Origin of the sequence: Streptomyces sp. NPDC059142, from assembly GCF_042755665.1 — a bacterium.
GTDB lineage: Bacteria > Actinomycetota > Actinomycetes > Streptomycetales > Streptomycetaceae > Streptomyces.
In genome coordinates, this window is the sequence record NZ_JBHZDA010000034.1 from 1 (window position 1) to 54,361 (window position 54,361).

50 protein-coding genes, 1 tRNA gene and 2 pseudogenes are annotated in these 54,361 nt (G+C 71.1%); 31 read left to right on the forward strand and 22 right to left on the reverse strand.

Going from position 1 to position 54,361, the window contains the following annotated elements; genetic code table 11:
* The first annotated feature begins 85 nt into the window (after positions 1–85).
* Entirely contained in the window at positions 86–304 is a 219-nt protein-coding gene (locus ACFXPK_RS15100; protein ID WP_384999141.1) for a DUF6458 family protein, read from the forward strand.
* Between the two features lie 42 nt (positions 305–346).
* Here the strand turns inward: ACFXPK_RS15100 and ACFXPK_RS15105 are convergent, their stop codons facing one another.
* Entirely contained in the window at positions 347–2,173 is a 1,827-nt protein-coding gene (locus ACFXPK_RS15105) for an NHL domain-containing thioredoxin family protein (RefSeq protein WP_384999144.1), read from the reverse strand.
* Positions 2,174–2,486: 313 nt separating this feature from the next.
* Between ACFXPK_RS15105 and ACFXPK_RS15110 the strand changes: the two genes are divergently transcribed.
* The gene (locus ACFXPK_RS15110; protein ID WP_384999147.1) at positions 2,487–3,311 is read left to right on the forward strand and encodes a maleylpyruvate isomerase family mycothiol-dependent enzyme; all 825 of its coding nucleotides are present in this window, start codon (positions 2,487–2,489) and stop codon (positions 3,309–3,311) included.
* Between the two features lie 209 nt (positions 3,312–3,520).
* Here ACFXPK_RS15110 and ACFXPK_RS15115 read toward each other — a convergent pair whose 3' ends face one another.
* Together ACFXPK_RS15115 and ACFXPK_RS15120 are read right to left on the reverse strand one after the other, a co-directional pair.
* Positions 3,521–4,762: a nitrate/nitrite transporter gene (locus ACFXPK_RS15115; protein WP_384999208.1), complete on the reverse strand. Its 1,242-nt coding sequence runs from the start codon at positions 4,760–4,762 to the stop codon at positions 3,521–3,523.
* A gap of 56 nt (positions 4,763–4,818) precedes the next feature.
* Positions 4,819–5,487 carry a GntR family transcriptional regulator gene (locus ACFXPK_RS15120; protein ID WP_384999150.1) on the reverse strand — a complete coding sequence of 223 codons (669 nt, stop codon included), beginning with the start codon at positions 5,485–5,487 and terminating at the stop codon, positions 4,819–4,821.
* A 150-nt stretch (positions 5,488–5,637) separates the two neighbouring features.
* Between ACFXPK_RS15120 and ACFXPK_RS15125 the strand changes: the two genes are divergently transcribed.
* From ACFXPK_RS15125 to ACFXPK_RS15135, 3 genes are all read left to right on the forward strand, one after another.
* A complete protein-coding gene (locus tag ACFXPK_RS15125; protein WP_385075391.1) occupies positions 5,638–6,531 on the forward strand; it encodes a class I SAM-dependent methyltransferase in 894 nt (297 codons plus the stop codon).
* 65 nt (positions 6,532–6,596) lie between these two features.
* Entirely contained in the window at positions 6,597–7,334 is a 738-nt protein-coding gene (locus ACFXPK_RS15130; protein ID WP_384999156.1) for an SAM-dependent methyltransferase, read from the forward strand.
* A 102-nt stretch (positions 7,335–7,436) separates the two neighbouring features.
* Complete coding sequence (locus tag ACFXPK_RS15135) at positions 7,437–8,081, forward strand: LysE family translocator (RefSeq protein ID WP_385075394.1); 645 nt, start codon at positions 7,437–7,439, stop codon at positions 8,079–8,081.
* Between the two features lie 1,123 nt (positions 8,082–9,204).
* Here the strand turns inward: ACFXPK_RS15135 and ACFXPK_RS15140 are convergent.
* The 3 genes from ACFXPK_RS15140 to ACFXPK_RS15150 form a co-directional block, all read right to left on the reverse strand.
* Positions 9,205–9,312, reverse strand: coding sequence for a hypothetical protein (locus ACFXPK_RS15140; protein ID WP_385075397.1), 108 nt, complete (start codon positions 9,310–9,312; stop codon positions 9,205–9,207).
* A gap of 123 nt (positions 9,313–9,435) precedes the next feature.
* Complete coding sequence (locus ACFXPK_RS15145; RefSeq protein WP_385075399.1) at positions 9,436–10,245, reverse strand: class I SAM-dependent methyltransferase; 810 nt, start codon at positions 10,243–10,245, stop codon at positions 9,436–9,438.
* Positions 10,242–11,648, reverse strand: a complete 1,407-nt coding sequence (locus ACFXPK_RS15150; RefSeq protein WP_385075402.1) for a helix-turn-helix domain-containing protein — start codon at positions 11,646–11,648, stop codon at positions 10,242–10,244. Before ACFXPK_RS15150 ends, ACFXPK_RS15145 begins: the two co-directional genes overlap by 4 nt.
* 347 nt (positions 11,649–11,995) lie before the next feature.
* On the opposite strand from ACFXPK_RS15150, the gene ACFXPK_RS15155 reads away from it, so the two are divergent.
* The 4 genes from ACFXPK_RS15155 to ACFXPK_RS15170 all read left to right on the forward strand — a co-directional run bounded on the left by ACFXPK_RS15155 (position 11,996) and on the right by ACFXPK_RS15170 (position 14,735).
* Positions 11,996–12,301, forward strand: coding sequence for a hypothetical protein (locus ACFXPK_RS15155; RefSeq protein ID WP_385075405.1), 306 nt, complete (start codon positions 11,996–11,998; stop codon positions 12,299–12,301).
* Positions 12,302–12,494: 193 nt separating this feature from the next.
* Positions 12,495–13,619 carry a radical SAM protein gene (locus ACFXPK_RS15160; RefSeq protein WP_385075408.1) on the forward strand — a complete coding sequence of 375 codons (1,125 nt, stop codon included), beginning with the start codon at positions 12,495–12,497 and terminating at the stop codon, positions 13,617–13,619.
* Positions 13,616–13,780 carry a hypothetical protein gene (locus ACFXPK_RS15165; RefSeq protein ID WP_385075411.1) on the forward strand — a complete coding sequence of 55 codons (165 nt, stop codon included), beginning with the start codon at positions 13,616–13,618 and terminating at the stop codon, positions 13,778–13,780. The genes ACFXPK_RS15160 and ACFXPK_RS15165 overlap by 4 nt, the downstream gene beginning before the upstream one ends.
* 88 nt (positions 13,781–13,868) lie before the next feature.
* The gene (locus ACFXPK_RS15170; RefSeq protein ID WP_385075414.1) at positions 13,869–14,735 is read left to right on the forward strand and encodes a GNAT family N-acetyltransferase; all 867 of its coding nucleotides are present in this window, start codon (positions 13,869–13,871) and stop codon (positions 14,733–14,735) included.
* A gap of 1,241 nt (positions 14,736–15,976) precedes the next feature.
* Here ACFXPK_RS15170 and ACFXPK_RS15175 read toward each other — a convergent pair.
* The 3 genes from ACFXPK_RS15175 to ACFXPK_RS15185 form a co-directional block, all read right to left on the reverse strand.
* Complete coding sequence (locus ACFXPK_RS15175; RefSeq protein ID WP_385075417.1) at positions 15,977–16,429, reverse strand: hypothetical protein; 453 nt, start codon at positions 16,427–16,429, stop codon at positions 15,977–15,979.
* 129 nt (positions 16,430–16,558) lie between these two features.
* Positions 16,559–16,645: transfer RNA gene (locus tag ACFXPK_RS15180), tRNA-Ser, on the reverse strand.
* Positions 16,646–16,831: 186 nt separating this feature from the next.
* Positions 16,832–17,023 (reverse strand): hypothetical protein, encoded by a 192-nt coding sequence (locus ACFXPK_RS15185; protein WP_385075420.1) that lies wholly within the window; start codon positions 17,021–17,023, stop codon positions 16,832–16,834.
* 209 nt (positions 17,024–17,232) lie between these two features.
* Between ACFXPK_RS15185 and ACFXPK_RS15190 the strand changes: the two genes are divergently transcribed.
* Entirely contained in the window at positions 17,233–18,030 is a 798-nt protein-coding gene (locus ACFXPK_RS15190; RefSeq protein ID WP_385075423.1) for a hypothetical protein, read from the forward strand.
* Positions 18,031–18,044: 14 nt separating this feature from the next.
* Here the strand turns inward: ACFXPK_RS15190 and ACFXPK_RS15195 are convergent.
* Positions 18,045–18,814, reverse strand: a pseudogene (locus tag ACFXPK_RS15195) (glycosyltransferase family 2 protein).
* Positions 18,815–18,819: 5 nt separating this feature from the next.
* On the reverse strand, positions 18,820–19,020 hold the full coding sequence (locus ACFXPK_RS15200) for a UTRA domain-containing protein (protein ID WP_385075481.1): 201 nt from the start codon (positions 19,018–19,020) through the stop codon (positions 18,820–18,822).
* 234 nt (positions 19,021–19,254) lie between these two features.
* Between ACFXPK_RS15200 and ACFXPK_RS15205 the strand changes: the two genes are divergently transcribed.
* The 4 genes from ACFXPK_RS15205 to ACFXPK_RS15220 all read left to right on the forward strand — a co-directional run bounded on the left by ACFXPK_RS15205 (position 19,255) and on the right by ACFXPK_RS15220 (position 20,877).
* Positions 19,255–19,416 (forward strand): hypothetical protein, encoded by a 162-nt coding sequence (locus ACFXPK_RS15205; RefSeq protein ID WP_385075426.1) that lies wholly within the window; start codon positions 19,255–19,257, stop codon positions 19,414–19,416.
* Positions 19,417–19,512: 96 nt separating this feature from the next.
* Entirely contained in the window at positions 19,513–19,677 is a 165-nt protein-coding gene (locus ACFXPK_RS15210) for a hypothetical protein (protein ID WP_384999199.1), read from the forward strand.
* A 400-nt stretch (positions 19,678–20,077) separates the two neighbouring features.
* On the forward strand, positions 20,078–20,566 hold the full coding sequence (locus tag ACFXPK_RS15215) for a DUF6232 family protein (protein ID WP_384999202.1): 489 nt from the start codon (positions 20,078–20,080) through the stop codon (positions 20,564–20,566).
* Positions 20,563–20,877 carry a hypothetical protein gene (locus ACFXPK_RS15220; protein ID WP_384999205.1) on the forward strand — a complete coding sequence of 105 codons (315 nt, stop codon included), beginning with the start codon at positions 20,563–20,565 and terminating at the stop codon, positions 20,875–20,877. The genes ACFXPK_RS15215 and ACFXPK_RS15220 overlap by 4 nt, the downstream gene beginning before the upstream one ends.
* Before the next feature lie 228 nt (positions 20,878–21,105).
* On the opposite strand, the gene ACFXPK_RS15225 is transcribed toward ACFXPK_RS15220, so the two are convergent.
* Positions 21,106–22,749: a trypsin-like peptidase domain-containing protein gene (locus ACFXPK_RS15225; protein WP_385075430.1), complete on the reverse strand. Its 1,644-nt coding sequence runs from the start codon at positions 22,747–22,749 to the stop codon at positions 21,106–21,108.
* Positions 22,750–22,965: 216 nt separating this feature from the next.
* Here ACFXPK_RS15225 and ACFXPK_RS15230 point away from each other — a divergent pair, with 216 nt between their 5' ends.
* From ACFXPK_RS15230 to ACFXPK_RS15240, 3 genes are all read left to right on the forward strand, one after another.
* Positions 22,966–23,820, forward strand: a complete 855-nt coding sequence (locus ACFXPK_RS15230) for a glycerophosphodiester phosphodiesterase (RefSeq protein ID WP_385075433.1) — start codon at positions 22,966–22,968, stop codon at positions 23,818–23,820.
* Positions 23,821–23,904: 84 nt separating this feature from the next.
* Positions 23,905–24,612, forward strand: coding sequence for an ATP-binding protein (locus ACFXPK_RS15235; RefSeq protein ID WP_385007561.1), 708 nt, complete (start codon positions 23,905–23,907; stop codon positions 24,610–24,612).
* Between the two features lie 198 nt (positions 24,613–24,810).
* Entirely contained in the window at positions 24,811–25,776 is a 966-nt protein-coding gene (locus tag ACFXPK_RS15240; protein ID WP_385075436.1) for a DUF5926 family protein, read from the forward strand.
* Between the two features lie 450 nt (positions 25,777–26,226).
* On the opposite strand, the gene ACFXPK_RS15245 is transcribed toward ACFXPK_RS15240, so the two are convergent.
* Entirely contained in the window at positions 26,227–26,607 is a 381-nt protein-coding gene (locus tag ACFXPK_RS15245) for a hypothetical protein (RefSeq protein WP_385075439.1), read from the reverse strand.
* Between the two features lie 566 nt (positions 26,608–27,173).
* Positions 27,174–27,866 (reverse strand): bifunctional DNA primase/polymerase, encoded by a 693-nt coding sequence (locus ACFXPK_RS15250; protein WP_385002650.1) that lies wholly within the window; start codon positions 27,864–27,866, stop codon positions 27,174–27,176.
* Positions 27,867–28,498: 632 nt separating this feature from the next.
* Between ACFXPK_RS15250 and ACFXPK_RS15255 the strand changes: the two are divergent.
* Positions 28,499–30,168: pseudogene (locus ACFXPK_RS15255) on the forward strand (PP2C family protein-serine/threonine phosphatase).
* Positions 30,169–30,243: 75 nt separating this feature from the next.
* Positions 30,244–31,725, forward strand: a complete 1,482-nt coding sequence (locus tag ACFXPK_RS15260) for an aminopeptidase P family protein (RefSeq protein ID WP_384995669.1) — start codon at positions 30,244–30,246, stop codon at positions 31,723–31,725.
* Between the two features lie 134 nt (positions 31,726–31,859).
* On the opposite strand, the gene ACFXPK_RS15265 is transcribed toward ACFXPK_RS15260, so the two are convergent.
* Positions 31,860–32,324 carry an ATP-binding protein gene (locus ACFXPK_RS15265; protein ID WP_384995666.1) on the reverse strand — a complete coding sequence of 155 codons (465 nt, stop codon included), beginning with the start codon at positions 32,322–32,324 and terminating at the stop codon, positions 31,860–31,862.
* A 241-nt stretch (positions 32,325–32,565) separates the two neighbouring features.
* Between ACFXPK_RS15265 and ACFXPK_RS15270 the strand changes: the two genes are divergently transcribed.
* The 9 genes from ACFXPK_RS15270 (at position 32,566) to ACFXPK_RS15310 (ending at position 42,836) form a co-directional block, all read left to right on the forward strand.
* Positions 32,566–33,387, forward strand: coding sequence for a hypothetical protein (locus ACFXPK_RS15270; protein ID WP_385075442.1), 822 nt, complete (start codon positions 32,566–32,568; stop codon positions 33,385–33,387).
* 207 nt (positions 33,388–33,594) lie between these two features.
* Positions 33,595–34,395, forward strand: a complete 801-nt coding sequence (locus ACFXPK_RS15275) for a YcnI family protein (RefSeq protein WP_384995661.1) — start codon at positions 33,595–33,597, stop codon at positions 34,393–34,395.
* A gap of 146 nt (positions 34,396–34,541) precedes the next feature.
* Entirely contained in the window at positions 34,542–35,201 is a 660-nt protein-coding gene (locus ACFXPK_RS15280; protein WP_384995658.1) for an SCO family protein, read from the forward strand.
* Positions 35,198–35,647: a copper chaperone PCu(A)C gene (locus ACFXPK_RS15285; RefSeq protein WP_384995655.1), complete on the forward strand. Its 450-nt coding sequence runs from the start codon at positions 35,198–35,200 to the stop codon at positions 35,645–35,647. The genes ACFXPK_RS15280 and ACFXPK_RS15285 overlap by 4 nt, the downstream gene beginning before the upstream one ends.
* 40 nt (positions 35,648–35,687) lie before the next feature.
* Entirely contained in the window at positions 35,688–37,757 is a 2,070-nt protein-coding gene (locus ACFXPK_RS15290; protein WP_385075447.1) for a copper resistance CopC/CopD family protein, read from the forward strand.
* A 129-nt stretch (positions 37,758–37,886) separates the two neighbouring features.
* On the forward strand, positions 37,887–39,125 hold the full coding sequence (efeB, locus tag ACFXPK_RS15295) for an iron uptake transporter deferrochelatase/peroxidase subunit (RefSeq protein WP_384995681.1): 1,239 nt from the start codon (positions 37,887–37,889) through the stop codon (positions 39,123–39,125).
* A gap of 84 nt (positions 39,126–39,209) precedes the next feature.
* Entirely contained in the window at positions 39,210–40,145 is a 936-nt protein-coding gene (pheA, locus tag ACFXPK_RS15300) for a prephenate dehydratase (RefSeq protein WP_384995650.1), read from the forward strand.
* Between the two features lie 592 nt (positions 40,146–40,737).
* Positions 40,738–42,015 (forward strand): serine--tRNA ligase, encoded by a 1,278-nt coding sequence (gene serS, locus ACFXPK_RS15305; RefSeq protein WP_384995647.1) that lies wholly within the window; start codon positions 40,738–40,740, stop codon positions 42,013–42,015.
* Between the two features lie 2 nt (positions 42,016–42,017).
* Complete coding sequence (locus tag ACFXPK_RS15310; RefSeq protein WP_385075483.1) at positions 42,018–42,836, forward strand: HAD family hydrolase; 819 nt, start codon at positions 42,018–42,020, stop codon at positions 42,834–42,836.
* A gap of 448 nt (positions 42,837–43,284) precedes the next feature.
* Here the strand turns inward: ACFXPK_RS15310 and ACFXPK_RS15315 are convergent, their stop codons facing one another.
* The 5 genes from ACFXPK_RS15315 to ACFXPK_RS15335 all read right to left on the reverse strand — a co-directional run bounded on the left by ACFXPK_RS15315 (position 43,285) and on the right by ACFXPK_RS15335 (position 47,873).
* Entirely contained in the window at positions 43,285–43,980 is a 696-nt protein-coding gene (locus tag ACFXPK_RS15315; RefSeq protein ID WP_385075450.1) for a hypothetical protein, read from the reverse strand.
* Positions 43,981–44,296: 316 nt separating this feature from the next.
* Positions 44,297–45,016, reverse strand: a complete 720-nt coding sequence (locus tag ACFXPK_RS15320; protein ID WP_385075453.1) for an ABC transporter permease — start codon at positions 45,014–45,016, stop codon at positions 44,297–44,299.
* A gap of 25 nt (positions 45,017–45,041) precedes the next feature.
* Entirely contained in the window at positions 45,042–45,953 is a 912-nt protein-coding gene (locus ACFXPK_RS15325; protein WP_384995639.1) for an ABC transporter ATP-binding protein, read from the reverse strand.
* A complete protein-coding gene (locus tag ACFXPK_RS15330; protein WP_385075456.1) occupies positions 45,950–46,873 on the reverse strand; it encodes an ABC transporter permease subunit in 924 nt (307 codons plus the stop codon). The genes ACFXPK_RS15325 and ACFXPK_RS15330 overlap by 4 nt, the downstream gene beginning before the upstream one ends.
* Positions 46,863–47,873, reverse strand: a complete 1,011-nt coding sequence (locus ACFXPK_RS15335) for an ABC transporter ATP-binding protein (protein ID WP_385075485.1) — start codon at positions 47,871–47,873, stop codon at positions 46,863–46,865. Before ACFXPK_RS15335 ends, ACFXPK_RS15330 begins: the two co-directional genes overlap by 11 nt.
* Before the next feature lie 465 nt (positions 47,874–48,338).
* Between ACFXPK_RS15335 and ACFXPK_RS15340 the strand changes: the two genes are divergently transcribed.
* Together ACFXPK_RS15340 and ACFXPK_RS15345 are read left to right on the forward strand one after the other, a co-directional pair.
* Positions 48,339–50,117: an SDR family oxidoreductase gene (locus tag ACFXPK_RS15340; protein ID WP_385075459.1), complete on the forward strand. Its 1,779-nt coding sequence runs from the start codon at positions 48,339–48,341 to the stop codon at positions 50,115–50,117.
* A gap of 340 nt (positions 50,118–50,457) precedes the next feature.
* The gene (locus tag ACFXPK_RS15345) at positions 50,458–51,033 is read left to right on the forward strand and encodes an RNA 2'-phosphotransferase (RefSeq protein ID WP_385075488.1); all 576 of its coding nucleotides are present in this window, start codon (positions 50,458–50,460) and stop codon (positions 51,031–51,033) included.
* Positions 51,034–51,037: 4 nt separating this feature from the next.
* Here the strand turns inward: ACFXPK_RS15345 and ACFXPK_RS15350 are convergent, their stop codons facing one another.
* Positions 51,038–51,937, reverse strand: coding sequence for an LLM class flavin-dependent oxidoreductase (locus ACFXPK_RS15350; RefSeq protein WP_385075461.1), 900 nt, complete (start codon positions 51,935–51,937; stop codon positions 51,038–51,040).
* Positions 51,938–52,146: 209 nt separating this feature from the next.
* On the opposite strand from ACFXPK_RS15350, the gene ACFXPK_RS15355 reads away from it, so the two are divergent.
* Positions 52,147–53,028 (forward strand): Cof-type HAD-IIB family hydrolase, encoded by an 882-nt coding sequence (locus ACFXPK_RS15355; RefSeq protein ID WP_385075464.1) that lies wholly within the window; start codon positions 52,147–52,149, stop codon positions 53,026–53,028.
* Positions 53,029–53,050: 22 nt separating this feature from the next.
* Here ACFXPK_RS15355 and ACFXPK_RS15360 read toward each other — a convergent pair.
* A partial coding sequence (locus tag ACFXPK_RS15360; RefSeq protein ID WP_385075467.1) for a GAF domain-containing sensor histidine kinase occupies positions 53,051–54,361 on the reverse strand: 1,311 nt, incomplete at its 5' end.

Genomic DNA, 54,361 nt, shown 5'->3' on the forward strand with positions numbered 1-54,361 from the left:
CCGCCCGCATGGCCGTTCCGGTCAGGGGTACTCGAAGCGGGAGCGACACCCGGTACGACACGACTCCTGTGAAGAGGCGAGCCTCATGGGCATAGGCGGATGCATCACCCTCATCGCGGTCGGCGCGATCCTGACGTTCGCGACCGACTGGGAACTCGACAGCGTCAACCTCGACCTGGTCGGCGTCATCATGATGGCCGTGGGCATCATCGGCACGGCCGTCATGACCAGCATCGCGCGCCGCCGCAGGGCGGTCGTCACCCCGGTCGCACCGACGGTGGTGGACCGGGACGAGCGCTTCTGACGTGCCGTCCGCCGAGCCCGGCCGGGATCCGGACGGGAGGGCCTACGCGTCGAGCCCGGCCAGCACGAGCCCCAGCCGCGACGTCCCCGCGTCGCCGACCACGACCGGAACACCCCAGTCCTGCTGGTGGACATGGCAGGCCGGGTACTCGTTGAGCGGGTCGTCGTCGCACGAGGCGGCCATCGCGGACACGTGCAGCACCCCCTCGGTGACATCCGGGGCCAGCACCAGGTCGCGGCCGAGATCCGTACCGGCGCCGCCGCCCTCCAGCAGCAGCTCCGGCGGGGTCGCCGAGACCAGCAGCCGGGTGGACGGGCCGTACCGCGTGTCGAGCTTCTGCCCGCTCGGCGCCGTGAAGACGATGTCCAGCCGCAGCGCGCCCGGCGCGACCTCGGTCGCCGCACGCCGGGTGCGGTGGGCGACGGACTCGACGCGCACCGCCTCCTCGGGCAGCCGCAGCCGCGTCAGCCGGTGGCGCGCGGACTCGACGACGACGATGTCCTCCCCCACCAGCACGGCGTCGCTCGGCTCGCGCAGATCGGTGGCGAGCGTCGTCACCTCGCCGGTCGCCGGGTCGTAGCGGCGCAGCGCGTGGTTGTACGTGTCGCAGACCGCGACGGAGCCGTCGGGCAGCGCGGTGACCCCCAGCGGGTGCTGGAGCAGGGCCTGCGCGGCCGGGCCGTCGCGGTGCCCGAAGTCGAAGAGCCCGGTGCCGACGGCCGTACGGATCACGAACCCGTCCCCGTCGGGGGCGCGCTCGACGTAGCGCAGCGCGCTGGTCTCGGAGTCCGCGATCCACAGCCGGTCCCCGGCCGCCGCGAGCCCGGACGGCTGCGCGAACCACGCCTCGGCGGCGTCCCCGTCCACCAGCCCCTCGTTGGTGGTGCCGGCGGCCGCCTCGACGGTCCCGGTGGCCGGGTCGTACGTCCAGAGCTGGTGCACCCCGGCCATCGCGATCCACACCCGGTCCGCCCACCAGGCGACGTCCCACGGCGAGGAGAGGGCCACCTCCAGGGCGGGGCCCGAGGTGGGCGCGGACTGCCACCACTGCGCGCCGGTCCCGGCGACGGTCTCGATCGCACCGCTGACCGGGTCGTACGTACGCAGCGCGTGGTTGACGGTGTCCGCGACGATCACCCGCCCGTCGGGCAGCGTCGCCAGCCCCTGCGGCTCGCTGAACGCGTCGGGCCCGAAGCCGCGCTGCCCGCTGCCGATCCGCCGGACGACGGTCTCCGCGTCCGCCTCCAGCTCCACGAGCTGGTGGCGGGTCGAGTCCGAGACGAGCAGACGGCCGCCGGGCAGCTCCACCGCCTTCCCCGGGAAGCGCAGATCGGTCGCGACGGGCTCCGGCGGCACGTAGGGACCGTCCCCGCGCCGCAGCGTCCCCTTGGCCGCGTGCTCGGCCTCCAGCTCCTCCACGAGCTTCGCGAGCGCGTGCGCGTGCCCCTCACCGGCGTGCTGCGCGACGACGTACCCCTCGGGGTCGATCACGACGAGCGTGGGCCAGGCCCGTACGGCGTACTGCTTCCAGGTGGCCAGCTCGGGGTCGTCGAGGACCGGGTGGTGCACCTCGTACCGCTCGACGGCGTCGACCACGGCCTGGTGCTCGGCCTCGTGGACGAACTTCGGCGAGTGGACGCCGATGATCACCACGGTGTCCCGGTGCTTCTCCTCCAGCTCCCGCAGCTCGTCGAGGACGTGCAGGCAGTTGATGCAGCAGAACGTCCAGAAGTCGAGAATGACGATGCGTCCCCGCAGGTCGGCCAGGGTGTAGGAGGTGTCTCCCGTATTGAGCCAGCCGCCCTTGCCGATCAGTTCGGGGGCGCGCACACGGGCGCGGCGGGCGGGGGCGGGGGTCGCGTCGTTCATGGTTCAAGGGTGCCACTCCCGGACCGGCACTCCCACCCGCACCATCGCCGCCCGGGGGCGCGTTCCTCCCGTACCGGCGCGGTGGCGGGCCACCCGCGGGATCCGGCCGATACGTCCGGATCGACCGCGCTCCGGGCCGGCGGAGCGCGCACAGTACCACCGTCCTGGCATTCGAGCCGTCAACACGGGCCTACGATCGTCACACGAAAGCACTGCCGGGGTGCCATCGGGCAGCGTAACTTAGCTGCCGAACCTCCCACGCAGCCCGCAGCCGCCCGCCAGCCCGCGTACCGCAGAACCGCCGAGGGGTCCCGTGACCGTCCATCCCAGCCTTCAGAACTACGCCGATGCCTGGACCCACTCCATCGAGGCCATAGCCGAGCTGGTGCAGCCGCTCGTCGAGGGCGAATGGAACCGGCGCACCCCGTGCCCCGGCTGGTCGGTGCGGGACATCGTCTCGCATGTCATCGGTCTGGACTGCGAGATGCTCGGGGACCCGCGGCCGATCCACTCGCTGCCCCGCGATCTCTATCACGTACGGGACGACCACACCCGCTACATGGAGATGCAGGTCGACGTACGGCGCCACCACACCGCGCCGGAGATGACCGCCGAGCTGGAGTACACGATCATCCGCCGCAACCGGCAGCTCCGGAACGAGAACCGCGCGCCCGACACCCTGGTGCGCGCGCCGCTCGGCGCCGAGCAGACGCTGGAGACGGCCATGCGGATGCGGGCGTTCGACATCTGGGTGCACGAGCAGGACCTGCGCTCCGCGCTGAACAAGCCCGGGAACCTGGACTCCCCCGGCGCCCTGGTCACCCGTGACCTGCTGCTGGCCGCGCTGCCGAAGGTCGTCGCCAAGGACGCGGGCGCGCCGCCGAATTCGGCGGTCGTCATCGACGTCAGCGGCCCGCTGGAGTTCCTCCGTACGGTACGGGTGAACGCGGACGGCCGCGGCTCGATCGACGGCTCGCCCTCGCTCGGCCCGATCGTCACGCTCGCGACGGACTGGGAGACGTACTTCCGGCTGGCGTGCGGACGGGTGCGGCCGGCGGCGGTGGAGGACGAGCTGAAGGTGGACGGCGACCAGGAGCTGGCGGAGGCGATCCTGCGCAACTTCGCCGTCACCCCGTAGCCGTAGCCCCCGGGGCCCGTACGTCCTGGCCCCGTACGTCCGAGGCCCGTACGTCCGGGGCCCTGCGTCCGGGCCGTGCGGCCGGGGCCGGCACCCGCACCGCCGACCACCCGCACCGCCGAGCAGACGCACCGCCGACCACCCGCACCACCGAGCAGACGCACCGGCACCGGCACCCGCACCGGGCGCCGGGGCTCAGCCGGGCGGGGTCAGACGGGTACGTGCACGGCCTCCACCCGGCTCGCCACCAGCCGCTCCCGCTCGCGCCGCGCGGTCCGCGAACGCAGCCGCAGGATCTGCGCGATCCCGACCGCCTGGAGGACGAAGACGGTCGAGAACGCGATCCGGTAGTTGTCGCCGGTGGCGTCCAGCAGGACACCGACCGCGAGAAGCGTCGTCATCGAGGCGGTGAAACCACCCATGTTGACGATTCCGGAGGCCGTGCCCTGACGCTCGGGCGGGTTCGCGGGCCGGGCGAAGTCGAAGCCGATCATCGACGCGGGCCCGCAGGCGCCGAGCACCGCGCAGAGCGCGACGAGCAGCGGCATCGGCGCGTGGTCGCCCGGGTACAGGACGATCGCCGCCCAGACCAGCGCGGTCGCCCCGACCGTACCGAGGGCGAGCGGCACCCTGGCCGCGTGGTGGCGGGCGATGACCTGGCCGTACACCAGCCCGACGACCATGTTGGAGAGCACGATCAGGGTCAGCAGCTCCCCCGCGGCGGCGCGGGACAGGCCCTGCGCCTCGACGAGGAACGGCAGCCCCCAGAGCAGCAGGAAGAACATCGCGGGGAACTGGGTGGTGAAGTGCACCCACATCCCCAGCCGGGTGCCGGGCTCGCGCCAGGACGCCGCGATCTGCCGCCGTACGTACGCGGCGCCCGCGTGCTCGGCGGGCGGCGGCTCGTGCCCCTCCGGGTGGTCCTTGAGGAAGAGCAGCAGCAGGACGAGGACGGCCACCCCGGCCAGCGCGCTGCCGGCGAACGTCGTGGCCCAGCCGAGCGAGCCCAGGGTGCGGGAGATGAAGATGGTGGAGACGAGGTTGCCCGCCATCCCGAACAACGCGGCGACCTGCGCGATCATCGGCCCGCGCCGGGCCGGGAACCAGCGGGTGCCCAGCCGCAGCACGCTGATGAAGGTCATCGCGTCGCCGCAGCCGAGGAGCGCGCGGGCGGCGAGCGCCGTGCCGTACGAGGGCGAGAGCGCGAAGCCGAGCTGCCCGACGGTGAAAAGCACGACGCCGAGGGTGAGCACCTTCTTGGTGCCCAGCCGGTCGACCATCAGGCCGACGGGTATCTGCATGCCCGCGTACACGAGCACCTGGAGGATCGAGAACGTCGAGAGCGCCGAGGCGTTGATGTGGAAGCGCTCGACGGCGTCGAGACCGGCCACGCCCAGGCTCGTACGGAAGATGACGGCGACGAAGTAGACGGCGACGCCGATGCCCCACATCCAGGTGGCGCGCCGGCCGCCGGGCGGATCGCCGGGCAGGGTGACGGAGGCGGCGCTCACCGGTCCGTACCCCGGACCAGCACCTTGACCCGGCTGACATGGCGGCGCACACAGGCGGCGGCGCCGTCGGCGTCGCCCGCCCTGATGGCGTCGAGCAGTTCGGCGTGCTCGGTGACGTTCTTGGCGATCCGGTCGGGGTGCGCCTCCAGCACGGCGACGCCCATCCGCAGCTGCCGGTCCCTGAGCTGGTCGTACAGCTTGGAGAGGATCTGGTTGCCCGCGTTGCGGACGATCTCGGCGTGGAAGCACCGGTCGGACACGGCGACGGCGCCGAGATCCCCCTCCTCGGCCCGCAGCCGCTGCTCGTCGAGCAGCTCCTCCAGCCGCGCGAGGAACGCCGCGGAGGCGGGCACGGCCTTCCGAACGGCGAACTCCTCGACCAGCAGCCGGGTCTCGACGACATCCGCGATCTCCTGCGCGGAGACGGCGAGCACGAGCGCGCCCTTCTTCGGATAGAGCTTGATCAGCCCCTCGACCTCCAGCTTGAGCAGGGCCTCGCGCACGGGGGTACGGGAGACCCCGACGGCCTCGGCCAGCTCCCCTTCGGTGAGCAGCGTCCCGCCCTCGTAACGGCGTTCGAGTACGGCTTCCTTGACATGGCTGTAGACACGGTCGGCGGCGGGAGGTTGTTTGAGGGGGACGGCGGGAGCGGGCACGGGCGGCATGCACGCATCATAGATACAACACAGGTGCAACAGAAAATCCATTCCGCCATACGGACGTACACCTCCGCCGCACCCCCGCGACGCGCCCCTCACGCCCCGGCGGATCCCCCAGAATCCGGCGAGGACCGACCGAGCGCGAGGAGACCGCACATGACCGCGGACCGGAACGGCACGGCCCCCGAGGACACGACATCCGCGACGGCCGAGGTCCCGGACAGCAGCGCGGTCCGGGTGGCCCTCTGGCGGGCCCTGCACGTACAGGTGGACGCGCCGCCCCCGGTGTTCGAGGACGAGATCGGGCTGCGGCTGGCGGACCCCGGCGACGACTGGCGGCGCCGCCCCGACATGGATCCGGACGCCACCAGCGGCTTCCGGGCGGCCGTCGTGGCGCGCGCCCGTTTCATCGAGGACCTGGTCACGGAACGGGCCGGGCACGGGGTCACCCAGTACGTCGTCCTGGGGGCGGGACTGGACACCTTCACCCAGCGCAGACCCGAACTCGCCGCCCGGCTGCGCGTCTTCGAGATCGACCGGCCGGGCGCCCAGCTCTGGAAGCGGCGGCGCCTGACCGAGCTGGGATACGGGGTCCCCGACCGGCTGCGGCTGGTGCCGGTCGACTTCGAGGCGGACGAGGACTGGTGGAGCCTGCTGTCCGCCGCCGGCTTCGACCCCGGGCTGCCCGCGGTCGTCGCCTCGACGGGCGTCACCCAGTACCTCACCCGGGACGCCACCGCGGCCACCCTGCGCCGGCTCGCCGGGCTCGCCCCCGGCTCGACGCTCGCCCTGACCTTCCTGCTCCCTGCCGAACTCCTCGACCCCGCCGACCGCCCCGCCCTCGCGGCGACGGCGCCCCGGGCACGGGCCTCCGGAACGCCGTTCGTCAGCTTCTACACCCCGGGGGAGATGCTGGCACTGGCCCGGGACGCCGGATTCCGCACCGTGGAACACGTACCGGGAACGGAGTTCGCCCGCCGCCGCTTCGCCGACCGGACCGACGGCCTCCGCCCCTCGACAGGCGAGGACCTGCTGCTGGCCACGGTCTGACGCGCGGGCCGGGGCCGCGCCCAAATGAGATGCGCCGAACACCCCACGCTGCCAGGCTGCGCGCCATGGACCGTGACAAGATCTCCCGGCTGTCCCGCGCCGGTCACCCCGTCAACAGCCCCCTCGACGACGAGTCGGTACGCCGGCTGCTCCGGCGGACCGTGGACCGGGGCGGCGAACGCGTACTGGACCTCGGCTGCGGCGAGGCGGCCTGGCTCCTGCGCACCCTGGCCGAGCACCCCGGGGTGACCGCCGAGGGCGTCGACACCTCGGCGCCGTCCCTGGCCAGGGCCCGGAAGGAGGCGGCCGGTCTGGGGGTGGGGCAACGGCTGGTCCTCCACCACGCGGACGCCGCGGAGTTCACCTCCCCCCACCTCTTCGACGCGGTCCTCAGCGTCGGCGCCACCCACGCCTTCGGCGGCCTCCTGCCCACCCTCGACGCCGCCCGCCGCCATCTCGCCCCGGACGGCCGCGTCCTGGTCGGCGACGCCTACTGGGAACGCGAACCCGGCGCGGAGGCCCGCGAACTGCTGGGCGAGTACGAGGACCTGGCGACCACCATGGACCGGGTCGCCGCCCACGGCTGGACCCCGGTCTTCGGGCACCTCAGCACCCGCCAGGAACTGGACGACTTCGAGTGGTGCTGGACCGGATCCCTGGCGGCCTGGGCGCTGGACCACCCCGAGGACCCGGACAGCGCCGAGATCCTGGACATCGCCGCCACCCACCGCTCGCAGTGGCTGCGCGGCTACCGCGAGAGCTTCGGCTTCCTCACCCTGGTACTGCGCCGAACCCCCGCATGAGCCTGCGCCGACCGGGAAAACACCCCGCCGGAACGGCACCGCCCCCTACGCTGGTCGCCAGTCGCCGACCACCGACCGCGACCACGAGCCGGAGGTAAGCGCATGGTCTCCACCGACCGCCTGCTGGCGTTCACCGCGATGTCCCTGCTCATGATCGTGATCCCGGGACCGAGCGTCCTCTTCGTGATCGGCCGGGCGCTGGCCCACGGCCGCCGCAGCGCGGTGGCCACGGTGCTGGGCAATGTGATCGGTACGTACGCCCTGGTGGTGGCGGTCTCGCTGGGGATAGGGGCGCTCGTCGAACGGTCGGCGACCGTGTTCCTGACGGTGAAGCTCGCGGGCGCGGCCTACCTGATCCACCTGGGCGTACAGGCGTTCCGCCACCGCAAGGCGGGAGCACCGCAGCCCGGCGACCCGCAACCGGTCGCCACGCGCGGAGCCCCGCGCACGATCGGCGAGGGCGTCGTCGTCGGCGTCACCAACCCCAAGAGCCTGGTGTTCTTCGCCGCCGTACTGCCACAGTTCGTGAACCACTCCGCCGGCCAGGTCCCCACGCAGATGCTGCTGCTCGGCCTGGTCCCGGTCGGCATCAGCCTGATCACCGACACCCTCTGGGGCCTCGGCGCCGCAGCCGCCCGCGGCTGGTTCGCCCGCTCCCCCCGCCGCCTGTCCCTGATGGGCGGCGCCGGCGGCTTCGCGATGATCGGCCTGGGCCTAACGGTCGCGGCAACGGGCCGCACGGACTGAACGAGGACGCGCCCTGTGGGCCCGGGGCCCCTGGAACTCGCTTCGCCACAGAGCTGTCGGCGGCATCCCAGGGGCAAGGGCAGCGAGGAGGTGAGACCGGTGGCACGACGAAGGGGCACCCCGTTTCCGGAGTACCCCTCGCAACCGGCACGTTCGCCGACGTGGCGGTGGGTGTGGGATGTGAACCCACGGTGACATCGCTGCCACGACGGTTTTCAAGAGAGTGCTGCGGTGAGCGCCTTCACCGTGGCTGACCTGGCCCCTACCCGCCTTCCGCGCTTTCGCCGACTGGGACGGTCCACACCTGGTCCACCCGCTCGGTTCGGTGCTACCTGCCAGCCTGCAAGATCAGCGCTTGCGCGAGGTGGCCGGCCGACACGCCGGCCGCCACCACGCTGCGGTCCGCCTGGACGATATTCAGAGCCCCGGAAAATCTCAGTAGGTCGGCGACCTGCTGAGGCAGGGCATCAGGATCCAACATTGCGCGAGGCCGTCCCGGGGCAACGGAGCGTGGGTGGAGAGCTGTCCAGTCTTGTAGAGAAGGCACTCCACGAGCTCGCCCCGCTGGGGCGTGCCCCACGGCCGTGGCCGACTGGTGGGAAAGCCGACGGCTACGTACCCATCAGACCTGACGGGGTGCAGCGCGACTTCGCTCCCGACCGTCCGAGTAGTCCGGATTCGGTCCACCAGCGACGCTCCCAGTTGATCCAGTTCCCGCGCTGAGCAGCCGGGGACATCCAGCGGAACGACGTGCAGTTCCAGCACGGAATCGTGGTTGCTGACGATCTGGGAAGCCGTACTGTCCGAGGCCCAGTGGATGGTTGGGTTGCTGCCCAAGCTTGGTGAAGGCCAAAGCAGAGGCGGCTGACTCCAGCTCTTTGACCTTCTCCACTACCTTGTTCATCAGGTCTGTTGAAGTGTGGAAGGAGTCGCGGAACACCCCAGTGACGCAGGCTTCCACGACCCGTACAAACTTGTGCTGATCCGGTTCGAACATTACGTCTTGCTTGCGGTAGACGATCCTGGGCATGCCTGCGGCCTGCGCAGTCACCCATTCGTCGTGCGTAGCCGATTTCCCTGTCTCGGGGAAGACGTGGCCGTAGATCGGGCCAAGGAGGAAGGGTCATACATCCGCGGATGCCAGGGCCTTCAGACATGCCTCCCGACTAGGGGTGTTCTGTACAGAAAAGTCCTCAAATCGCACCGGAGTGTGACCCAGTGCGCGGATCAATCCGTCGAGGACGTCACGCTCTGCCTCAAGACCTTTGCGGGCGCTCTATGGCGTATCCCTCTTCTGCGTGTGTGTGGTTGCGGCTTGAGGGCAGCGACGCGCAGAGGTGCGAGGTAGCAGGGCTCATCGGCAGACGAGCATGCCCCCAAGACAAGTGACGCGGAAGACGCCCTCTGCCCGAATGGTCTCGTCAACCCGCTCCCGCGCGCGCTCGATCGTCTCCCGGAACGGAACGCCCATCTTGTCGGCCCAGGCTTCGTACGAGGCCAAGTGCGCGACGACCGGTTCAGCTTCGGTCACCTCGATCACCCCGGGAAGGGGGATCGTGCGGATCTCGCCGAAGACCGTACCGAGGATCGCTGGCGCGTCCTCCAGGGTGAAGCGGGCGGACAGCTGCACTCGGGCCGGGCCCTCTCGGATGCCCAGCACATCGCCTGCGGCCTGGCGCCAAAGGTGCTCCAGTTCTCGCTTGTCGGTCTGACTGTTCGTGGAGACAATCGCGATGCCGCCGGGTGCCAGTACGCGGCCAAACTCCCTTACGGCCTGGACCTGGTTCTCGACGTGGTACAGCATGTGCAGCGCAAGAACCGCACCGAGGGCTCCATCCGCAATGGGCAACTGTTGGACGTCCGCGACAACCGCTCCGGGGATGGCGCCGAGAATGCCCTGAGAGACATCCATGGGCAGCACGTTCAGGTCGGGACGGTCGTCCCGCACCCGAACGACGAACTTCCCGTTACCGCAACCCACGTCAGCGACCACACCGCGTACGTCGGCGAGTTCGTTCACGACGATGCCCGGAAGGTCGTGGCTCGGAGTCTGCCATTGATAGAGGGACTGACGGGCGGCCAGGTGCTGACCCGTGCCGTAAGCCTTGGTGGAAAGAAGGCTGCGATCGGTGACCAAATGATCATGTGTGGGCTGGGCGGTCATCGGGGCTCCGTAGGGTTGCTGGCGAGAGCGGGCCGGACGGTCACCTCGTGAATGTGCGCGCGGAGATCAACTGCCGACTGTGCGCCACGGTACGGCTCGCTTCCGAGGAGCGCGGCCAGATTGCGAAGCCTGATGGTGATACTCGCCGTGTAACCCTCGGCGCCGAACACCTCCGACAGCTTCGCACCGGCTCCCTCGACGTCACCGCTGGCAAGGTACGCCGTGGCCAGGTCCAGATGGGCGGCCTGTAGATCGCCTGGGGAGCGGTCGCCTTCCGGCCCGGCCTGGTACAGCTCCACGGCACGATTGGACGCGCTTATAGCGTGCCGGATCTGCTTGTCGCCCCCAACGGCCAACAGGGTGGTCCCGGCGTAGGCCCACTGCTTGGCCTCGGGGAACGAGAAGACCCCAGGCAACTCGTCGGGTCCCGCATCACCTCGTGCCTCGTGTGCCAGTGCAAGTACCCTCAGCGCACTGTGGTTGTCCCCTTCGGCTGCGCGGGCCCGTGCCTCCAAGCTCAGCAGCCGAGCCTTGATCGTTCCGGTACCGGTGCCTCGACCCTCGCTGTGCCCGGCCTGCGCAAGGTCTCCTGCCCGCCGGTAGTCCCCTGCCCAGTAAGCGGCCAGTGACTGGAACGACCGTGCCCATGCGCGTAACGGTGAGTGCTCCGAGATCTCCGCGCACTGCACCACAGTGCGAACATGTGTAGTTGCGGCGGAGCGGTCCCCCAGGTCAAGCGACGCATGGGCCGCAAGACCGGATAGCCACCCCGCAATCACGTACAGGTGACGGGTCTGACTGGGGTGCTGTCGGCCCCCCAGCAACTGGAACACTCCACCCTGAGCTGTGCGAATCTCCGGGATCAGAAGAGGCAGGGGCCGACTGACGAAGTCCCGGGCAAGTCGGTCAACATCAGCATCGAACTGCTCCAGTACGAGCGTGTTGACGTTGGTCTCCGCCGCGTGACGAGCGAGCCTGGCGGAGAGTTCCGTATCGGCGGCTGGGGATCGGGCATCTTCGTCCGCCCCCGGTAGTCCGGCAATCGGCGGCTCGACGGCTGAAGGGGCCGGCTCCTCGGCCGGTTCGCGGGGCATGACTGTCGGATTGGGCGGCGTCTCCCAGGAGCGTCGGGCAAGGCCGAGCATGTGCCCGGGGATTCGCAGTCCGTCCGAGATCCGTTCGATCACGTCCATGTGCAGCAGCTGCCGCCGTCCGGCGATCACCTCGCCCACGCGGCTCGGGGTCAGGTCGCAGCGGCGCGCGATCATCGACGGATAGATGCCTGCTCGTGCCTTGAGCAGCTGAAAGACGCGGCCGAAGTCTCTGGCCCGGCATGCCTCGATCATCACTGGGTCCGTGAGCAGGCTGACCGGGAGTTCCTTCGAGCGAGATGGCTCGGGCATCGGGCACGCTCCGGCATGAGGACTACGCATCGCTGCACTTGGCCAACCGAGGGTGATATTACCCAAGTTGGGTAATCCGCTTGGCCTTTCTGGCCGGGCCCGCGGATCGCGATGCTCCTGGCCATGGCGAACGGACAGGACGAGGTACGGATGACGTTGCGGGTCTCCCGCGACTCCGGCCAGACGTGGGGGCCTCTCACGGAGGTACGCGTGGGCGAGGACCCGGTGGTCCCGGAGAACCCGGGCCGCTACCCGCCTTGCGACTGCCCCCGGTGCTCACGGCAGGCCCGGAAGGCCGTCGCATCCTTCCGGATGGTGTCGTGATGCGGTGCGTGCACTGGCGCGGGGTGCCACTCGATCTGGCGCGGGAAGCGCGGGAGAGGTCGGCCGACATCTGCATCGACAGAGCGGTGCAGTGCCTGCTGTCCGCGCACGACGACGGGCAGCACTCCGGTCTCCTCACCGACGCCTGCGCGTACGGGACCGCACTGTGGCTCCGCTGGCACGGGACGGACGAGACGGAACTCGTCGTACTGCCGGACTGCCCGGTGACCGCCCCGGGCCCTGACGGCGAGGGCTGCTGTCTGTTCGCCGACCACACCGCACAGCACACCTGGGAAGACGCCCTGGAGGAGGTCCCGTGCACCAACTGATCGCGAGCCCGCACAAGTCCCGGCGCCCTCGCTCGCCTCGCAACGAACAGTGCGGGAACTGCGGTGGCAGTGGCGCCAATTCGTCCGGCAGAACCTGCGGCACCTGCAACGGGCTGGGCGAGATCCACTGCCGCGCCGGCCGCCAGGAGTCCCGTTCGCTGTCCCGCTCCGTGATTCGGAAGGAGGGCCACCGATGGCCCACGCTCTGATCGCCTCCCCGTTCCTCGACGGACACCTTCTCCTCAAGCCGGGAGCACGAGCCGGCGCCCGCATCTCCGCCGACCACTACGAGGGCCTGCACCAGGCCGCCACCGACGGTGAGTCGCTCCCCGCCTGGGCGGTGCAGACCGCCGCCGACCTCTGGGACCTGCACCTGGGTGGCCAGACCGCGCAGGACACGGTGCTGGTGCGCGAGCCGTCCCCGTACGGCTACTGCCGGGCCTCCTGGGAGATCAACCTCGGCTGCAACTTCGGATGCAAGCACTGCTACCTCGGCGAGCGGCCCTTCTCCGGCCTCGGCTGGGACGAAAAGGTGCGGCTCCTGGACATCATGCGCGACGCCGGCGTCCTCTGGCTCCAGATCACCGGCGGCGAACCCACCATGGACCCCCACTTCCAAGACGCCTACCGGTACGCCTGGCAGGCCGGGATGATGCTCACCATCTCCACCAACGGCTCGCTGCTCTGGCGGCCCGATCTACTCAAGCTCTTCCGCGACTGCCCGCCCTACCGCCTGGTCGTCAGCATGTACGGGGCGAGCGAAGAGTCCTTCGACACGCTCACCCAGCGCCGTGGCGCGTGGAAGGCGTTCCGGCGCGGCACGGACGCCGCACGTGAGGCGGGGCTGCCGCTGCGGATCAACGTCGTGGTGACCGAGGACAACGCCTCCGAAGCCGACGAGATGGCCGCCCTCGCCGACGAGTGGAACGTCGAGAACCACGCGTACACGAACATGACGCCCACGATCTACGGCGGCGGTGAGCCGCTGCTCGCCCAGTCCGCCGCCCATCTGCGACAGCGCAAGCCGTTCTCCGGCTGCAACGCAGGACACACGTTCTTCCACGCCGACCCGCACGCCAAGGTCTCGATCTGCAAGGTCGGCCGCGACGACCAGATCGACCTCATGGCCGAAGGCATCGACGGCCTCACCCGGCTCGGCGCCATCGCCGACCGCCTCATGCTTCGCACCGGTGGGTGCGAGGGCTGCGCCCTGTCCGGCACCTGCCGGGTCTGTCGCCCCCTGGCCAAGCACTACCAGGAGGCGAAGGCGCCGCTGCACAGCTACTGCCAGCACGGAGACAAGGAGAACGCCTCATGACCCCGCCCGTACCGGTGACCATCCTCCCCAGCCCGCCGGCCTCGGCCCGCCGCGCCGCCCCGCCCGTCGCGACCCCGTCAATCACCGCCGTCCAGGACCTCGACATGATCGTGGAGAGCGCGGAGTGCTCCTGCGATGCCGGTGACGACAACCCACACTGACCGACCTGAACCAGTCAACTCCGTTCAGCCCTCGGCGTGTTCGCGTCGGGGGCTGAGCCCAGGTCGGCCAGCCGTTAGGGTGCCGCACATGTACTTCCGCTGGGACTGGCTCCGGCCTCAACTGACCGCGCCCATCGTGCCGACCCTCGGTCCCATCCACCCCGACGCACTGACCGTCGACATCTTCGAAGACATCGTGCGAGTGGCCGACACCGGGGATTTCCTGCCCTACGACAAGGACCGGCGCTGGGGCGGCGAGAAGGACGAGAGGGTCCTACGCGACGACGTGGTGCACCAGCGCGAGCACACCCTCATCCCCACCCTGATGCGGCACGGACGGGGCACCGTGAAGGTCTTCGCCTACGGGTTCCCCGACAGCGTCACAGAAGAGGCCACCGAGCTGGTCGCCAAGCTCGCCGCCAGGCACGACGTGGTGAACGCCAGGGTCGTACGCCCCCTCGGTCCCGAGACCACACACCCGCGCGGCACCCGTATCCAGTTGAAAGATTTCGCCACCGGCCCCTGCCCCACCACGGACGGTCCGGTCCGCCCCGTCACCGACTGGCCGACCGCCGTGCAGGAGACGTTCGCGCCGTTCGCCGAGGCCATGGCGGGCGAAGGCTTGACCTTCCTCCACACCCGGATGCAGGCCGGCCGGTGCGGCCCGGTCCTCGTCGCCGCCATCGCGGACCGCGTCGTGGGCGCGATCGGCCCCATGGACGTACGTCCTGACGCCATCGGACGACCCCAGCTGATGCCCCAGTACTTTGCTGTCCTGCCCGAGGCCCGGGGTCGGGGACTAGGTCGCGTCTTGTGGCGGGCCGCCATGCACTGGGGCCAATCTCACGGCGCCGCCTACCAGCTCCTCCAGACCGAGGTCGACGGCCCCTCAGACCGCCTGTGTCAGTCCGAAGGACTGGCCTATCTGGGCTTCACCCACACCACGTCCGCGTAGCTCCGGACCGCGCTGCCTTCTCTGATCAGCTGACCCGTGCCGTTGACGACCTCAGCCATAGAAAGTCGGCCACGACGGCGGGTGCGCCGACCGAGCACCCGCCACGTGTGCCTCCAGCAACCACCCACCGGCCCCGGCAACGCTTCCCTATTCCGTCACGGCCTTGGCCACGTTGCAGCCTGAGCGCTACCGCCAGCCTCGCCTGACGAATGGGCAGGAGGTCGGCTGCCCGGGTTGCGGCGAGTTGAATGGCAATCCGCGTTGACCGGTGCGGGCTTGGCATGCGTCCCGCTTCTGTTGGCCGTGCTCGCCGTGGGGCGGCTGGCAGGATTCTTCGCGGGTCTGACTGTCCGCTTCTCGGTCTTTTGCGGCGCGAGCGGGCGGGGGCCGTCGCGGGCGGTGGCGGAGGCATAGAGTCGGCGGCCTGGGGCCGCCGTGCCGCGCGGCCCTCGCCAGCGGGCCGCCTTGATCCAGTAAAGAAACTTTGGACAGCTCACCCCTTCGGCCGCTTCGGCCAGTAGGGATGGGATGTTTTGCAATGCAATATCTATTTACATAATTGCCACTTCACCCAGCCCGCGCCAGCCTGTTCACGGAATCACTTTTCCTTATCCACAGGCTTGTCGTGACAATCCGCCTTTCGCACGGATTTGTTTACAGGTGGGAGGGGAGCGGCATGACCGTTCGGGAGGGGTGTGCGCTTTGGCTGGTTGCATGCGACCGGACCGGAAAGCCCGGAGCGAAACAGCAGAAGGGAAGGGGAAGTTGGGCAGGTGGACGAAGTCGGCGAGGCGGAAGCGGTGAGCGGTTTACATGGCGGGCGCACTGCCGACCACCCCCATAAGTCGTTGCGAACGTAGTAAAGGGCTGGCTACGAGAGGAGTGGGGGAGGCGTGGCCGAGCCTTCCGGGCATGACCGCAGTCGAAGGCCGGCCGCCGTACCGACGCCGTCACGGATGATCCCGCGTGAGCGGACCAAACTCATGACCGTGGCTGATGGGGATCTGGCTGCTGCCGCGATGGGGCCGAGCCCGCCATGGGCGCTCCGCTCACTGGCCCCAAGTCGTCGCTACTCGTCCGACTGTCGCCAGAGTGGCCCCTGGGCATCCAGGTCGTTCGTACAGTGGCGCGCTCCACCTGGACGCCATGAACCACGTCCGCTCCACGGTGTGTGGGACGACGGCAGACGGGATGGCAGCCAAGGCGGGTGATGGGATGAGCTGTAGGACCCGCCGCCGTAGTCACAATCGCTTTCGCAGAGTCACCAACGCAGTCTTGGCAAAGTCCTCAAGCTTCCCTGCACGTTGAGACTGCTGAGCGACGACCGATGCTCGTCGCTCGGGACTGTCCATGGGGTAGGAAACGGCGGAGAGAGTCAGCGACGCCTGCGCGCTGACGAGCGTTAGGTCGGCCACGAGGGTTTCGTCGCGCACCAGATGCCGCAGTTCATCAAGACGATCTTGGAGGGCCGGGAGACCTGCTTCGGTAAGCCACTCCTCGGAGCGATAGGTGTACATGATGTCACCCGCCACATCAATCACCTTTGCCAACAGCCCCACCAACTCTTCTGGGGGGCCGAAGCGCCGACGTCTGTTGGTTTGGTGCTGGTTCCAGGCCGCCCATAGCCCGGCAGGCCCTCCGAGGGCTCCCACCGCGCCGCCCACCCCACCAAGCCATGCAGCGAGATCCGCCATGTCTCTCCCCCTCGCGTGACCCCATCGTGCCCGAGGGGACGGTAAACAAGGGGGAAGCACGGATAACAACGGATAGATATAGCTGAACGGCCCCTCAGCTAAAATGCCTGCTCAGGGGCCGTTCATTTGCGGTGGGTGTGGGATTTGAACCCACGGTGACATCGCTGCCACGACGGTTTTCAAGACCGTTCCCTTAGGCCGCTCGGGCAACCCACCCACGCCCCGCCCACCAGCGACGGAGCGGCTACAGCCTACCGGCTGCCCGGCTCGGGTGCGTATGCCTGGCCGGAGGACGGACGGTGCCCTCCGGTTCGACGTGCTCGGCGACTCGGCGTCGCCGTCGCGTCGGGCGGCAGGAAGGAAGAAGTCCCGCTCGCCACCCCGCCAGGGTTCCGAGGGCCGTCAGATGGCGACTGCGGCCGCAACGAACAACAGCAGGACATAAGCAATCGGAATGAATGAGGCCCCGTACGCGATGGCGAGCAGGATCACGACCGTGACCATCAGCGGCCGCATGACGTCGTCGTATCCGTCGCCGAGGAGTTCGAAGCGCGCCCAGAGGAGAATCGGAAGACCCAGCGCGGTGGCGACCATGGGTGCCCTCCACCATGTGAAGTGGACGGCGTGGAGCTGCGATTCATCCGTGTTCATGCTCCCCATCCCGCCAACGGCGGCTGGTCGAGACGGCGGACATGGTCATATCCAGCGCCATCCGCGAGGTCGTCCATGCGGTGCCGGGTCAGCCCGTGACCGGTCGATACGGTCGAGTGGCGGTGTCAGACCTGAGTGCGACACTGCGGCGTATGTCTCTCGCTGATCTCAGTCTCGACCAGTGGCGGCTCTTCGAACCGGCTGCCGCGCGTCGCGTCGCCCAGGAAGCGGCCTCCCAGGTGGATGGCCGTGTGGTCGTCGTCGAGACCGTTGAGCACCTCGGTACTCCGCTGCACCGTGTGCGGATCGAGCGGAACGGGCAGGAGTTCGCCCTGATACCCGGCGGTCCGGTGACCCTCGGTCTCGACCTCGGCGCCTGGCAGCCGACACCTGAGCAGACCGCCGACTACGCGGAAAGCCTGGATCAGGGTTTCGGCTACGGGTCCGATCTGCGAGCCCACCTCACCGGAATACTCAGCCCGCACAGGAGTGTCGTCCTGGCCACGGTGCTCATGGCCGTGGAGGACGAGAACCTGACCGAACCGCCCGCCGACGTGCCGACCGTCCTCGCGGAACGTGGCCTACGGATGCCGAGCCCCGACGAGTGGGAGCACGCCTGTGGCGCCGGCGCGGACACTCTGTTCCGGTGGGGAAATGACTGTCCCCTCGACCGCATCCCGTACGGGGACCGCACCGGCCCGCATCAGCAGCTGAGCGGCTTCGGGCTGCGTATCGCGTACGACACCTACCGCACGGAGCTGACAAGCGACATCACTGCGGTCCACGGTGGCGACGGCGGCGAGTCCGTGTGCGGTGGATACGGCCACATGCTGGCGTGGCTGCCCTTGGCCACCGCGAACCGCAACCCTTCCCTGGCCGAGTTCATATACGGCCCGGACGGCGAAGACCTCTGCGAAGATCTCTCCACCCGGCCCGTACTCACGCTCTGATCCTGCTCGGGCGCTCAGGGCACAAGACCGGGGGTGGCCGGAAAACTCCACCGCACGTACGAGAGCGCCCGCGCCCGCGCCTCCACCACCGCCATCCGCGCGCCGCGCTCCGCCGGGTCGGTGTGGGCCGCCTGGCCCGTCGCCTGGCCGGGCCACTTGCGGTACAGGAGCCCCACCTCGGACGAGAACCAGCCGCGGCTGACGGAGTCCAGCGCGAGAAGCAGCCCGGTGTCCTCGGAGGCCGGCAGGGCCATCCAGCCGCCGAGCGCGAGGACGAGATGGCGTCGGGCGAAGAGGGTCGCCGGGTGGACCGGGGCGCGGTAGTCGTGCGACGACCAGTGGTCCAGTACGCTCCGCGCTCCATCGGGCCCTCGTCCGGATCGCCCGGGATACCGGCCGTGGAGCCGTCGGGCAGCAGGTCCAGCACCCTCGAAGTCGCCCACCCGATGGTCGGATCGGCTTCGAGTGCGGCCAGGTCGCGGGCAAGCGCCCCCGCCGCCAACTGGTCATCGGCGTCGAGGACCTTCACGTACTCGCCGTCCGCCACCGCGAGCGCGAGCGTACGGGCGGTGCCGGGGCCACCGGGCCGGCCCTGGGTGAAGGTCACCCGCGGATCGTCCGGGAGGTACGGGGCGACCTCGTCGCTCCGGCCGTCCTCCTGGACCAGCCAGTGCCACTCCCACCCCTCGGGCAAGTCCTGCTCGCACAAGGACTTGTACGCGTCCGGCAGGAAGTGGGCGGAGGGCGCGTGGACAGCGGTGATAACGATGATGCGCCGGCGCACCGCACTCACCACCTCTCCATCTCCACGACGCGGTCGTCGAGGTCGTACGACGTCTCGCGGAGCAGGAGTACGGAGGTCCCGGGCGGCAGCTCAAGCTCCTCCGCCTCTGCGGGGTGGGCGGCCAGGTGACGACCCGTCGACCGCAGCCCACCGGCTGCCCGGCTGGGGTGCGTCGCGCTGTGAGGTGGGCATCCCGCGTGGACCAGCTCCTGTGGGTTGTGGGTACGGTTGAGGCTGCTGTGGAACGAGCCTGTCGTACCGGGGCCGTTCGCGGCCCTCCGCGATGCGGCGTACGAGCTTGCTCACCTGGGGGAGGGCACGAGGCCGGTGGAGTTGGCCGACCGCCAAAGCCACTCGGGTGGTCGTGGAGTGCGCCGAACCGGGTCGGAGCAGCGGCGCCCCGAGCGCGTTCGTACGGGACCGGTCGGAGAGGACATCGGATGACCAGCCACACCTCGGACTGCCGCAACGTACGAGCGGTCAACACCGCCGTCTGCGACAGCCGGAAGAAGGTCACCTCCGCGCCGACGAGTTCGACGGATCCGGGTGCGAACAGCATCGTCCCGTACGACGGACCCGCGACGCCCAGGCACTGGGGCTGACGCCGGATGACACCTGCACGCGATACGCGCGCCGACGGCGACGCCGGCCGCCGCCGTCTCCGTCCTTGGCACTGGTTCAAACCGCGTGGATCACGCATGTTCGTCCTCGGGATATGCGTAGCCGTCGGGGGAATCGCCGGCTCGATCCGGGGTGCCGCGGACGGCATGGGCGTCCTCAAGGTCGTCGGACTGCTCGCGGTGGGGATGCTCGGCGTGCTGTTGACCATCAGTTACATCGTGAATTACGCCAAGGAGCGATGACCGTAGGTGCGGGGGCCTGGGCACCGGAGGGCCCCGGGTCCGCGGAGGCCGGCAGGCCCTCCAGGCGTCGCGTGCGCGTGCGAGGGGGCGGCGGGCGAAGAGGGGCGCCGGGCGAGCCGGGGTCCGGTGGCCACCGGGGCGGGGCCCGTCCGCGTGGATGACTCGGGGATCTCTCGCCCGAACGAACAGTCATCGGCGAAATAATTCAGTCATGAAAATCATGAACCCGAACACAAAGCGCCCACTATCGAAATAGTTGACGAAATCGGTTGATTTTCACGGCTGCGGTAATACCATCCCTGGATATCATCTACGGCGCCGAGTCCCAATGGCGCTGCACGTCTCGCACAAAGCGCCCTGCCGGGCGAATGGGGGAAGGCACGTGTCGTACTCACGCGGCATGACGGAAGTCCAGGTCAGCAGAGGGATCCTCTGGGTGGGGGCGGAGACGTATCCGCTGCGCAACATCGCCCGGACCTCTATGAAGGAACTCGTGCCCGATCGCCGCAAGGCGAAAATGCACTTCGCGAAAACTCTCGTGCGTGATCTCTTCCTGATGCTCATCGCATTCGGGATCATGCAGGCGTCCACGCTTTTCGGCACCCTGATCTTGCTGCTCGCCCTCGGGCTGATCGCGCGTGGCGTCATCGCGCTGCAGCGGACCCTGGCCGCGCCGACCCTGCACGTCCTGGAACTCACGACGTCGGGAACTCCGCAGACGGCGCTCACGAGTGACGACAAGAAGCAGATGGACCAGGTCTTCCACCAGATCATGGAAGCGATGGACAACCCGGAGGTCCAGTTCCGCTACGAGATGCAGACCTTCAACATCAACGGCGACAGCATCTACCAGGTCGGTGACCACAACGTAGGCAAGGTGACCACGTGAGCGGCGACAGCGTCACGCAGTTCGGCAACTTCAACATCGGCATCATCAAGAGCCAGGGCCCGGTCGACGCACGAGCGGCCCACCAGCAGATGATCAACGCGGCGTGGGAGCTGCGGAATCATGTGCCGGACGCGGACCGGGCCCTCATCGACGACTCGCTGAGCGTCATCAACCATGACGGCCCGGTGGACCGGCAGAGATTCCGTCAGGCCCTGGCCGGTATCGGCGGAGTCGCCGCGCTGGTGGGTGGCGCCGGGGCGCCGGTGATCGAGGCCATCAGCAGGCTGATGGAGGCGCTGGGGCTGCAGTAGGCACCACCCGTGAAGCGGTCGGCCACGGCCGCCGTACGGAACGCGCGGAGGCGGGGCGCCGGGATGGCCGGTGCCCCGCCTCATCTGCGGTGACGGGGCACTGGGGAGCCGGGGAGGTGGCTCGGGCCGGTCGCCGCCCGCGTCGGTGCCTAAGCCGAGCACCGGGCCCGGTTCCTGAGCCGGCACCAGTCCCGGCGCCGGCTTCGGCACCGGGTCCGGTGCTCGGCCTCAGCTTTCGCCTTCGCGTTCGCCCAGCGTGACCTGGGCCGTGGACTCCTTGCCGCCGCGCTTGTAGGTGATCGTGACCTTGTCGCCCGGCTGGTGGGTCCAGATCTGGCCGATCAGGGTCGGGCCGCTGTCGATCGGGATGTTGTTGAACTTCGTGATGACGTCACCGGCCTTCAGGCCCGCCTTGGCCGCAGGGCCGTTCGGGGAGACCGCGGGCGTACCGCCCTCGCCGTTCGCGGCGATCGTGGCGCCCTCGCTCGACTCGGTCATCGTGACCGTCGCGCCGATCACCGGGTAGACCGGCTTGCCCGTCCTGATGAGCTGCTCGGCGACGTTCTTCGCCTGGTTGACCGGGATGGCGAAGCCGAGGCCGATCGAGCCCGCCTGGGACTGGCCCAGGCCGCCGCTGCCCGCCGACTGGATGGCCGAGTTGATGCCGATGACCGCGCCCCGCGCGTCCAGCAGCGGGCCGCCGGAGTTGCCGGGGTTGATCGACGCGTCCGTCTGGAGGGCGCTCATGTACGAGTTGCCGGAGCCCGAGCCGTCGCCGGAGGCGACCGGGCGGTTCTTGGCGCTGATGATGCCCGTCGTCACCGTGTTGGAGAGGCCGAAGGGCGCGCCGATCGCGATCGTCGTGTCGCCCACCGCCACCTGCTCCGAGTTGGCGAGGGGGAGAGGGGTGAGACCGGAGGGCGCGTTCTTCAGCTTCACGACCGCCACGTCGTAGCCCTCGGCCCGGCCGACGACCTCGGCGTTGTACTTCTTGCCGTTGGAGAAGGTCGCCGTCAGGTCACCGCCCTGGGCCGCGGAGGCCACCACGTGATTGTTGGTGAGGATGTGGCCTTCCTTGTCGTAGACGAAGCCGGTGCCCGTACCGCCCTCGCCGTTGCCGCCCTTCGCCTCGATGGTGACGACGCTCGGCAGTGACTTGGCGGCCACCGAGGCGACCGTACCCGCGTCCCGCTTGACCTCCTGCGGGGTGTCCGCGGCGGAGACGGTCGTGGAATCCGTGGCTCCGCCGTTGTTCTCCGCCGCCCAGTAGCCGATGCCGCCGCCGACGCCGCCCGCGACGAGCGCGGCCACGAGCACGGCGGCGATCAGCCCGCCCCCGCGACCGCGCGGAGGCTTCGGTTCGTGGCCCGGCACCGGCGCGCCCCAGACGGCGCCGTCACCGCCGCCTCCGTAGGAGGGGAGCGCGGGCGGGGGCGGGGGCCAGCCGGCCCCGGCGGGCTGCGCCGCGGTGGGCGCGCCCACGGACGCGCCGGCCGGGACGGGGCCCGGGGGCGGTGCGGGCGCCGCGTACTCCGGCGCGGGGTAGGCGGGGGCGGGAGCCGTGTACGGGGACGGCGCGGCCTCGCCGGGCCGAGGCGGGGCGCCCGCGGGCTGCTCCGGCGCCGCTCCCGGCATCTGCGGGGCGGGCGTCCCCGGGGCGGCGTCATGCGAGGCAGGGGTCCCCGCGGGCGGGGGCGGGGGCTGGTGACCGTGCTGCTGCTGTCCCGGCTGCTGCGGGTCCGTCGGCTCGGACGCGGCCTCTCGTGCGACCTCTCGCGGAGCGGACGCGGGTGTGCCCGCGGGAGCGGCATCCGGTACGGGAGGTACGGACGGGACGGCGGGGCCCGCGGTGCCCTCGTTCTCGGTGCTCACAACTCTTTCTCCTCGGTTCCACTCGGTCTTCGGCAAGAGTCCGCTGTGCACGTGTCTGCGGTCAGCTTTTCCCACAGCACGTCAGACCACTGTAAGCAGGACCTGTGTATCTGCCCGCCAACCTTTACTACGGACATTACGGACGTGCCTGGCGGAGACCCCGGAACGGTCCCCGTCGAACACCCGTCTACCCCGTCACGATGGCACCATGACGCGGTGACCCAAGCACGGCAGCACAGCATCCAGGTCGTCGCCCACCGCGGAGCCTCGGAGGACGCCCCCGAGCACACCCTGGCCGCGTACACGAAAGCCATCGAGGACGGTGCGGACGCCCTTGAGTGCGACGTACGGCTCACCGCCGACGGCCACCTCGTCTGTGTCCATGACCGGCGCGTCAACCGCACCTCCAACGGACGCGGCGCTGTCTCCGCCCTGGAGCTGGCCGATCTCGCGACGCTCGACTTCGGCTCCTGGAAGGACAGCGAGGAGAGCCCCGACTGGCGGGACCCGGAACTCACCTCCGTACTGACGCTGGAACGGCTCCTCGAACTCGTCGCGGACGCCGGCCGCCCCCTCCAGCTCGCCATCGAGACCAAACATCCCACCCGCTGGGCCGGCCAGGTGGAGGACCGGCTGCTGCACCTGCTGCGCCGCTTCGGCCTGGACACCTCCGGAGGTCCGGGCACCTCCGGAGGTCCGGGCACCCCGGGCGGTACGGATGCCTCCGGGGCCGCGGAGTCGCGCGTACGGATCATGAGCTTCTCCGCGCGCTCGCTGCACCGGATCGCGAACGCCGCGCCGCAGCTCCCCACCGTGTACCTGATGCAGTTCGTCTCCCCGCGGCTGCGCGACGGACGGCTGCCCGCCGGCGCGCGTATCGCCGGGCCCGGGATGCGCATCGTCCGTAACCACCCCGGCTACATCACCCGGCTCCAGCAGGCGGGCCACCGCGTCCACGTGTGGACGGTGAACGAACCGGAGGACGTCGACCTCTGTGTACGTCTCGGTGTCGACGCGATCATCACCAACCGCCCCCGTCAGGTGCTGTCCCAGCTCGGCCGGCCCGTCTGACACCTGCCGTACCCGGCCACCGCGCCCCCGCGGAGGGCGGCGGGGTGTGCACCGGCGCGTTCGTCGTAAAGGCGATCGGCACGAGTGCGTCAAAGCCTCGTGTCCGGCCGGTTTCCGGCTCAGGCCGTTGGGGCATTCACACCGTGGCGTGGGGCAAAGGAGGTCTCGGGGGTGGCGTTCGTGGTGACACAGGAAGTACCCACGTCGTCTTGCATGGCCGTTCCCCATGGCCCTGCGGGCGTGGGTCAGGCACGGCACCGTATGCGGGAGCAGTTGGGCCGCAGCGGGGTGCCGGAGTCGGTCGTCGACGACGCCGTACTGATCCTCTCCGAACTCGTCAGCAACGCGTGCCGCCACGGCAGGCCCCTGGGGCACGCGGAGATCGGCGACGGCGACATCCGCGCGGAGTGGCGCGTCGACAAGGCGGGGCGGCTGACCGTCGAGGTGACGGACGGCGGCGGCCCGACCCGGCCCGTCCCGGCCACGCCCTCGGTCACGGCCCGCGGCGGCCGGGGTCTCAACATCATCTCGGCGCTGGCCAAGGAGTGGGGCGTACGGGACAGCGCGACCGGTGAGGTCACCGTCTGGGTGATCGTCACCGAGGGCCACCGCCGCGAGGACTTCGCCACCCGCGTCACGGCCCCCGCCCTGACGGGGCTCGGGGATCTCGACGACCTCGACGATCTCGACGGGCTGGACGGCTTCGAGGCGCTGGACGGGCTCGGCGGGCTCAGCCGGATCGACGACCTCGGCGGACTGGATTTCGCGGACTCCCGTCACGACAAGGAGTGACGCGCGTAGCCGCCGTACCCCTCGTCCCTCCCTGCGGGTTCCTCGGGTTCCCCGGGCTCCTCAGGGCGGACGAGGGGGTGTACGGGCGCGCCCCGGGCGCCCCGCGCTCCCCTGTGCGTGCCGTACGGCCGGGACGCGCGCGAGCGGAACGCTAGGCTCACGCCGACACCGCATCGCCGTTCCCGGGAGATAGCCACCATGGCCAAGAAGCGCCCCCAGACGAAGGCCGCGAAGGCTCAGCTCAAGGACGGCCCCGTCCCGGTGGTGGGGGCCCGCGAACCCTGCCCGTGCGATTCGGGCCGCCGCTACAAGGCGTGTCACGGCCGGGCCGCCGCGCACGCCGTCACCGAGCTGGTCCAGCGTCCCTTCGAGGGCCTGGCCGGTGAGTGCGACTGGGTCGCGCTGCGCGAACTGGTGCCCGCCGCCACCGCCGAACTGACGCTCAAGGACGGGCTGCCCGACGGCGTGCCCTCCGTCACGCTCGCGACCGTCCTGCCGATGGCCTGGCCCGCGCTGCGCCGCGACGACGGTTCCGTGCTGCTCGCGCTCCAGAACGACACGTCCTCCGGCGACCTGAGCCGCGACCTCGCCGACACCCTGCGGCGGGCGCTGGCCTCCGAGCCGGGCCGGCCGGTGGCCGCCCACCGGGTGCCCGCGGACGGCCCGCGCCTCCAGGACCTGCTGGACCCCTCGGCGCCGTTCACCCCGGTCGTGCACCCCGGGTTCGAGTTCTGGGTGCCGGACGCGGAGAACAGTTCGGCCGAGGTGACCGCCTCCCTGGAGCGCGCCAACGCCGCCGCCATCCCGACCGCCCTCCTCTCCGGCACGGACGCCGCGTACTGGTGCGAGACGCCGGAGAAGAACCACCTGCGCTGGGTCATGCCGCACCCCGAGGAGAAGCTGCTGGACGCGCTCGCGCGGCTGCACGCGGCGGGCACGTCGAGCCTCGGCGAGGGCACCCGGCTGGTCGGCTCCTTCCGGGCGCACGGCCTGACCGTCCCGGTGTGGGACCTGCCGAGCGCGATGGGCGCGGAGGAGTGCGAGAAGCCCGCGGCGGAGTTCGCCGAGCGGCTGGCGACGGCCCTCGCCGACGAGTCGCCGCTGACGGGCGACGAGCGCCGGGCGCGCGGCGGCCTCACCAACCGCCAGGTGACGCTGAGCTGACCGGAGCCGCACGGATCCGCGCGAGGGCGCCCCGGTGGGTGACCGCCCTCGCGCGGGCCCAGCGCAGCCGTACGGAGTGAACGGTCGTATCGAGTGGACGGTCTTGTCGTACCGAGTGGACGGTCGTACGGAGTGGACGGAGCCCGTCGGACCACGGTCCGGCGGGCTCCCGTGCGCCCGGCCGGCCCCCGCCCGAAGGGGCCGCGCGGTCCTGCGGGGTTGCGATCCCAAAGGGTTCCACGGAAGTCCACAGAAGTTCACAAGAGTTCGGTGATACCAGTCACACCTTGCCGTACTGGCAAGTAATTCGTTGTCTGAATACGCCGGATCGAATTTGCTAACGGCCGATCTCTTGTTACCGTTCTAGAAGCCCGGTCGCTGGTGCATCCCCCGTCGCCAGCGACCGGGCGTTCGCGTTCCCCGTCCCGCCCGGTTCTGTCGGTCTTCGGGTCAACGGAGCGCCGAGTCGGGGGAGTTGCTTCCCGAACGCAACAGCAGGGGCCGGTCCTCCGCCCCGCTCCCGCCCTCCCCCGTCGCCGCGAACTCCGCCATCGCCAGATAGCCGGAGCGCTTTCCCCGGGACGGCTCGCGGGGCGTTTCACAGGTCGCCGGTCCGTCGTCGGCGGCGATCACGCAATGTGTCTGTACGGTGCGCCCGCGCGGGCCCATCAGGCTCAGGACGGCGAGCAGTTCACCGCCGGTCGCGTTGCGATAGTAAGTACGGCCCCAGGTGTCGCCGTCCCCGGCCGGACCGTCGGACAGGACGCATGTCTGCGCCTCGACACCTTCGGAGGAGGCGACTTCGGGCCCGCACAGCTCGACGGTCCGCACCGCTCCGTCCCCGGGCGCCTTGGCGTCGGCGGGGGCTTCGGCGCTTTCGGGAGCTTTGGGCGCGCGGGGGGGCCGCGCGCGGGGCGGGGGGGGGCCCGCGCCCGGGGGCGAGGGGGCGTGGGGGGGTATGGGGGTGTGTGGGGGAGGTTGCCCCCCCGCCCGCGCGGGCCCGGGCCCGGCGTCCGTACGCGACCCCGCGTCCGCGGTGTCCGGCGCGGGGGCCCGTACGGGCGCGGTGGAGGTCCCTGTGACGGCTCCCGGGCCGGAGGAGCCCAGGGAGCCCAAGGAGTCCAGGGAGGGGCCCAGGGAGCCGGCGGAGGCCACCAGCGGCACCAGTGCGGCGCACACCACGGCGGCCGAGAGCCCGATCATGCGGAGATTCATGGTGGGCCGAAGATAACGGCGGAACAGGCCGCTCAGGGACACCGCGCGGCCGCTTCCCGGACAACTCGGCCCGGCTCACACCCGTACGAGTGACACGGCCGGCCCGCGGGCGGTCCGGGCGGGACGCGACCGGCCCGTCACCTGCCGCCGCCCGGCGCCCGCCCGTCGCCCCGCCCGGCGCTTCAGTACGCGAGCCTGCTGCCGCCGTCCGGCGCTCCGGTGCTGGCCTCCACCAGCGCGTCCACGACCGCCTCCACGTCCGGCAGCCAGGGCGCCGCCGACCCCGCCAGGGGCTCGCGCTCCCAGCGGACCTGCCCGCCGGCCGCCTCGGACGGCGGCAGGACGAGATAGCCGCCCTCGCCGTGGAACCGCAGCGAACTGGGCACCCAGTCCTTCGCGTACAGCAGCTCACCGAGCTGTTCGAGGGTGTACGGGGCCACCAGCAGCGACCAGCGCGTGGGCGTCGCCACGACCGGGCCGAGCCGCATGCCCATCCGGTCCAGCTCCACCAGCGCCCGCGCGCCGGCGACGGCCGGCAGGCTCACCGCGCACGGCGCGGCGCCTCCGGTGGCCAGGACGATCGGGGCCGTGGGGCGGTTGTTCCACCACCAGCGCACCATGCGCGCGTCGGTGGTCGCCGCGAGGAGGCCGGGATCGAAGGGGTGGGCGCCTGGTACGACACATTCGGGGTCGGGGCAGGCGCAGCCCTGACCGCGGGTCCCGCGTCCGCCGGCCGCCTTGAGGCCGGCACCGGGGAGTACGGGCCAACCCCATTCCGAGGCGCAGATGAGCGCCGCGTCGAGCTGGGCAGGACTCTTCTTGCTCCCCTTGCGCCGGAGCCGGAGCCTGCGTCGCCTTCCGAGGATCTCGCGCATGAGCGCTCGTTCCTTTCCGTTGAACGCCGAGGGTCCACATGACACTGACACCCTGCGTGTGCATGTGCGTGCATCACTTCACCGTGCGTACTTCCAGCTTCCAGCGCTCGGCCGTCCTCTGCCCGACGAGCGGACAGTCGCTCCTGATCCGCGGCGCGTCGCACCGTACCCGGACCGATCACGGACGGTCGTCGTTACTTCTTCGCTTCGCTTCGTCGCGTGGTTCGAACGGGGTGGAACGTGTGGCGAGGAGTGGCGTGCGCATGGCGCTCGCTGTTCCGCTGTCGCGTGTCGCGCTTGGTAGGGCGCTTTGTTTCCCGCTGTCCCGCTGTGCTTTTCTCGCCACTCCGGGGGACGGGGCGTGGCCTACGGCGGTTAAGACGCCATGGCCCGCCGCCAGGTTCCGGGCGGTCCCAACTGCCCCCGTCCGTCACCGTTTACGTACCCAGCACGTTCGGAATGACGCTCGCGTTCGGAATGACGCCCCATGACGCTCCACCAGGGTTGTCGCGGAACTCAAGCCCTGGCAGATCCCCTGTTGAACGCCCTCAGTCGATCGCAAAACATGGTCAGGGGGGTCAATTTTTGGACAAGTTCAGGATCCCACAGAAACCCACCGCTGCGCCAGGACAATGCTGGACATTGCGTCCGCTGTGCGTGTACATGTGGATGCAATGCCAGCCGTGCAGAATGACATGGGGGTTTGCGATGCTATTGAGCGAAACGCACCCACCGGGGAGCCACCGTCATGAGCGCCCCTAACGCGCCGAAAGTGGCTGGAATCGATTCAGCGATCACCGCTTCCGCGCACACTGCCGCGTCGCGTGACGTCATCCCGGCGCCGCCCGGCGCCCTGATCCAGGACCGGCTGGCCGGCTGGGTCTCCGATCTGACCACGCTCCACGAGCTCGTGGAACGGCTGTCCAGAACCGGTTCGCCGGGCGCCGCCCTCGACGAACTGCTGCGCGCCGGGGCCGCGCTGGTCGGCGCCCCGCGCGGCCTGGTGGTACTGGAACCGGCCGACGGACTCGGCCCCGTCACCACCGTCGGGTTCGGCCTCTCGCCCGCCGATCTCGGCCATCTGGAGACCGTGCCGCGCCACGCGACCGCGTACGGCCGGCTCCTCCTCGACGGTGCCGGCTCCCCCTCCGATGCGGCCCCGGGGGCCGCACCGGTGTCCGGATCCGTACGGTCGGCGTCCGGGCCCGGCCGCTCTCCGTCCGCCGACCCCATGGCCGACGGGGTGGCCGAACGCGATCTGTTCGGGGACCCCGCCACGGACCGGCTTCAGCGCGAGGTCGCCGCCCGCCTCGGCTACGGGGCGAGTTACGCCGTACCCCTGCGCACCGGCGCGGCCACCGGTCCACCGCCGGGCACCTCCCCGGACCCGGCGTGTTCCGGACAGCTCGGCGTGGCGGTCTGGTTGTACGACGGGCCCGCCGAACCGGCGGAGCGTCTGCGCCGCCTGGTCGGCCTCTACGCCCGCCACGCCGCCGCCCACCTCGCCCGGCTGCTGGAGCTGGAACGGACCCGCGCCCGCGCCGCCGCGCTCGCCGAGGAGCTGCGCCCCGGCGCGCTGCCCCGGATCCCGGGCGTACGGCTGGCAGCGCGCCACAGCACCCCGTGGCCGCCCGGCGGCGCCCCGGCCGGCTCCCCGTCCTCGCCCCCGTACGGCGGCGACTGGTACGACGCGCTGCCGCTGCCCGAGGGCGCCCTGAGCCTGTCCGTGGGCTCGGTCAGCGGCTCGGGCCCCGCCGCGCTCGCCGCCACCGCCCGGCTGCGCGCCGCCCTGCGCGCGTACGCCGTGATGGAGGGCGAGGACCCCGTCGCCGTCCTCTCCGACCTGGAGCTGCTCCTCCGGCTCACCGAACCCACCCGGACGGCCACCGCGCTCTTCGCGTACGCCGAGCCCGGCCCGCGCAAGATCGTGTTCGCCGGGGCGGGGCACGCGCCCCCGCTGATCGTCGGGGACCGGCGTACCGAGTACGTCGAGACGACCCTCTCCGCGCCGCTCGGCATGCTCTCCTGCTGGCAGGCACCGAGCGTGGAACTGTGGGCCGCGCACGGTGAAACGTTGCTCCTTTACACAGATGGGCTGCTGCGCCGTACCGGCGACTCCATGGACCGCGCCTTCGCCCGGCTGCACGCGGCGGCGGCGAGCGTCCCGCCGTCCGCGCGGAACGATCCCGGGGACGTCGCGGACCATGTCCTTCGGGTCCTGTTCCCCCAGGGACACAGGAGAGAAGGACGCCGGGAGGACGGCGGCGAGGACGTCATCCTGCTCGCTGCCCGCTTCGACTGATTCCTCACAGAGATCCGGCCTCGCTTCCTCTCACACATACGATGGAAAAAATGGGCTTTCGTACGAGGAGAAGACGTGGCTGAAGAGCTCACCCCGGAGACACCCGAACCGGAACCGGAGACCCCTGAGTCGGCGGAAGAACCCATCAAGCAGCGGAAGAACGGTCTGTACCCGGGCGTGTCCGACGAGCTCGCAGAGAACATGAAGTCCGGCTGGGCCGACACCGCGCTGCACGGCCTGCGCCCCATCCCGCAGGCGGCGGAGACCGCGGCCCGGCGCGCCGCGCTCTCCGCGCGCTTCCCCGGCGAGCGTCTGGTGGTCCCCGCCGGGAACCTGAAGACCCGCTCGAACGACACCGAGTACGCCTTCCGGGCGTCCACGGAGTACGCGTACCTCACCGGCGACCAGACCCAGGACGGTGTCCTCGTCCTGGAGCCGAAGGCCGAGGGCCACCGGGCGACGGTCTATCTGCTGCCCCGCTCCAACCGCGAGAACGGCGAGTTCTGGCTCGACGGCCAGGGCGAGCTGTGGGTCGGCCGCCGCCACTCGCTCGACGAGGCGGAGCAGCTTCTCGGCCTGCCCGCCAAGGACGTACGGGAGCTGCCCGAGGCGCTCCGGGCGGCCACCGGCCCCGTCCGTACCGTCCGCGGACACGACGCCGGGATCGAGGAGGCGCTGACCGACAAGGTCACCGCCGAGCGGGACGAGGAGCTGCGCGCCCATCTCTCCGAGGCGCGCGCCGTGAAGGACGCCTTCGAGATCGGTGAGCTCCAGAAGGCCGTCGACTCGACGGTGCGCGGCTTCGAGGACGTCGTACGGATCCTCGACAAGGCCGAGGCGACCAGCGAGCGCTACATCGAGGGAACCTTCTTCCTGCGCGCCCGCGTCGAGGGCAACGACATCGGTTACGGCTCGATCTGCGCGGCCGGCCCGCACGCGACCACCCTGCACTGGGTGCGCAACGACGGCGACGTGCGCTCCGGGGACCTGCTGCTGCTCGACGCCGGTGTCGAGACGCACAGCCTCTACACCGCCGATGTCACGCGCACGCTGCCGATCAACGGCACGTACAGCGAGATCCAGCGGAAGATCTACGACGCGGTGTACGCCTCCCAGGAGGCGGGCATCGCGGCGGTCAGGCCCGGCGCGAAGTACCGGGACTTCCACGACGCCTCGCAGCGCGTGCTCGCCGAGAAGCTCGTCGAGTGGGGGCTGCTGGAGGGCCCGGTCGAGCGGGTCCTCGACCTGGGGCTCCAGCGCCGCTGGACGCTGCACGGCACCGGCCACATGCTCGGTCTGGACGTCCACGACTGCGCCGCCGCGCGGCGCGAGGCGTACGTGGACGGGACGCTGGAGCCGGGCATGTGCCTGACCGTCGAGCCGGGGCTCTACTTCCAGGCCGACGATCTGACGGTGCCGGAGGAGTACCGGGGCATCGGCGTCCGGATCGAGGACGACATCCTCGTCACGGAGGACGGGAACCGGAACCTGTCGGCGGGGCTGCCGCGCAGGGCCGACGAGGTCGAGGCGTGGATGGCGGCGCTCAAGCGGTCCTGACCTCCTTCCGGCCGGGACGGCCCGCACCACGCGGGCCGTCCTCCGGCCGGTGTGTCACCCGGCTCGTGGGTCGCCCGGCCGGTGCGTCACCGACCGATGCGTCAGCCGGCCTGCGGGGCGCCGGGCTCTCGGGTCTACCCCACGCTCAGCAGGGCGTCCCCGCGCCACTTCAGGACCTTGTCGAAGCTGACGACGGCGCCGTGCCCCGGCCGGTTGCGGAAGTGCACGTGGTCGGCGAACTGCTCGATCATGCGGAGCCCGCGGCCGTTCTCGGCGGTCGCGGGAGGCGCGGCGGCCGGGGCGCTGCGGCGCACCACCCGCCGGGACGGGAAACCGGGACCGGAGTCGGCCACTTCGATACGGCAGCGCTCACCGTCGAGATACGCGGTCACCCGGTAGGCGCCGGGCGCCTCCCCGGAGGAACGTTCATCCCCGCCGTGCTCGACGGCGTTCGCGCACGCCTCGGTGAGGGCGACCGACAGATCGAACGAGATGTCCGGGTCGACCCCGGCGGTCCGCATGGCGTCGAGCAGAAGGCGCCGGGCGAGCGGAACACTCGCTGCTTCACGTCGCAAGTGGAGAGACCACCAGATGCTCATGTGTCAGCCTCCTGGCTGCGGCTGTTCAGGCTGCTGCGGCTCGACATACCGATACGTATTGCCCCTACGGCCGCCCCGTAAGCACACGATTGACGTGATAGCCCTCATTCGGCGGATGCGAGGGGGATGCGCCCCGTGTATAGGGCGAATCCATGCATGGAAAGGGCTGACATGGGGCAGACGCTGACCTTCCGGACCTGCCCTACGGGGCCGGGTGCCGCAGTGCGATGATGACCCGGCCATGTCCAGTCCCGTCCGCATACGTGCCGCAGCCGCCCCGCGGCTGCTGAGGGCCGCGGTGTTCACCGCGGTCTGTGTCGTGCTGTCGGCGACGGGGCACGCCGTGGCGGCCTGCGCGTCCGTTCCCTGGTGGACCCTGCTCGTCGGGTTCCTGGGGGTCTTCGCGGTCGCCGCGCCTCTCGCGGGGCGTGCCCGCTCCACCGGGACCGTCGTCGTCGCCCTGGCGGGCGGCCAGCTCGGTCTGCACACCCTCTTCGGCATCGGCCAGCACAAGCTCCACGTCCCGGCGGGCGGCGACGACGTACTGATCCGGATGGCCGCGCGATTCGTCTGCGGGGCGGGCGCCAACTCGATGAGCCCCGTCGACGCGCAGCGTGTCCTGGCCGAGGCGGGCGTTCCCGCACCGGGCCCGGCGGCGGGTGGCGTCCACGACCACATGGCGTCGGCAGGCGCCGCGGCCACCGGACCGCTCGCGGCCCCGGCCGACGGACTGCTGCCCTCCGTACCGATGATGCTCGCGCACCTGCTGGCCGCCGTCGCGGCCGGCTGGCTGCTGCGCCGCGGCGACCTCGCGCTGCTCCGGCTCGGCAAGCTCTCGGCGGACGGCATCGGCGAGGTCGCGGAGAGCGCGCCGCTGCGCGCCCTGTGCGCCGCTCTGGCGCTCGTACGGGCCCTGTGCGCCGGGCTCCCCGGCGTGCCCGCGCCCGGTCCGCGCGCCGCGCGCACCCGCGCGTACGGCGCTCATCCGGTACCGGCCGGGGAGACACTCCAGCACACGGTGATCAGGCGCGGGCCGCCGGCCGTCTGCGCTCTCGCGGCCTGACGCGACCACCCCCGCGCCCCCGCACGGCTCACGGCACACGCTTCCGCGTGCCGTGCAGGTCCGTCTCCTTTCGGTACCCGTGCGGCCGGGGAGTGCCGCCGTGCCGTCGCGCCCGCCCTCGCGCGCGCCTCGGCAGGTCAGGGCCGGGTGAGCCTCCGGCCATGCCCACCGACCGATCACCGCTTCCCTCATCCTGTGGAGTGTTCCGTGTTCCGAGCCTTCTCCCCGTCGTCGTCCTCCGGCTCCCCGGCCGTCGCCCGTCTCTCCGTCGTCGGCGGTGTCGCCGTCTCCGCCCTGTTCCTGCTGGCCGGGCCCGCCTCCGCGCATGTGAGCGTGCAGCCCCAGGGCGAGGCCGCCAAAGGCGGCTACGCCGTCATCAACTTCAAGGTGCCCAACGAGCGGGACGACGCCTCCACCACCAAGGTCGAGGTGAGCCTCCCGGCCGACCACCCGCTGGCCTCCGTGATGCCGCAGCCCGTGCCCGGCTGGAAGGCCAGCGTGGCCAAGGAGAAGCTCGCCAAGCCGCTGACGATGCACGGCAACACCATCACCGAGGCCGTCTCCAAGGTCACCTGGACCTCCGACGGCGGCAAGATCGGCCCCGGTGAGTTCCAGCAGTTCCCGCTCTCCGTCGGGCAGCTTCCCGAGGACACCGACCAGCTGGTCTTCAAGGCCCTCCAGACGTACGACAACAAGGAAGTCGTCCGCTGGATCGAGGAGACCAAGGAGGGCGCGGAGGAGCCCGAGAGCCCCGCGCCGGTGCTGAAGCTCACCGCGGCCACGGGTGACGGGCACGGCGCCGCCGGCTCCGGCCACGACGACTCCGCCTCCGACACCGCCGACAAGGCCGCGGCCACGACCGGCGACCCGAAGAACGGCGCCACCACGACGGCCTCCGCCGACAGCAGCGACACGACCGCACGCGTCCTCGGTGTCGTCGGCATCGTCGTCGGCGCGGCGGGGGTGGCCTTCGGCGTACTGGCCGGCCGGCGCCGTACCACCGCCTGACCCACCGGTCCGCAGGACGTCCGACGACGGACGGCCCTGACACGCCGTATCCGCCGCACCCCGTACGACGCGGTCGTGGCGAGCGAGGCTGGGACTCCCGGCCCCGCTCGTCCGGCCGCCACCGCACTCACACCAGGAACAGCCCTATGCGCACCCAGAAGACCGTGACCACCGCGGCCGCCCTCGCGGCCGTGGCAGCACTCACCCTCACCGCCTGCGGCAGCGGCGACGACTCCGCGAAGCCGGTCGCCGATGTCTCCACCCAGGCCAGGACCCAGGCCGCGACGGTGCTCGACCAGCCCTTCAAGAAGCCGAACCTCGTCCTCAAGGACACCCACGGCAAGGAGTACGACCTCCGCGAGGAGACCAAGGGCAAGCCGACGCTCATCTACTTCGGCTACACCAACTGCCCGGACGTCTGCCCCCTGACGATGAGCAACATCGCCATCGCCAGGAAGTCGCTGAGCAAGGCGGACCAGGAGAAGCTCCAGGTCGTCTTCGTCACCACCGACCCCGAGCGGGACACCTCCGCCGAACTCGCCAAGTGGCTGCCCAGCGCGGGCGACCCGTCGTTCGTCGGGCTGACCGGCGACTTCCCGACCATCCAGGCGGGCGCGCGCCAGCTCGGCATCGGCATCGATGCCCCCAAGAAGGAGAAGGACGGCACCACCGTCTCCATGCACGGCACCCAGGTCATCGCGTTCTCGCCGAAGACCGACGCCGGGTACGTGCTGTACGGCGAGGACGCCGCCGCCGACGACTACGCCAAGGATCTCCCGAAGCTCATCAAGGGCGAGAACCCGTGAACCGGCGCACCACCGCCCTCGTACTCACCATCGGCCTCACCGCCACGCTCACGCTGACCGCCTGTTCCTCACCCGGACCCCCGGAACTCAAGGTCGGCGAGGGCTACATGCCCCGCCCCGTCAGCGACCTCGGCGCGGGCTTCCTCACCGTCACCAACAGCGGCGACACCGCCGACCGGCTCACCTCCGTCACCAGCGACATCTCGGACGACGTCACCATCCATCGGACCGAGAACCGGACGATGCGGGAGGTGAAGTCCTTCGACATCCCCGCCGGCGGCGAACTGGATCTCGAACGCGGGGGCAACCACCTCATGTTCATGAACCTCAAGTCCCGCCCCGCGCAGGGCCAGAAGGTCGGCATCGAGCTGCACTTCGAGAAGACCGACCCCATCAAGGTCGAACTTCCCGTGAAGGAGACCAACTACAACCCCGCCCACCACTGAGGCCGGGACCCGCCCGGACCAAGGGACTGAGAGAAGACCTATGACAGCCACCGCCCCGCGCTTCGGAGCCGTATCCCTGGTGCGGCTGCTTCTCGTCACCACGGTGCTCCTCGGCACCGTCCTCACCGTGCTCTCCGGCACGGCATCGGCGCACGCAGCACTCACCGGGAGCACCCCCGAGGACGGGGCGGTGGTCGCCACCGCCCCTCAGGACATCACCCTCACCTTCTCCGAGCAGATCGCCATGGGCGACGACTCGATCCGCGTACTCGATCCGGACAACAGACGCGCCGACACCGCGAAGATCCGCGATCTGGGCACGGGCTCCACCGTGAAGTACGGCGTCGCCCTGAAGGCGGGGCTGCCCGACGGCACCTACACCGTCGCCTGGCGGGCCGTCTCGGCCGACAGCCACCCGGTCTCGGGCGCCTTCACCTTCTCCATCGGGGCGCCCTCCCAGACCACCGCGGCCGTGCCCGACCAGAAGGCCGGCGGCGGACTCGTGGGCACCCTGTACGACATCGCGCGCTACCTCGCCTACACCGGCTTCATCCTGCTCGTCGGCGGTACGGCCTTCATCCTCGCCTGCTGGCAGCGCGGCGCGTCCGTACGGTCGTTGCAGCGGCTCGTCGTCAACGGCTGGCTCACCCTGACCGCGGCCACCCTCGCCATGCTGCTCCTGCGCACGCCGTACACCGGCTCGGGCGCGCTGGCCGACGCCTTCGACCTCGGCGGGCTCCAGGACGTCCTGACCACCAAGACCGGCGCGGCACTGGTCTCCCGGCTGCTGCTGCTCGGCGCCGCCGCCCTGTTCATCGCCGTTCTCTTCGGCACCTACGCCAGGGGCGACAGGCCGGAGGAGGGTACGGGGGAGGACGCTGAACAGGGCGACGAGAAGAACGCCGAGCAGGACAGGACGGAGAAGAACGACCTCACTTTCGGACTCGCGATGGGCGGCACCGTCGTCGCCGCGGGCATCGCCGCCACCTGGGCTCTCTCCGAACACGCCTCGACCGGGATCCAGCCCGGTATCGCCATGCCCATGGACATCCTGCACCTGCTGGCGGTGGCCACCTGGCTCGGCGGGCTGACCGCGCTGCTGATCGCCCTCCACAAGGCGCCTTTCATGGAGAGCGGGGCGATACGGCGCTTCTCCCGTATCGCGTTCATCAGCGTCGTCGTCCTCGCCGTGACCGGGCTCTACCAGTCCTGGCGGCAGGTCGGATCCTGGTCGGCGCTCGGGGGAACGTCATACGGGCGGCTCCTTCTGGTCAAGGTCGGGCTGGTCGCCGTACTGGTCGTGATCGCCTGGTTCTCACGACGGTGGACAGGACGGCTCTCGGAGGACACGGGGACGGGGACAGCGGCGGACACGGACGCGGACACGGACGCGGGGACGGGGACGGGGACGGAGACGGGGGCAAAGGCAGAGGCGGAGGCAGAGGCGGGGACGAAGGCCGAAGCCGCGGCGGAAACGGGGACTGGGAGTGGACCCGAGACCCCCGCGGCGACAACCGTCGTTGGTGACGCTGAGAGAGCTACCCAGCTCACCCGCCAGAAAGCCGCGATGGCGAGCGCACGCCAGAAGCGTCTGCGCGACGCCGATCCCGAGCGGACCGGACTGCGCCGCTCCGTTCTCGCCGAGGCCGGCGTCGCCGTCGTACTCCTCGCCGTCACGACCGTGCTGACCTCCACCGAACCGGGCCGCACCGCCGAACAGGAGGCCGGCCGGACCGGCTCGGCGACCGCCGCCGCACCCGAGAAGACGGGCCCCACCACCGTCACCCTGCCCTTCGACACCGGGGGCGAGAACGGCCAGGGCACGGTCAGGCTCACCCTCGACCCGGCGCGCTCCGGCGCCAACGTCATGAACATCTACCTCGACGACGCCGAGGGAAAGGTCATGGACGTACCCGAGGTGAAGATCGCGTTCACCCTCACGGCCGAGAAGATCGGCCCGCTGCCGATCGTGCCCGTACGCGCCGCGGCCGGAAAATGGACCGCGGACCCCGTCCTGCTGCCCATGCCGGGCGACTGGAAGCTCCAGGTGACCGTGCGGACCTCGGACATCGACCAGACGACCGTCGACAAGAACGTGAAGATCGGCTGACCCACCGTGAGCGACACCCGACAGACCCCGACCAGCCAGAACGCCCCGGGCGCGCCGAAGGCCGCGGCCTCCTCCGACGCGCCCGACGGCGGCGGGACGGCCGACGCGCGCGCCGTCTCCCGACGGCGGCTGCTCGGCACCGCGGGCGCCGCCGGAGCCGCCGGGCTGGCCCTCGGCGCGGCGGGCGCGACCGGCTACGCGAGCGCCCGCCGGCCCGACCCCGTCACCGCGCTGACCACCGTCGGCACCGAGGCCGTCCCCTTCCACGGCGCGCACCAGTCCGGCATCACCACCCCGGCGCACGCCCGCGGCCATCTGGTCGCCTTCGACCTGGCCCCGGGCGCCGGCCGGAAGGAGGCCGCGGCGCTGCTCCGCCGCTGGTCGGCCTCGGCGCGGACGCTCATGGCCGGCGAACCGGCGGGCGGCCGGGCCGGCGGCCCGGCGGGCGGCGGCCACGACATCGGGATCGCCCTGGACGCGGGACCGTCCTCCCTCACGGTGACCTTCGGCTTCGGCCACAGCTTCTTCGGCCGTACGGGACTCACCGCCCGCCGCCCCGCCGCCCTCGACCCCCTGCCCGCCTTCTCCGCCGACCATCTCGACCCCGCACGGAGCAACGGCGACCTGTGGATCCAGATCGGCTCCGACGACGCGCTGGTCGCCTTCCACGCCCTCCGCACCCTCCAGAAGGACGCGGGAGCGGCGGCCCGGGTGCGCTGGCAGATGAACGGGTTCAACCGCTCCCCCGGCGCGACCGCGCAGCCCATGACCGCCCGCAATCTGATGGGCCAGGTCGACGGCACCCGTAACCCGAAACCGTCCGACCCGGACTTCGATCAGCGGATCTTCGTACCGGCGAAGGCGCCGGCCGGCACCCCGGAGTGGATGACAGGCGGCTCGTACGCCGTCGTACGGCGCATCCGCATGCTCCTCGACGACTGGGAGGAGCTGGCGGTCGACCAGCAGGAGCGCGTCATCGGGCGCCGCAAGTCCGACGGAGCCCCGCTGACCGGCGGTACGGAGACGACCGAGCCGGATCTCGACAAGCGGGGCCCCGACGGCGATCTGATGATCCCCAGCAACGCGCACGCCCGGATCTCCCGGCCGGACGCGAACGGCGGGGCCGCCATGCTGCGCCGTCCCTTCTCCTTCCACGACGGCATCGGCGCCGACGGGACACCGGACGCGGGTCTCCTCTTCGTCTGCTGGCAGGCCGATCCGCTGAAGGGGTTCGTGCCGGTGCAGCGCAAGCTCGACCGCGGCGACGCGCTGTCGGCGTTCATCCGCCACGAGTCGAGCGGACTGTTCGCGGTGCCCGGGGGCGCGCGCCAGGGGGAGTACGTGGGACAGCCGCTGCTGGAGTCCTGAGCCCCCGGGACCCGGGCCCCGGCGCCCCCGGCGGGCGCGCCGACACGGGAACCATCGGTGCGGCCGGGCCATTAGGGTGACCGTATGTCGGCCACGCGCTATACGTATCTCGGCCCCGAGGGCACCTTCACGGAAGCGGCACTCCGCACCCTCCCCGAAGCCGCCACCCGGGAACTGGTCCCGATGGTGTCGGTCCCGGCGGCTCTCGACGCCGTACGGAACGGAGAGGCCGCCGCGGCCCTCGTACCGATCGAGAACTCGGTGGAGGGCGGGGTCACCTCCACCCTCGACGAGCTGGCCGGCGGCGAGCCCCTGATGATCTACCGCGAGGTGCTGCTGCCGATCAGCTTCGCCCTGCTGGTGCGGCCGGGCACGACGCTCTCCGACGTGAAGACGGTGACCGGGCACCCGGTGTCCCAGCCCCAGGTGCGCAACTGGCTGCGCGCCCAGCTCCCGGACGCCCTGTGGGAGTCGGCCGCGTCGAACGCGGACGGGGCGCGGCTGGTGCAGGAGGGCCGGTTCGACGGAGCCTTCGCGGGCGCGTTCGCGGCGGCCACCTACGGCCTCGAACCCCTGGTCAGCGAGATCCACGACGCGGAGAACGCGGAGACGCGCTTCGTCCTGGTGGGCCGCCCGGCGCGCCCCGCGGCCCCGACGGGCGCGGACAAGACCTCGGTGGTCATCTGGCTGGGCGACGACCGGCCGGGCGCGCTGCTGGAACTGTTGCAGGAGTTCGCGGTACGCGGCGTCAACCTGATGCTGATCCAGTCGCGGCCGACCGGTGCGGGCATCGGCAATTACTGCTTCGCCGTGGACGCCGAGGGCCATATCTCGGACCGGCGGGTGGGGGAGGCGCTGATGGGGCTGAAGCGGATCTGTCCCAAGGTGCGGTTCCTCGGTTCGTATCCGCGGGCCGGGGTGGCGGCGAAGGACGTGGGAACGCTGCGTCCCGGGACCTCGGACGCCGAGTTCATCGCCGCGGCGGACTGGCTGGCCCGCAGCCAGGACGGCCGGGCCTGACACCGAGCCCTGGTCGGCGGCACCGTGGCACAGGGCCTGTGGACAGAGACCCAAGTTATCCACAGGCCCGGTTCTCGACCTGGGGACAAGTCGACAACCAGCACCACCCCGGTCGACAAATCTCCGTAGTCGTCCCGGTTTCGTCCACAGGCCCCTTGTGTGCCCGGCGTCACCCCCATTCCCGTGATCAACTCGTTAGAGCGAGTAATTCCCACCCGAATGAGTGTGTGAAGTGGGTTTGAGGGGTGGTTTTCCCGCCCCTCACCCAGCATTGGAAGGCCCCTTTTCCCGGATCCACAGATCTCCCGCACAGCCTGTGGATAACTTTCAGGAAGCACGCCTTTCTGTGGACAACGAAGCGAGGCCTCTCCCTCGCCACTCCCCCCAAGTCCCGCCCCACGCAAGGGAAGTGAGTCAAGGCGGTAACGCCGGAATGCCTCGTTCCGGGGAATTCAAACCCCTTTCTTGACGAACGACGGGAGACACCCAAGGGATTTCCCGACAGTTTTATCAAATCCGGCAATTCGGACAGCTCTCTTGTCCGTCGACAATCGGGTGGGGCGTTGTCGGCGTGCACCGGTAGCCTGGTGGGGTGATTGACCTTCGCCTGCTTCGTGAGGACCCCGACCGTGTTCGCGCCTCCCAGCGCGCCCGTGGAGAGGACGTCGGCCTTGTCGACGCCCTGCTCTCCGCCGACGAGCGGCGGAGGTCGTCCGGCGTCCGCTTCGACGAGCTGCGTTCCGAGCAGAAGTCGCTCGGCAAGCTGATCCCCAAAGCCTCCGCGGAGGAGCGCGCCGAGCTGCTCAAGAAGGCCGAGCAGCTCAAGGCCGACGTGAAGGCGGCCGACGCCGAGCAGCACGAGGCCGACGAGGAGGCCAAGCGTCTCCTCCTCCAGCTCGGCAACGTCGTCCACCCCGACGTCCCGGTGGGCGGCGAGGAGGACTTCGTCGTCCTGGAGACGCACGGCACGATCCGCGACTTCGGAGCGGAGGGCTTCGCCCCGAAGGACCACCTCGAACTGGGCGAGTCGCTGGGCGCCATCGACGTCGAGCGCGGCGCCAAGGTGTCCGGATCGCGCTTCTACTACCTGACAGGGATCGGCGCGCTGCTGGAGCTGGCGCTGGTCAACGCGGCGATCGCGCAGGCCACCGAGGCCGGCTTCATCCCGATGCTCACCCCGGCGCTGGTCCGCCCGCGCGCCATGGAGGGCACGGGCTTCCTCGGCCAGGCGTCGGAGAACGTGTACCACCTGGAGAAGGACGACTACTACCTGGTGGGCACGTCGGAGGTGCCCCTCGCGGCGTACCACATGGACGAGATCATCGAGGCCGACAAGCTGCCCCTGCGGTACGCGGGGTACTCGCCGTGCTTCCGCCGCGAGGCCGGTACGTACGGCAAGGACACCCGGGGCATCTTCCGGGTCCACCAGTTCGACAAGGTCGAGATGTTCTCGTACGTCGACCCGGCGGACGCCCACGCCGAGCACCAGCGGCTGCTGGAGTGGGAGAAGCAGTGGCTGACCGGCCTCGAACTGCCCTTCCAGGTGATCGACGTGGCGACGGGCGACCTGGGCGCCTCGGCCTCGCGCAAGTTCGACTGCGAGGCGTGGATCCCGACACAGGGCAAGTACCGCGAGCTGACCTCGGCGTCCAACTGTGACGGCTTCCAGGCCCGCAGGCTGTCGGTCCGGATGCGCGAGGGCAAGCAGGTCAAGCCGCTCTCGACGCTGAACGGCACGCTGTGCGCCGTGCCGCGCACGATCGTGGCGATCCTGGAGAACCACCAGCAGGCCGACGGTACGGTGCGGGTGCCCGAGATGCTCCGCCCGTACCTGGGCGGCCGCGAGGTGCTGGAGCCGATCGCCAAGTGAGTATCGACCCGGCCGCCGCCCCGTTCCCGTACAAGCTGGTCGCGACCGACCTCGACGGCACGCTGCTGCGGGACGACGGCACGGTCTCGGGACGTACGCGCGAAGCGCTCGCCGCGGTCACCGCGGCGGGTGCGGCGCACATCATCGTCACCGGGCGGTCCGTGCCGTGGACGCGTCCCATCCTGGACGACCTGGGGTACGAGGGGCTCGCGGTCTGCGGACAGGGCGGGCAGGTCTACCACGCCGGGGAACACCGGCTGCTGACCTCCCTGACGCTGGACCGGCAGCTCGCCGGGCTGGCCCTCGCCAAGATCGAGAGCGAGACCGGGCCGCTCGCGCTGGCCGTGAGCCGGGACGGATTCGACGGCGAGGTCCTGGTCACCCCCGGCTACCGGCTGAAGGACGCCGTGCTGCGGACGACGCTCGTCGAGGACCCGGCGGAGCTGTGGTCGGCGCCGCTGAACAAGGTCTACATCCAGCATCCTGAGCTGGACGACGACACGCTGACGCGGATCGCGCGCGCGACGGTCGGCGGTCTGGTCGACGTGGTGATGGCGGGCGAGGGGATAGTGGAGGTCCTTCCCCTGGGCCTGTCGAAGGCCACCGGCCTCTCGCTGGCCGCGCGCCGGCTCGGCCTGAAGGCGGCGGACACGATCGCGTTCGGCGACATGCCCAACGACATCCCGATGTTCGGCTGGGCACGCCACGGCGTGGCGATGGCGAACGCGCACGCGGAGCTGAAGGCCGTCGCGGACGAGATCACGGACGCCAACACGGACGACGGCATCGCGGTGGTGCTGGAGAAGCTGCTCCTCGGCTGAGCCCGCCCCGTCGCCACGGACACGGCGGGCGGGGCGCCAGGATGTACGGGGAGTACGGGAGGGGCGGCCCGCGCGGATGCGCGCTCGAAGCGGCCGCCCCCGGGCGGCACACACGCGGCTGCGCGGAGTGGTGATGGCTTCTCCGGTGCCTGCGCGGTGCCGCCCTGATCGGAGCGCGTCGGACCCGGCCCGACGGATCCGACGGATTCGTCAGCCGGTCGTGGGGGGGGGGCCCCCCCCCGCGGGGGGGGGGGGCCGGGCGCCGCGCGGGTGGGCGCGGGGCGGCCCCCGGCCCGAGGCCCCGCCGTTTGGGGCCGGCGGGGGGCCCCCCCCCCCCGCTCCCGGTCTGTGGTGCGTCCCGGCGCATCGGCTGCCGTGACATCCCCACTGTGCTCCCGGCGCACCGCGGCGCGCCACTGATTATCGGTACGGGCCCGCCGGGAGCGGATCAGCGGCGCTTACAGCCGTGCCGCAACTCCCCCACCTGCCGGGCCACATGATCCACCTTGGCGTCCACCCGGTCGATCCGGTCGGACATCTCGCAGAGCCGGTTGCTGATCGCCGCGACCACCTGGTTGGTGGCGTCGAGCCTCCGGTCGAGGCTGTCGAGCCGGTACGACATCCGGTTCAGCACCGGCCCCAGCTCCTGGAGCGCCACCCCGACCCCGCCGAGGCAGGACTCGACGTCCGTCACACGCCGGTCGAGTGCGGCGTACCCCTCGCGCCGGCCTTCCTCGGCGTCGAGAAGGTACGTACGGACGCACCGGGCGATGTCGCTGTCGCGCAGGAGCATGGCGACGTTGAGGACGGCGCGGCGGGTGTGGAGGGTGAGCTGAGTGGCAGCCTGTGGATAACTTTCGGCATAGCGCCCACCCCATAGTGACACCATGTCACTATGAAATTTCCGCAGGTCAGAGCCTCGCAGCACGCGCATGCCGCTCTCCGCGAGCTCGGCTCGATGCCTAGCCGTCAACTGCCTGATGACGTCTGTGGATACTTCGAAGTAGCGGGCGACGCCCTCCGTGGTGACGTGTACGCCGTCCGGCAGCATCCGCAGGGCCTTGACCTTGTCGAGCGCCTCGATCCGCGCCATGACGCTGTCACGCATCGCGCGCGATTCGAGCAGAGCACCTTCAGGTGGCATGGGCATGCCTTCCATTCGTGAACCGATGATGGTCGGCCCTCTCCCCGGGCTTCAGGGGCGGAGGTCGGCTCACGGTGGCTACTCACCCAATGACCGGTGCGGCGGTTCCCCCGAACCGCCACCGGCAATCCCCAGTTTCACGAACGCTCGACGCTACGAACTCCAGTTGCCTCCACGCACACGGAACAACGAGCCGATAAACGTACAGTTACGCGGCCTCGCACGGCCCGCACGGCCCCGCAGGACCCACAGAGACCCTCGGGCCCCTCGCGGCACCCTCAGACCTCCTCGGGCCCCTCAGGGACCCTCGGGCCCCTCACTCCTCGCCCGCGAGCGTCAGTGTCCGCAGCTTCTGGCCCGCGTACCAGGTCGCCGCCACCGAGACGCCCACCAGCAGGGTCACCGCCAGCGGCAGTCCGACGTCCGAGGTGATCGTGGAGCCGTCGCCGATCCTCTGGGCGAGCGCCAGCGCCCACTGCTGGACGCTGAGGGTCCGCGCGCCGGACACCAGGCTGCCGAAGAGGGTCTCCCAGACCAGCGCGTAGACGAGGCCGATGACCACGGCGTGCCGGCTGACCGTACCGAGCAGCAGGAAGAGCGCGCTGTAGGCGACCGAGGCGACGAGCGCCGCGACCGTGTAGGCGATCGCGATCTGCTGGCCGTTGCCGTTGAGGATCCATCCGGCGATGAAGGTGGGGATCGCGGAGAACGCCATGGTGACGGCGATCGCCACGATCAGTTTGGTGAAGATGATCGCCGACCGCTTCACCGGCTTGGAGAGCAGATAGACGATCGAGCCGTCGTCGATCTCGGGGCCGATCGCGCCCGTACCGGCGATCACGCCGATCAGCGGGACCATCGTCGCGAGGGCGAAGCCGCCCAGCACCTCCGAGGCGACCTGGTCGTCGGCGCCGTTGAACATGCGGACGGCGACCGACATCAGGATCAGCAGCGCGGGCAGCGCGAAGAGGATCGCGGCCCGGCGCCTGCCGAGCAGGGCCCGGTAGGTGAGCCGGGCGACTGTGGGGTTGTACATGACGTCACAGCTCCTTTCAGGCCGCTCAGGCCGCTACGAGGTAGGAGAAGACCGATTCGAGGGATTCGTCGGAGGGCGAGACGGTGAGCAGCCGGATGGAGTGCTCGCGGGCGACCCTCGGCAGCAGTTCGGTGAAGCGGCCGAAGTCGACGGCCTGGATGCGCAGGGCTCCCTCCGCGAGGTCGACCTCGATGCCGGCCGTCGACGGGTCCGCGATCAGGGCGGCGGCGAGCGCGCGGTCGTCGCTGGACCGTACGAGATAGCGGTGCGGCCGGTCGGTCATCAGCCTGCGGATCTTGCGGAAGTCGCCGGAGGCGGCGTGCCGCCCGGCCACGATCACCTCGATGTGCGAGGCGAGCTGTTCGACCTCCTCCAGGATGTGCGAGGAGAACAGGACCGTGCGGCCCGTGGCGCCCATCCGCCGCAGCAGCTCCATGAGCTGCATGCGCTGGCGCGGGTCCATCCCGTTGAACGGCTCGTCGAGGAGCAGCACCGACGGGTCGTGGACCAGCGCGGACGCCATCTTCACGCGCTGGCGCATGCCCTTGCTGTACGTCCCGATCCTGCGGTCCTGCGCGTACTCCATCTCGACCGTGGCGAGCGCGGCGCGGGCCTCCTTGGCGCCCAGGCCGTGCAGTTCGGCGTTGGCGACGACGAATTCGAGGCCGGTGAGGAAGTCGTACATCCCCTCCCGCTCCGGCACGATGCCGATCTGGCGGTAGACGGACTCGTTGCGCCAGATCTTCTCGCCGTCGAGGGTGACGGTGCCCGTGGAGGGGGCGAGGAAGCCCGCCATCATGTTGATGAGGGTGGACTTGCCCGCGCCGTTGGGGCCGAGCAGGCCGGTCACACCGGGGCCGATGGTCATGGTCACGTCGTTGACGGCGACCACGTTCCCGAACCAGCGCGAGGTGTGCTCGATGTTGATGGTGGTCACAGCCCGACCTTCCGGTAACGGCTCATGAGGACGGCGTACGAGCCGGAGATGAGCGCCAGTACGGCCAGCAGATAGACCACGCCGACCCCGGCCTCGGGGCCCGCGCCCCCGGGGAAGGACGACGTGGCGCCGAGGAACGCGGTCTGCAGACCGTCGATGAGCGTGATGGGTGAGAACAGGCCGATCCACTGCACGGCGCCCATTCGGTCCGTGGACAGGGCGATCGCCTGGAGGACGGAGACGGCCCCGTAGGAGATCGTCAGGGTCGCGATCACCCCCGCGACACCGAATCCGCGGCGCGGCGTGAGCGCGGCCACCACGAGGCCGAGTCCGCCGAAGAGGAGGGAGAGCACCGTCACCGACACGAGCCCCTGGCCGAACCCCTTGGTCTGCTCGACGAAGTCCATCGAGGCGAGCAGGGAGCCGATGTAGAGGATGAGAAGCGGCACGCCGGTGAGGATCAGCAGGGCGGAAGCCATCGCGCCGAACTTCGCGAGGACGTAGTCGCCGCGTTCGATGGGGCGCGAGAAGTAGAGCGGAATGGACTTGAAGCGCAGATCGCGGGAGACGGACTGGGGCGCCTGCGCGGCGAGGTAGAGGCCGATGACAGCCTGGGTGAAGATCGCGTAGCGCGTGTAGTCCATGGGCAGGCTCTTGAGGTCCGTCGCCACGGCGACCGCCACGACGATCGCCGCGGGCAGGCACATCACCGCGAGGAGGATCATCGGCAGGACCTTGGATTTGGCGGACCGGCCGAGTCCGTACGCGCCGCGCAGGGACTGCGTGAAGAGGGAGCGGCGGGCGTAGGCGCGGCCGAGCCGGGGACCTTCGTACGCGCGGTATCCGATGTTGTGGATCCGGCTGGCGCCGGTCTCGGTGCCGCTGTGGGCACCGGTGAGGGCGTCGGTCTCAGCGCTCATCGCGGGCGCCTCCCTTCTGCAGTGCGTAGGCCGCCTGGTCCGCGCCCTGGTCCTGGCCCTGGGCGGCCGGGCCCTGTTCCGACTCGGCGGCGGGCCGCGGCCGGAAGACCTCCGCGATGTGGTGGCGGCGCTGTTCCATCCGTACGAGGCCGAGACCGAGCCCGGCGACGGTGTCGCGGACGATGTCGTACGTCTCCTCGCCCGTGGCCTCGATCAGCAGGATGTGGCCCGCGCCCGGCAGCCCCTCCTCCGTGCCCGAGTGGAGCGTGACCCCGGCGGCGGAGAGGGAGTCGCGCAGTGCGCCCGTCCCGTCGGGGTGGGTGTCCGTGTCGGTGACCTCGACCGCGAGGGTCGTGGTGATCTGGGTGAAGTCGCTGGTGGAGCTGGAGCGCAGCAGCCGCCCGCCGTCGATGACGACGACATGGTCACAGGTGCGTTCGAGCTCGCCCAGGAGGTGCGAGGTGACCAGGACGGAGATGCCGAAGTCGGTGTGGACCCGGCGGATCAGGCCCAGCATCTCGTCGCGGCCGACCGGGTCGAGGCCGTTGGTCGGCTCGTCGAGAAGGACGAGCTTCGGATCGTGGACCAGCGCCTGCGCGAGCTTGACGCGCTGCTTCATACCGGTGGAGTAGCCGCCGATGGGACGGTAGCGCTCTTCGTAGAGGCCGACATGGCGCAGGGTGTCGGCGGTCCGCTCCCGGGCCGCGGTCGGGGGCAGCCCGGACATGCGCGCCATGTGGACGACGAACTCGGTGGCCGAGACGTCCGGCGGCAGGCAGTCGTGTTCGGGCATGTACCCGACCTGCTCGCGGATGGCACTGCCGCTGGTCGCGACGTCGAGCCCGAGCACGGTGGCCCGGCCCTCCGTCGCACGGGACAGGCCGAGCAGAATCTTGATCATGGTGGATTTGCCGGCCCCGTTGGCACCCACCAGGCCGGTCACACCGGGCCCGATGTCCAGGGAGAGCCGGTCGAGTGCGGTCACCCGGGGGTACCGCATGCTCAGGCTTTCGGTCGCGATCACAGTCGTCACGATTCGAAGGTAGTGGTGCGGGCCACAGAGGACGTCAGACCTGGCGCCTGTATCCGTGTCCGTCTCCAGTCGTACGGGACCCGTAGGGGCCTCCCCGAGGATGACGGGAAGCGGCGGTGGCGGGGCGTGGCCCGCGAGGGGTGTCTCCGGGGCGGGCGAGGGCCGGGCCGGTGGCGCGAGCCGGGGGCCGGGGACCGGCGGCGGGCCCGCGGGCCCGGGGTGGTGGCGCGAGCCGGGGGCTGGCCCGCGGCCCGGGCCCGGTTGTCCACAGGGAGAACGGATCACTTGACGTGGCCGTCGGCCGTTGCGACATTCTTCACTGTCACGGTACGGATACGGAGCGCACACGCGGCGCGCACGGGACGAAGGGGGCGGCAGGGTGGCGATCCACGAGGTCCGGCAGTCGGCGTACGCGTGCGCGGAGGAGGCCGTATGAACGACGACGACCGGGCGGGGGACGGGTACCGCGAGCGCTGGGTGCGCGCCGGAGGGGTCGACCTGTGCGTCGCCGAGCTGGGCGATCCCGCCCGGCCGACGGTGCTGTTCGTGCACGGCTACCCGGACAGCAAGGAGGTCTGGTCGGAGGTGGCCCGACGGCTCGCGGACCGCTTCCACGTGGTGCTGTACGACGTCCGGGGGCACGGCGGGTCCACGGCGCCGGTCCCGCTCCGCGGCGGCTTCACCCTGGAGAAGCTGACGGACGACTTCCTGGCGGTCGCGGAGGCGGTGAGCCCGGACCGGCCGGTCCATCTCGTGGGCCACGACTGGGGGTCCGTGCAGTCCTGGGAGTTCGTCACCGTGGCCAGGACCGAGGGCCGGATCGCCTCGTTCACCTCGGTGTCGGGCCCTTCCCTGGACCATCTCGGGCACTGGTTCAGGGAGCGGGCCGTGCACCCCACCCCGCGCCGGGTGGGGCAGCTCCTCGGCCAGAGCGCCAAGTCCTGGTACGTCTACGCGCTGCACACCCCCGCCCTGCCCGAGCTGGCCTGGCGCGGGCCGCTCGGCAGACGGTGGCCGGGGGTCGTCCGGCGGATCGAGGGGCTGTCCGGGGAGAGCTATCCGGCGCCCTCGCTGCCGCGGGACGCCGCGCACGGGGTCTGGCTCTACCGGGACAACGTCCGGGCGCGGCTGCGCCGGCCGCGTACGGACGCCTTCGCGCACGCGCCGGTCCAGCTCATCACACCGACCGGGGACGCCTTCCTCTCCGAGCGGCTGTACGACGATCTGGAGCGGTGGGCGCCGGGGCTCGTACGGCGCTCGCTGCCCGCCGGACACTGGGTGCCCCGTACCCGTCCCGACCTGCTGGCCGCTTGGATCGGTGACTTCGTCCTCGCGCGGGAGGACGGCGGACCGCGGGCCGCGGCCGGGGCGCCGCGCGGCCCGTACGGCGAGCGTTTCGGCGGCCGGCTCGTCCTGGTGACGGGCGCGGCCGGCGGTATCGGCCGGGCGGTGGCCTTCGCGTTCGCCGAGGCGGGCGCCCGGGTCGTGGCGGTGGACCGGGACGGGGACGGCGCGGCCCGGACCGCCGAGCTGGCCCGGCAGATCGGTGCCCCGGACGCCTGGAGCGAGACCGTCGACGTCGGCGGGGGTCCGGCCATGGAACGGCTGGCCGAGAAGGTCGCGGCGGAGTACGGCACGGTCGACATCCTGGTCAACAACGCGGGCATCGGGCTGTCGGGAGCCTTCCTCGACACGACGGCAGAGGAGTGGAAGGACGTCCTGGACACCAATCTGTGGGGGGTGATCCATGGCTGCCGCCTCTTCGGCCGGCAGATGGCGGACCGCGGACAGGGCGGCCACATCGTCAACATCGCGTCCGCCGCCGCCTATCAGCCCTCCCGCGCGCTGAGCGCGTACGCCACGTCCAAGGCGGCCGTCCTGATGCTCAGCGAGTGTCTGCGTGCCGAACTGGCGGACCGCTCCATCGGGGTGTCCGCGATCTGCCCCGGGTTCGTCCACACCGGGATCGCCTCCACCGCGCACTTCACCGGTGTCCCCGCCGCCGAGGAGGCCCGTCTGCGGGAGAAGACGGCCCGGCTGTACGGGATGCGCGGCTACCCGCCCGAGAAGGTCGCGGACGCCGTGCTGCGCGCCGTCGCCCGCGACGAGGCCGTCGTGTCGGTCACCCCGGAGGCGCGCGGCGCGCGGATCCTGGCGCGGATCGCCTCACGGGCGCGCCGTGCCGTCGCCCGGGTGGAGCCGCCGCTGTGAACTCCGGGGACGGCGCTTGCGACAACGGGACGGCCAGGCAGACGACTTGGCTGTCCACACCGCAACGCACAGACAGGAGCGGCATTTTGGCCACATGACGTGAAAAGCCTCAGCGCTTGTCCACAGATTCGCCATCTAGCCTGTGGATAAGTCAAGTTGACTGTGGATCAAACCTCTGTGCCACCACAACTTGAAAATCCGGTGGCGCCACTCCGCCGTCCCCCGGCACGCTGACCGGATGCACAGAGAGCCCGACCGACCCACCCGCCCCGGAGCACCCGACGGCTCCCGCCCGCCCGAGGTCCTGAGGCCGCCCGAGGTCCTGAGGACATCCGAGGTCCTGAGGCCATCCGCCGCCTCCCGCCCGCCCGACGAGCGACGCACCGTGAAGGTGTCGAAGTACCTCTCCCGGCACCTGCGCCACCAGCCCGAGCGGATCGGGCTCACCCTCGACCCGAACGGCTGGGTGACGGTCGGCGAACTGCTCCGAGCCGCCCGTGACCACGGCTTCCGGATCAGCCGCGCCGAACTCGACCATGTGGTCGCCGTCAACGACAAGCGCCGTTTCACGCTGGACGGCGAGCGGGACCGGATACGGGCCAACCAGGGCCACACCGTCGCCGTGGACCTGGAGCTGGCGTCCGCGGAGCCGCCCCCGTACCTCTACCACGGCACCGTGGCCCGGTCCCTGGACGCGATCCGGGCCGAAGGGCTGCGCCCCATGGCCCGGCACCATGTGCATCTCTCGCCGGACCGCGCGACCGCGACCCACGTGGGGGCCCGGCGCGGCCGGCCCGTCGTGCTGTCGGTGGACGCGGGGGCGATGCACCGGGCCGGCCTGGTCTTCCACGTCAGCGCGAACGGCGTCTGGCTCACCGACGCCGTACCCCCGCGCTACCTGCGCTTCCCCGGCTGACGCGTCACGGACGGAGCTGAGCGAGCGCCTCCGTGGCGATCCGCTCGAAGACCCGCTGGTCGGCGGCGAAGTCCGAGTCCGGGATGGGCGCGTGCACCGCGATCTCCGTGATCCCCAGCTCGAAGTGGCGGCCCGCGAAGTCCACGAACGCGTCCAGCGACTCCATCGGCCCGTTCCGGTCCGGTGTGAAGCCCGTCAGGAGGATCTTCTCCACCTCCATCACCTTCCGCCCGATCTCCTCGCACGCCTCGCCGAGCCGGTCGATCTGCCCGCTGATCGCCGCCCGCGACTCCTCGGGCGTCCCCGTCTCGAACAGCTTCGGATCTCCCGTCGTCACCCACGCCTGACCATGCCGGGCGGCGAGCCGCAGCCCGCGCGGCCCGGTCGCCGCCACCGCGAACGGCACCCGGGGCCACTGCACACACCCCGGGATGGACCGGGCCTCGCCCGCCGAGTAGAACGTCCCCTCGTACGTCACCGACTTCTCGGTCAGCAGCCGGTCGAGCAGCGGCACGAACTCGGCGAACCGGTCGGCCCGCTCCCGGGGCGACCACGCCTCCTGGCCCAGCGCCGTGGCGTCGAACCCCTTGCCGCCCGCGCCGATCCCCAGCGTGATCCGGCCGTCCGCCACATCGTCGAGCGTGAGCAGATCCTTGGCGAGCGTCACCGGATGACGGAAGTTCGGCGAGGTCACGAGCGTCCCGAGACGGATCCGCTCGGTCGCGGCGGCCGCGGCCGTCAGGGTCGGGACCGCCCCGAACCACGGGCCGTCGCGGAAGGTCCGCCAGGACAGGTGGTCGTAGGTGTACGCGGTGTGGAAGCCCAGCCGCTCGGCGCGCAGCCACTCGTCACGGCCACCGTCGTGCCAGCGACGGACGGGGAGGATCACGGTACTCAGACGCATATCGGCGACGATACGGGTACCGGGCGACCCGGCGGATACCCGCACCTGCCTGCGGGCCCGCGCCCCACGCGTACCGGCTACCCGCCGCCCACCACCCACTACCCACGGAGAGGTACGGCGGACCCCGCGCATACGCGCGCACACCGGCGGACGGCTCAAACGTGCGCCCCTCCGCCCGCCCGTGCGCCGCCGTACGGGAGAATGGCCCCGTGACCTCGCCCCGTGGATCTGCCCCCGCCCCCGACGCCTCCCCGCTCCCCGCCCGGCCCCGGCTGATCGCCACGGATCTGGACGGCACGCTGCTGCACGACGACAAGTCCGTCTCGGACCGTACGATCGCCGCGCTCGAACGCGCCGAGGAGGCCGGTATCGAGGTCTTCTTCGTCACCGGCCGGCCCGCCCGCTGGATGGATGTGGTCAGCGCCCATGTGCACGGCCACGGCATGGCGATCTGCGCCAACGGCGCCGCGGTGGTCGATCTGCACTCCGGCGGCAGGCTGCTCACGGCCCGCCCGCTGGACCGGCCCGTCGCCCTGGACGTCGTGGAGGCCCTGCGCGCCGCCGCCCCCAGGACGACCTTCGCGGTCGAGCAGACCACCGGCATCAACTACGAGCCGGCCTATCCGGCCTTCGCGCAGGACCCGGGCGCGACCATCGCCACCGCCGAGAAGCTCCTGCGCGCCGAGGTGGCCGCGGAGACGGACGACGGCGCCCAGGCCCCCGTACTGAAGCTGCTCGCCCACCACCCCGAGCTGACTCCGGACGGCTTCCTCGCCCTGGCCCGTACGGTGGCGGGCGACCGCGCGACCCTCACCCGCTCCAGCCCCACCGCTCTTCTGGAGATCAGCGGCCTCGGGGTGAGCAAGGCCAGCACGCTCGCCCTCTGCTGCGCCGAACGCTCCATCTCCTCCGACGAGGTCGTCGCCTTCGGGGACATGCCCAACGACCTGGAGATGCTGACCTGGGCGGGCACGTCGTACGCGATGGGCAACGCCCACCCGGACGTCCTGGCCGCCGCGTCCGGCCGTACCCTCACCAACAACGAGGACGGCGTGGCGATCGTCATAGAGGAGATCCTGGACCGCCTGTAGAGCCCCACCGGGCGGTCGGCGTTCACAGCGGCACCTCCCAGATCACCGTCGCCCCCCGGGCGCCCCCCGCCTCTCCCTCCCCGCCGCCGAGCCCCGGCTCGGACCAGCTCGACCCGCCCAGCGACTCGGCCCGCCGCCGGAGGTTGCGCAGCCCGCTGCGCCGGCCGCCGGCCGGGATGCCCACCCCGTCGTCCGCGACCGTCAGCCGGACCGCCCTGCGGCCGTCGGCGAGCCGTCCCGTCGCGTCCACCACCACCTCGATACGGGACGCGTGCGCGTGCCGGAAGGCGTTGGACAGGGCCTCCCGGAGCGCGGCGATCAGATTCTTGCCGTACGGCTCGCCCACGGCGGCGTCGACCGGGCCGACGAAGCGGTACGTGGGGGTGAAGCCCAGCGGCACCGCCGCCATGTTGATCTCCCGCAGGACCCGCGTCCGTACCCCCGACGGGGCCTCCGCCGGGCCCTGCTGGAGCGCGAAGATGGCCGCCCGGATCTCCTGGATCGTCACGTCCAGCGCCTCGACGGCCTTGTCGATGCCCTGGTGGACCTCGGGTGCGACCGTGCCGCGCTGGGCGCTCTCCAGCATCATCCCGGTGGCGTGCAGCCGCTGGATCACCAGGTCGTGGAGGTCGCGGGCGATCCGGTCGCGGTCCTCCAGGACGGCCAGCCGCTCCCGGTCGTGCTGCGCGCCCGCCATCATCAGCGCCAGCGCGGCCTGCGAGGCGAACTGGCCCGCCAGCGTGCGCTCCCGGTCGCCGAAAGCGCGCGCCCCCCGCTCGCGCGGCATGACGAGCGCGCCGAGCACCCGGCCGTCGGTGCGCAGCGGCAGCAGCATGATCGGGCCGTACAGCGAGGCCATCTCGGTGATCACCCGCGGGTCGGTGCGGGCGTCCTCCACGAGGACGTCCTCGCCCGCGAGGAGGGCCGCGGCGGCGGGGCTCTCTGCCGGGATGAGATAGCCGGTGGTGACGCGGGGATGGTCGGCGGAGACCGCGACGATCTCCAGTTCACCGCCCGGCGTACGGAGCATCACCGAGGCCATCGCCGAGCCCGAGAGGCGGCGCGCCTGTTCCGCGACGACGGTGAGCGCGTCCCCGATGGAGCCCCCGGAGAGGAGCGCGGTGGTGACGGCGACCGAGCCGTCGATCCACCGTTCGCGCTGCCGGGCCGCCTCGTACAGCCGGGCGTTGCCGATGGCGATGCCCGCCTCGGTGGCCAGGACGCGCACCATCCGGAGGTCCTGGTCGCTGAACTCCACGGCCCCCGCCCCCCGGGCCCCCGGCGGGCCCCCGGGGGGGGGGGACGGGGGGGGGCCCCCCGGGCTGGGGGGCGG

What these genes read in the sequence shown, in the direction of transcription:
- ACFXPK_RS15100 (WP_384999141.1), top strand. Translation starts at nt 86, where the DNA reads ATGGGCATAGGCGGATGCATCACCCTCATCGCGGTCGGCGCGATCCTG.
- ACFXPK_RS15105 (WP_384999144.1), bottom strand. Translation starts at nt 2,173, where the DNA reads ATGAACGACGCGACCCCCGCCCCCGCCCGCCGCGCCCGTGTGCGCGCC.
- ACFXPK_RS15115 (WP_384999208.1), bottom strand. Translation starts at nt 4,762, where the DNA reads ATGTGGGGCATCGGCGTCGCCGTCTACTTCGTCGCCGTCATCTTCCGT.
- ACFXPK_RS15120 (WP_384999150.1), bottom strand. Translation starts at nt 5,487, where the DNA reads ATGCCGCCCGTGCCCGCTCCCGCCGTCCCCCTCAAACAACCTCCCGCC.
- ACFXPK_RS15125 (WP_385075391.1), top strand. Translation starts at nt 5,638, where the DNA reads ATGACCGCGGACCGGAACGGCACGGCCCCCGAGGACACGACATCCGCG.
- ACFXPK_RS15130 (WP_384999156.1), top strand. Translation starts at nt 6,597, where the DNA reads ATGGACCGTGACAAGATCTCCCGGCTGTCCCGCGCCGGTCACCCCGTC.
- ACFXPK_RS15135 (WP_385075394.1), top strand. Translation starts at nt 7,437, where the DNA reads ATGGTCTCCACCGACCGCCTGCTGGCGTTCACCGCGATGTCCCTGCTC.
- ACFXPK_RS15145 (WP_385075399.1), bottom strand. Translation starts at nt 10,245, where the DNA reads ATGACCGCCCAGCCCACACATGATCATTTGGTCACCGATCGCAGCCTT.
- ACFXPK_RS15150 (WP_385075402.1), bottom strand. Translation starts at nt 11,648, where the DNA reads ATGCCCGAGCCATCTCGCTCGAAGGAACTCCCGGTCAGCCTGCTCACG.
- ACFXPK_RS15160 (WP_385075408.1), top strand. Translation starts at nt 12,495, where the DNA reads ATGGCCCACGCTCTGATCGCCTCCCCGTTCCTCGACGGACACCTTCTC.
- ACFXPK_RS15165 (WP_385075411.1), top strand. Translation starts at nt 13,616, where the DNA reads ATGACCCCGCCCGTACCGGTGACCATCCTCCCCAGCCCGCCGGCCTCG.
- ACFXPK_RS15170 (WP_385075414.1), top strand. Translation starts at nt 13,869, where the DNA reads ATGTACTTCCGCTGGGACTGGCTCCGGCCTCAACTGACCGCGCCCATC.
- ACFXPK_RS15175 (WP_385075417.1), bottom strand. Translation starts at nt 16,429, where the DNA reads ATGGCGGATCTCGCTGCATGGCTTGGTGGGGTGGGCGGCGCGGTGGGA.
- ACFXPK_RS15185 (WP_385075420.1), bottom strand. Translation starts at nt 17,023, where the DNA reads ATGGTCGCCACCGCGCTGGGTCTTCCGATTCTCCTCTGGGCGCGCTTC.
- ACFXPK_RS15190 (WP_385075423.1), top strand. Translation starts at nt 17,233, where the DNA reads ATGTCTCTCGCTGATCTCAGTCTCGACCAGTGGCGGCTCTTCGAACCG.
- ACFXPK_RS15205 (WP_385075426.1), top strand. Translation starts at nt 19,255, where the DNA reads ATGACCAGCCACACCTCGGACTGCCGCAACGTACGAGCGGTCAACACC.
- ACFXPK_RS15210 (WP_384999199.1), top strand. Translation starts at nt 19,513, where the DNA reads ATGTTCGTCCTCGGGATATGCGTAGCCGTCGGGGGAATCGCCGGCTCG.
- ACFXPK_RS15215 (WP_384999202.1), top strand. Translation starts at nt 20,078, where the DNA reads ATGACGGAAGTCCAGGTCAGCAGAGGGATCCTCTGGGTGGGGGCGGAG.
- ACFXPK_RS15240 (WP_385075436.1), top strand. Translation starts at nt 24,811, where the DNA reads ATGGCCAAGAAGCGCCCCCAGACGAAGGCCGCGAAGGCTCAGCTCAAG.
- ACFXPK_RS15250 (WP_385002650.1), bottom strand. Translation starts at nt 27,866, where the DNA reads ATGCGCGAGATCCTCGGAAGGCGACGCAGGCTCCGGCTCCGGCGCAAG.
- ACFXPK_RS15265 (WP_384995666.1), bottom strand. Translation starts at nt 32,324, where the DNA reads ATGAGCATCTGGTGGTCTCTCCACTTGCGACGTGAAGCAGCGAGTGTT.
- ACFXPK_RS15270 (WP_385075442.1), top strand. Translation starts at nt 32,566, where the DNA reads ATGTCCAGTCCCGTCCGCATACGTGCCGCAGCCGCCCCGCGGCTGCTG.
- ACFXPK_RS15280 (WP_384995658.1), top strand. Translation starts at nt 34,542, where the DNA reads ATGCGCACCCAGAAGACCGTGACCACCGCGGCCGCCCTCGCGGCCGTG.
- ACFXPK_RS15290 (WP_385075447.1), top strand. Translation starts at nt 35,688, where the DNA reads ATGACAGCCACCGCCCCGCGCTTCGGAGCCGTATCCCTGGTGCGGCTG.
- pheA (WP_384995650.1), top strand. Translation starts at nt 39,210, where the DNA reads ATGTCGGCCACGCGCTATACGTATCTCGGCCCCGAGGGCACCTTCACG.
- ACFXPK_RS15315 (WP_385075450.1), bottom strand. Translation starts at nt 43,980, where the DNA reads ATGCCACCTGAAGGTGCTCTGCTCGAATCGCGCGCGATGCGTGACAGC.
- ACFXPK_RS15320 (WP_385075453.1), bottom strand. Translation starts at nt 45,016, where the DNA reads ATGTACAACCCCACAGTCGCCCGGCTCACCTACCGGGCCCTGCTCGGC.
- ACFXPK_RS15330 (WP_385075456.1), bottom strand. Translation starts at nt 46,873, where the DNA reads ATGAGCGCTGAGACCGACGCCCTCACCGGTGCCCACAGCGGCACCGAG.
- ACFXPK_RS15335 (WP_385075485.1), bottom strand. Translation starts at nt 47,873, where the DNA reads ATGCGGTACCCCCGGGTGACCGCACTCGACCGGCTCTCCCTGGACATC.
- ACFXPK_RS15340 (WP_385075459.1), top strand. Translation starts at nt 48,339, where the DNA reads ATGAACGACGACGACCGGGCGGGGGACGGGTACCGCGAGCGCTGGGTG.
- ACFXPK_RS15350 (WP_385075461.1), bottom strand. Translation starts at nt 51,937, where the DNA reads ATGCGTCTGAGTACCGTGATCCTCCCCGTCCGTCGCTGGCACGACGGT.